The organism is Flavobacterium sp. CF136, assembly GCF_000282055.1.
In the GTDB taxonomy this organism is placed as follows: Bacteria; Bacteroidota; Bacteroidia; order Flavobacteriales; family Flavobacteriaceae; genus Flavobacterium.
The window spans coordinates 1-57,671 of the sequence record NZ_AKJZ01000058.1 but is presented as its reverse complement, the minus strand read 5'-3'; the positions used below and the strand labels follow the sequence as shown (position 1 = coordinate 57,671).

General features: G+C 33.0%; 55 protein-coding genes and 5 tRNA genes (1 of these 60 running past the window's edge). 38 read left to right on the top strand and 22 right to left on the bottom strand.

All coding sequences use genetic code 11. The features are described 5' to 3' along the window. The 9 genes from PMI10_RS16700 to PMI10_RS16670 all read left to right on the top strand — a co-directional run. On the top strand, positions 1 to 137 hold the 3' end of the coding sequence (locus tag PMI10_RS16700) for a hypothetical protein (protein WP_007810184.1). 1,048 nt of this gene lie to the left of the window's left edge; 137 of the gene's 1,185 nt are visible here — the last part of the coding sequence; its start codon lies off the left edge, out of view; the stop codon is at positions 135 to 137. Between the two features lies 1 nt (position 138). Continuing rightward, positions 139 to 1,038: a phosphatase domain-containing protein gene (locus PMI10_RS16695; protein ID WP_007810183.1), complete on the top strand. Its 900-nt coding sequence runs from the start codon at positions 139 to 141 to the stop codon at positions 1,036 to 1,038. A 468-nt stretch (positions 1,039 to 1,506) separates the two neighbouring features. Beyond that, positions 1,507 to 2,307: a TatD family hydrolase gene (locus tag PMI10_RS16690; protein WP_007810182.1), complete on the top strand. Its 801-nt coding sequence runs from the start codon at positions 1,507 to 1,509 to the stop codon at positions 2,305 to 2,307. Positions 2,308 to 2,411: 104 nt separating this feature from the next. Next, positions 2,412 to 3,224, top strand: coding sequence for a hypothetical protein (locus tag PMI10_RS16685; protein ID WP_007810181.1), 813 nt, complete (start codon positions 2,412 to 2,414; stop codon positions 3,222 to 3,224). Between the two features lie 237 nt (positions 3,225 to 3,461). Further along, complete coding sequence (locus tag PMI10_RS16680; RefSeq protein WP_007810180.1) at positions 3,462 to 4,211, top strand: nucleotidyltransferase domain-containing protein; 750 nt, start codon at positions 3,462 to 3,464, stop codon at positions 4,209 to 4,211. Between the two features lie 20 nt (positions 4,212 to 4,231). Beyond that, positions 4,232 to 5,668, top strand: coding sequence for a hypothetical protein (locus tag PMI10_RS16675; protein WP_007810179.1), 1,437 nt, complete (start codon positions 4,232 to 4,234; stop codon positions 5,666 to 5,668). Between the two features lie 153 nt (positions 5,669 to 5,821). Further along, positions 5,822 to 5,974, top strand: coding sequence for a hypothetical protein (locus PMI10_RS22235; protein ID WP_007810177.1), 153 nt, complete (start codon positions 5,822 to 5,824; stop codon positions 5,972 to 5,974). A gap of 102 nt (positions 5,975 to 6,076) precedes the next feature. Next, on the top strand, positions 6,077 to 6,238 hold the full coding sequence (locus PMI10_RS22125) for a hypothetical protein (RefSeq protein ID WP_007810175.1): 162 nt from the start codon (positions 6,077 to 6,079) through the stop codon (positions 6,236 to 6,238). Beyond that, positions 6,235 to 7,293, top strand: a complete 1,059-nt coding sequence (locus PMI10_RS16670) for a nucleotidyltransferase domain-containing protein (protein ID WP_007810173.1) — start codon at positions 6,235 to 6,237, stop codon at positions 7,291 to 7,293. The genes PMI10_RS22125 and PMI10_RS16670 overlap by 4 nt, the downstream gene beginning before the upstream one ends. Before the next feature lie 13 nt (positions 7,294 to 7,306). Here PMI10_RS16670 and PMI10_RS16665 read toward each other — a convergent pair whose 3' ends face one another. The 4 genes from PMI10_RS16665 to PMI10_RS16650 are packed head-to-tail and all read right to left on the bottom strand — an operon-like array spanning position 7,307 to position 10,061. Further along, positions 7,307 to 8,101, bottom strand: coding sequence for a sensor histidine kinase (locus tag PMI10_RS16665; RefSeq protein WP_007810172.1), 795 nt, complete (start codon positions 8,099 to 8,101; stop codon positions 7,307 to 7,309). Then, positions 8,098 to 8,745 carry a hypothetical protein gene (locus tag PMI10_RS16660; protein ID WP_007810170.1) on the bottom strand — a complete coding sequence of 216 codons (648 nt, stop codon included), beginning with the start codon at positions 8,743 to 8,745 and terminating at the stop codon, positions 8,098 to 8,100. Before PMI10_RS16660 ends, PMI10_RS16665 begins: the two co-directional genes overlap by 4 nt. Before the next feature lie 3 nt (positions 8,746 to 8,748). Beyond that, positions 8,749 to 9,426 carry a hypothetical protein gene (locus PMI10_RS16655; RefSeq protein ID WP_007810168.1) on the bottom strand — a complete coding sequence of 226 codons (678 nt, stop codon included), beginning with the start codon at positions 9,424 to 9,426 and terminating at the stop codon, positions 8,749 to 8,751. A 5-nt stretch (positions 9,427 to 9,431) separates the two neighbouring features. Beyond that, positions 9,432 to 10,061 (bottom strand): response regulator transcription factor, encoded by a 630-nt coding sequence (locus tag PMI10_RS16650; protein WP_007810166.1) that lies wholly within the window; start codon positions 10,059 to 10,061, stop codon positions 9,432 to 9,434. 225 nt (positions 10,062 to 10,286) lie between these two features. Here PMI10_RS16650 and PMI10_RS16645 point away from each other — a divergent pair, with 225 nt between their 5' ends. From PMI10_RS16645 to PMI10_RS16585, 14 genes are all read left to right on the top strand, one after another. Next, on the top strand, positions 10,287 to 11,555 hold the full coding sequence (locus PMI10_RS16645; protein WP_007810163.1) for a hypothetical protein: 1,269 nt from the start codon (positions 10,287 to 10,289) through the stop codon (positions 11,553 to 11,555). Positions 11,556 to 11,578: 23 nt separating this feature from the next. Beyond that, entirely contained in the window at positions 11,579 to 12,838 is a 1,260-nt protein-coding gene (locus tag PMI10_RS16640; RefSeq protein WP_007810162.1) for a hypothetical protein, read from the top strand. A 514-nt stretch (positions 12,839 to 13,352) separates the two neighbouring features. Continuing rightward, the gene (locus tag PMI10_RS16635; RefSeq protein WP_238539478.1) at positions 13,353 to 14,294 is read left to right on the top strand and encodes a multicopper oxidase domain-containing protein; all 942 of its coding nucleotides are present in this window, start codon (positions 13,353 to 13,355) and stop codon (positions 14,292 to 14,294) included. 17 nt (positions 14,295 to 14,311) lie between these two features. Then, the gene (locus PMI10_RS16630; protein WP_007810158.1) at positions 14,312 to 14,740 is read left to right on the top strand and encodes a hypothetical protein; all 429 of its coding nucleotides are present in this window, start codon (positions 14,312 to 14,314) and stop codon (positions 14,738 to 14,740) included. Positions 14,741 to 14,780: 40 nt separating this feature from the next. Beyond that, complete coding sequence (locus PMI10_RS16625; protein WP_007810156.1) at positions 14,781 to 16,250, top strand: tyrosinase family protein; 1,470 nt, start codon at positions 14,781 to 14,783, stop codon at positions 16,248 to 16,250. Positions 16,251 to 16,774: 524 nt separating this feature from the next. Then, the gene (locus tag PMI10_RS16620; protein ID WP_007810155.1) at positions 16,775 to 16,972 is read left to right on the top strand and encodes a hypothetical protein; all 198 of its coding nucleotides are present in this window, start codon (positions 16,775 to 16,777) and stop codon (positions 16,970 to 16,972) included. A gap of 68 nt (positions 16,973 to 17,040) precedes the next feature. Beyond that, a tRNA-Arg gene (locus PMI10_RS16615) sits at positions 17,041 to 17,114 on the top strand. A 22-nt stretch (positions 17,115 to 17,136) separates the two neighbouring features. Next, positions 17,137 to 17,209: transfer RNA gene (locus tag PMI10_RS22120), tRNA-Asp, on the top strand. Positions 17,210 to 17,215: 6 nt separating this feature from the next. Continuing rightward, positions 17,216 to 17,286 (top strand) — tRNA-His (locus PMI10_RS16610). A gap of 5 nt (positions 17,287 to 17,291) precedes the next feature. Continuing rightward, positions 17,292 to 17,363, top strand: a tRNA-Pro gene (locus PMI10_RS16605). Positions 17,364 to 17,541: 178 nt separating this feature from the next. Continuing rightward, a tRNA-Leu gene (locus PMI10_RS16600) sits at positions 17,542 to 17,615 on the top strand. Positions 17,616 to 17,680: 65 nt separating this feature from the next. Beyond that, positions 17,681 to 18,466, top strand: coding sequence for a hypothetical protein (locus tag PMI10_RS16595; protein ID WP_007810149.1), 786 nt, complete (start codon positions 17,681 to 17,683; stop codon positions 18,464 to 18,466). A gap of 827 nt (positions 18,467 to 19,293) precedes the next feature. Next, complete coding sequence (locus tag PMI10_RS16590) at positions 19,294 to 20,391, top strand: slipin family protein (protein WP_007810146.1); 1,098 nt, start codon at positions 19,294 to 19,296, stop codon at positions 20,389 to 20,391. Between the two features lie 47 nt (positions 20,392 to 20,438). Next, positions 20,439 to 20,984: a 3'-5' exonuclease gene (locus PMI10_RS16585; protein ID WP_007810144.1), complete on the top strand. Its 546-nt coding sequence runs from the start codon at positions 20,439 to 20,441 to the stop codon at positions 20,982 to 20,984. Between the two features lie 57 nt (positions 20,985 to 21,041). Here PMI10_RS16585 and PMI10_RS16580 read toward each other — a convergent pair whose 3' ends face one another. Beyond that, complete coding sequence (locus tag PMI10_RS16580) at positions 21,042 to 22,820, bottom strand: AMP-dependent synthetase/ligase (RefSeq protein ID WP_007810142.1); 1,779 nt, start codon at positions 22,818 to 22,820, stop codon at positions 21,042 to 21,044. A gap of 173 nt (positions 22,821 to 22,993) precedes the next feature. After that, the gene (locus PMI10_RS16575; protein ID WP_007810140.1) at positions 22,994 to 23,413 is read right to left on the bottom strand and encodes a hypothetical protein; all 420 of its coding nucleotides are present in this window, start codon (positions 23,411 to 23,413) and stop codon (positions 22,994 to 22,996) included. Positions 23,414 to 23,747: 334 nt separating this feature from the next. Between PMI10_RS16575 and PMI10_RS16570 the strand changes: the two genes are divergently transcribed. After that, on the top strand, positions 23,748 to 24,452 hold the full coding sequence (locus PMI10_RS16570; RefSeq protein ID WP_007810138.1) for a toxin-antitoxin system YwqK family antitoxin: 705 nt from the start codon (positions 23,748 to 23,750) through the stop codon (positions 24,450 to 24,452). 138 nt (positions 24,453 to 24,590) lie between these two features. After that, positions 24,591 to 25,148 (top strand): DUF4956 domain-containing protein, encoded by a 558-nt coding sequence (locus PMI10_RS16565; RefSeq protein WP_007810136.1) that lies wholly within the window; start codon positions 24,591 to 24,593, stop codon positions 25,146 to 25,148. 3 nt (positions 25,149 to 25,151) lie between these two features. On the opposite strand, the gene PMI10_RS16560 is transcribed toward PMI10_RS16565, so the two are convergent. Next, a complete protein-coding gene (locus PMI10_RS16560) occupies positions 25,152 to 27,029 on the bottom strand; it encodes a PEP/pyruvate-binding domain-containing protein (protein ID WP_007810134.1) in 1,878 nt (625 codons plus the stop codon). A gap of 143 nt (positions 27,030 to 27,172) precedes the next feature. On the opposite strand from PMI10_RS16560, the gene mnmA reads away from it, so the two are divergent. The 4 genes from mnmA to PMI10_RS16540 are packed head-to-tail and all read left to right on the top strand — an operon-like array spanning position 27,173 to position 31,392. Further along, positions 27,173 to 28,360, top strand: a complete 1,188-nt coding sequence (gene mnmA / locus PMI10_RS16555) for a tRNA 2-thiouridine(34) synthase MnmA (RefSeq protein ID WP_007810132.1) — start codon at positions 27,173 to 27,175, stop codon at positions 28,358 to 28,360. A 46-nt stretch (positions 28,361 to 28,406) separates the two neighbouring features. Continuing rightward, entirely contained in the window at positions 28,407 to 30,008 is a 1,602-nt protein-coding gene (locus PMI10_RS16550) for a S8 family serine peptidase (RefSeq protein WP_007810130.1), read from the top strand. A gap of 12 nt (positions 30,009 to 30,020) precedes the next feature. Then, positions 30,021 to 30,965 (top strand): NAD(P)H-dependent flavin oxidoreductase, encoded by a 945-nt coding sequence (locus PMI10_RS16545; RefSeq protein WP_007810128.1) that lies wholly within the window; start codon positions 30,021 to 30,023, stop codon positions 30,963 to 30,965. Between the two features lie 16 nt (positions 30,966 to 30,981). Continuing rightward, positions 30,982 to 31,392: a hypothetical protein gene (locus PMI10_RS16540; protein ID WP_007810126.1), complete on the top strand. Its 411-nt coding sequence runs from the start codon at positions 30,982 to 30,984 to the stop codon at positions 31,390 to 31,392. A 96-nt stretch (positions 31,393 to 31,488) separates the two neighbouring features. Here the strand turns inward: PMI10_RS16540 and PMI10_RS16535 are convergent, their stop codons facing one another. Further along, on the bottom strand, positions 31,489 to 31,929 hold the full coding sequence (locus PMI10_RS16535; protein ID WP_007810124.1) for a DUF4268 domain-containing protein: 441 nt from the start codon (positions 31,927 to 31,929) through the stop codon (positions 31,489 to 31,491). A gap of 93 nt (positions 31,930 to 32,022) precedes the next feature. On the opposite strand from PMI10_RS16535, the gene PMI10_RS16530 reads away from it, so the two are divergent. Both PMI10_RS16530 and PMI10_RS16525 read left to right on the top strand, forming a co-directional pair. Next, the gene (locus tag PMI10_RS16530; protein WP_007810122.1) at positions 32,023 to 32,673 is read left to right on the top strand and encodes an NUDIX hydrolase; all 651 of its coding nucleotides are present in this window, start codon (positions 32,023 to 32,025) and stop codon (positions 32,671 to 32,673) included. Positions 32,674 to 32,799: 126 nt separating this feature from the next. After that, positions 32,800 to 33,630, top strand: coding sequence for a lysophospholipid acyltransferase family protein (locus tag PMI10_RS16525; protein ID WP_007810120.1), 831 nt, complete (start codon positions 32,800 to 32,802; stop codon positions 33,628 to 33,630). Between the two features lie 153 nt (positions 33,631 to 33,783). Here PMI10_RS16525 and PMI10_RS16520 read toward each other — a convergent pair whose 3' ends face one another. The 3 genes from PMI10_RS16520 to PMI10_RS16510 all read right to left on the bottom strand — a co-directional run bounded on the left by PMI10_RS16520 (position 33,784) and on the right by PMI10_RS16510 (position 36,128). Then, entirely contained in the window at positions 33,784 to 34,416 is a 633-nt protein-coding gene (locus PMI10_RS16520) for a hypothetical protein (RefSeq protein WP_007810118.1), read from the bottom strand. A gap of 8 nt (positions 34,417 to 34,424) precedes the next feature. Further along, positions 34,425 to 34,919, bottom strand: coding sequence for an RNA polymerase sigma factor (locus PMI10_RS16515; RefSeq protein ID WP_007810116.1), 495 nt, complete (start codon positions 34,917 to 34,919; stop codon positions 34,425 to 34,427). Between the two features lie 144 nt (positions 34,920 to 35,063). Continuing rightward, positions 35,064 to 36,128, bottom strand: a complete 1,065-nt coding sequence (locus PMI10_RS16510; RefSeq protein ID WP_007810114.1) for a DUF3810 domain-containing protein — start codon at positions 36,126 to 36,128, stop codon at positions 35,064 to 35,066. Positions 36,129 to 36,231: 103 nt separating this feature from the next. Here PMI10_RS16510 and PMI10_RS16505 point away from each other — a divergent pair, with 103 nt between their 5' ends. From PMI10_RS16505 to PMI10_RS16495, 3 genes are all read left to right on the top strand, one after another. Next, entirely contained in the window at positions 36,232 to 36,741 is a 510-nt protein-coding gene (locus PMI10_RS16505; protein ID WP_007810112.1) for a sigma-70 family RNA polymerase sigma factor, read from the top strand. 76 nt (positions 36,742 to 36,817) lie between these two features. Continuing rightward, positions 36,818 to 37,696: a PhzF family phenazine biosynthesis protein gene (locus PMI10_RS16500; protein ID WP_007810110.1), complete on the top strand. Its 879-nt coding sequence runs from the start codon at positions 36,818 to 36,820 to the stop codon at positions 37,694 to 37,696. A gap of 136 nt (positions 37,697 to 37,832) precedes the next feature. After that, complete coding sequence (locus PMI10_RS16495; protein ID WP_007810107.1) at positions 37,833 to 39,293, top strand: aminoacyl-histidine dipeptidase; 1,461 nt, start codon at positions 37,833 to 37,835, stop codon at positions 39,291 to 39,293. A gap of 257 nt (positions 39,294 to 39,550) precedes the next feature. On the opposite strand, the gene PMI10_RS16490 is transcribed toward PMI10_RS16495, so the two are convergent. The 5 genes from PMI10_RS16490 to PMI10_RS16470 all read right to left on the bottom strand — a co-directional run bounded on the left by PMI10_RS16490 (position 39,551) and on the right by PMI10_RS16470 (position 43,867). Then, complete coding sequence (locus PMI10_RS16490; protein WP_007810102.1) at positions 39,551 to 39,889, bottom strand: DHCW motif cupin fold protein; 339 nt, start codon at positions 39,887 to 39,889, stop codon at positions 39,551 to 39,553. An 84-nt stretch (positions 39,890 to 39,973) separates the two neighbouring features. Beyond that, positions 39,974 to 40,747, bottom strand: a complete 774-nt coding sequence (locus PMI10_RS16485; RefSeq protein WP_007810100.1) for a carboxypeptidase-like regulatory domain-containing protein — start codon at positions 40,745 to 40,747, stop codon at positions 39,974 to 39,976. 88 nt (positions 40,748 to 40,835) lie between these two features. Beyond that, on the bottom strand, positions 40,836 to 42,758 hold the full coding sequence (locus PMI10_RS16480) for a DEAD/DEAH box helicase (RefSeq protein ID WP_007810098.1): 1,923 nt from the start codon (positions 42,756 to 42,758) through the stop codon (positions 40,836 to 40,838). 196 nt (positions 42,759 to 42,954) lie between these two features. Continuing rightward, positions 42,955 to 43,530 carry a non-canonical purine NTP diphosphatase gene (locus PMI10_RS16475; RefSeq protein ID WP_007810096.1) on the bottom strand — a complete coding sequence of 192 codons (576 nt, stop codon included), beginning with the start codon at positions 43,528 to 43,530 and terminating at the stop codon, positions 42,955 to 42,957. Continuing rightward, the gene (locus PMI10_RS16470; protein ID WP_238539477.1) at positions 43,496 to 43,867 is read right to left on the bottom strand and encodes a ribosomal maturation YjgA family protein; all 372 of its coding nucleotides are present in this window, start codon (positions 43,865 to 43,867) and stop codon (positions 43,496 to 43,498) included. The genes PMI10_RS16475 and PMI10_RS16470 overlap by 35 nt, the downstream gene beginning before the upstream one ends. A gap of 194 nt (positions 43,868 to 44,061) precedes the next feature. Between PMI10_RS16470 and PMI10_RS16465 the strand changes: the two genes are divergently transcribed. Together PMI10_RS16465 and PMI10_RS16460 are read left to right on the top strand one after the other, a co-directional pair. After that, positions 44,062 to 44,511 carry a YhcH/YjgK/YiaL family protein gene (locus PMI10_RS16465; RefSeq protein ID WP_007810093.1) on the top strand — a complete coding sequence of 150 codons (450 nt, stop codon included), beginning with the start codon at positions 44,062 to 44,064 and terminating at the stop codon, positions 44,509 to 44,511. A 51-nt stretch (positions 44,512 to 44,562) separates the two neighbouring features. Next, entirely contained in the window at positions 44,563 to 44,967 is a 405-nt protein-coding gene (locus PMI10_RS16460) for a hypothetical protein (protein ID WP_007810091.1), read from the top strand. Between the two features lie 43 nt (positions 44,968 to 45,010). Here PMI10_RS16460 and PMI10_RS16455 read toward each other — a convergent pair whose 3' ends face one another. Together PMI10_RS16455 and PMI10_RS16450 are read right to left on the bottom strand one after the other, a co-directional pair. Continuing rightward, on the bottom strand, positions 45,011 to 46,522 hold the full coding sequence (locus PMI10_RS16455) for an FMN-binding glutamate synthase family protein (protein WP_007810089.1): 1,512 nt from the start codon (positions 46,520 to 46,522) through the stop codon (positions 45,011 to 45,013). A 27-nt stretch (positions 46,523 to 46,549) separates the two neighbouring features. Further along, positions 46,550 to 47,338: an NYN domain-containing protein gene (locus PMI10_RS16450; protein WP_007810088.1), complete on the bottom strand. Its 789-nt coding sequence runs from the start codon at positions 47,336 to 47,338 to the stop codon at positions 46,550 to 46,552. A gap of 282 nt (positions 47,339 to 47,620) precedes the next feature. Here PMI10_RS16450 and PMI10_RS16445 point away from each other — a divergent pair, with 282 nt between their 5' ends. Together PMI10_RS16445 and PMI10_RS16440 are read left to right on the top strand one after the other, a co-directional pair. Next, positions 47,621 to 48,883 carry an aminotransferase class I/II-fold pyridoxal phosphate-dependent enzyme gene (locus PMI10_RS16445; protein WP_007810086.1) on the top strand — a complete coding sequence of 421 codons (1,263 nt, stop codon included), beginning with the start codon at positions 47,621 to 47,623 and terminating at the stop codon, positions 48,881 to 48,883. Between the two features lie 120 nt (positions 48,884 to 49,003). Beyond that, a complete protein-coding gene (locus PMI10_RS16440) occupies positions 49,004 to 49,483 on the top strand; it encodes a hypothetical protein (RefSeq protein ID WP_007810083.1) in 480 nt (159 codons plus the stop codon). A 187-nt stretch (positions 49,484 to 49,670) separates the two neighbouring features. On the opposite strand, the gene PMI10_RS16435 is transcribed toward PMI10_RS16440, so the two are convergent. From PMI10_RS16435 to PMI10_RS21750, 4 genes are all read right to left on the bottom strand, one after another. After that, positions 49,671 to 50,102 carry a hypothetical protein gene (locus PMI10_RS16435; protein ID WP_007810081.1) on the bottom strand — a complete coding sequence of 144 codons (432 nt, stop codon included), beginning with the start codon at positions 50,100 to 50,102 and terminating at the stop codon, positions 49,671 to 49,673. A 213-nt stretch (positions 50,103 to 50,315) separates the two neighbouring features. After that, positions 50,316 to 53,987 (bottom strand): phosphoribosylformylglycinamidine synthase, encoded by a 3,672-nt coding sequence (gene purL, locus PMI10_RS16430; RefSeq protein WP_007810079.1) that lies wholly within the window; start codon positions 53,985 to 53,987, stop codon positions 50,316 to 50,318. Between the two features lie 394 nt (positions 53,988 to 54,381). Beyond that, the gene (locus tag PMI10_RS16425; protein WP_007810077.1) at positions 54,382 to 56,223 is read right to left on the bottom strand and encodes an endonuclease; all 1,842 of its coding nucleotides are present in this window, start codon (positions 56,221 to 56,223) and stop codon (positions 54,382 to 54,384) included. Between the two features lie 69 nt (positions 56,224 to 56,292). Continuing rightward, positions 56,293 to 57,671: fibronectin type III domain-containing protein (locus PMI10_RS21750; RefSeq protein ID WP_007810075.1), on the bottom strand; the 1,379-nt coding region annotated here is incomplete at its 5' end.

The following is a 57,671-nucleotide window of genomic DNA, read 5'->3' as shown; positions in this document are numbered from 1 at the left end:
ATGGTTGGGAAATCAATCAGAAAATGCTTCAGATTCCGTATAAAGATTTGGAAGAAGAGAATTATTTGATGCGTTTATTGCTTTTGAAGCGAATCAACAATGAAGAAATAGAAAAAACATTAGATCCAAGATTATAAAATGAAAAAGATACCAACACTAACGATATTAATTGGTTGTCCAGCGTCAGGAAAAAGCACTTATGCCGAATGGAAAGTAAGAACAGAATCTAAGACGATGAGAATTAGCCGGGACGAAATCAGGTTTTCGCAATTTCAGGAAACAATGGATCCCGCATCAGAAACTATGATTTCGAAAATGATTTTGACTCAGGTTAAAACCTTACTCTCAAATGGATGGAATGTAATTTTAGACAACTGTAATGTCAAGTTGGATTACATCAAACAGCCAGTAAGTGATTTTTCGGAAATGGCAAATATTGACTTCAAATTGTTTGATTTGCCATTGGAAGAACTTTTGGTTCGAAATGAAAAAAGAGAACGAAAAGTTCCCAAAAAAGTGATTGAGAACATGTATCATCAATTGCAAAAGACAAAAGAAAAATTTGATTTTAAACCGATAAAAAAAGTGAATAAAAACCTGGAATATTGTAATCAAAATCCTGATTTGCCCAAAGCAATTATTTGTGATCTTGACGGAACACTGGCTTTAATGAACGGACGAAATCCTTTTGATGCCAGCAAATGTGACGAAGACGAAATCAATAATCCGGTAGCGAATGTATTGCGAAATTACAAGAAATTAGGTTATGAAATATTATTGGTTTCGGGAAGAGAAGACCGATACAAAGATCCTACGTTACGTTTTCTTGAAAAACACGAAATCGAATACGACGACCTGATTATGCGTAAAACAAAAGAGAGCCGGAAAGATTCGATTATTAAAACTGAAATCTATAACGAGTTTATCAAAGACAAATACTTTGTAGAATTCGTTTTAGATGATAGAAACCAGGTAGTGGATACCTGGAGAAATGATTTGAAATTGCCTTGCTTCCAGGTATATTATGGGGATTTCTAAAAAAGGTTCAAAGGCTCAGATTCACAAAGGCTTGGAGGTTTAGGTCTGCATAAAAACCTTTGTGACTCAGCGCCTTTGGGAGATTAATAATTAAAACATTCTAAAAGACGAAGGTTCAAATCCTCCCTGCGCAACCCATAAGCCGCGGTAGTTTAGTTTGGGCAAACGTTTGGATTTAATTTTTAAACACATAGACATAGTTTTTTTGAATAAAAGATATAGAGAGAGAAAACGAAAGTTTTGTCACATAGCGGTTTCGCGACCGCATATAAACGTAGAGGCGCACAGCAGTGCGTCTACACAATATATGTAAACCAAAGTATTTTCACATACCAACGATGTGCCTTAATGCAAAGTGAAACGCCTTTTACAGACTCTCAAAATTCTATGATTCTATGTGTTAAAAACAAACACACAGAATAAAAAATAACAATAAAAAATAAGTTCCATCAGGAACAAATAATTACAATGAATGCATATATAGATATCGGAATTAATTTAACCAATAAACAATTCCACAACGACATAGACGATGTCGTACAAAATGCCTTAGATGCCGATGTATCGCAAATGATACTCACCGGAACAAGCGTAAAAAACAGTGAAGCAGCTGCGCAAATGGCAAAAGATTATCCGGGAGTGTTGTACGCAACAGCCGGAATTCATCCGCATGATGCGAAAAGTTTTGATGCGCAGAGCATTGCAAAACTGCGGAATTTATTAAAACAGAAACACGTAGTTTCGGTAGGCGAGTGCGGACTCGATTTTGATCGTGACTTTTCGCCCAGAAATATTCAGGAAACGTGTTACAAAGCCCAATTAGAATTAGCGATTGAAGTTCAGAAACCTTTGTTTTTGCATGAAAGAGCGGCTTTTACTAAGTTTATGGACATTACAAAAGACTATCTGCCACAATTGCCAAAAGCCGTCGTACATTGTTTTACCGGAAGTCTGCCCGAAGCCAAAACCTATCTCGATAACGGATTCTATCTTGGTTTTACCGGAGCAATATCCGACAGTAAACGTTTTGAACATTTAAAAGAAGTGATTCAGTACGTTCCGCTTGACCGAATGATGATCGAAACTGATGCACCTTTCATGCTCCCAAAAAATGTCACGAACAGTCTTTTGAAAAAATACCACGAACGCCGCTGCGAACCTGCTTTTCTGCCTTTTGTTGCAGCAACTGTTGCGCAGTTTAAAGGAGTTTCGGGAATTACAGTTGCAGAGGAAACAACAAGAAATGCTAAGAACTTTTTTGGAATTTAATGTTTTCTAACAGCTTAGTTCATAAATAAAAGTGTCTGCATTTTTTTATATCAGAATAGGAGAGGAGACGTTTATATTTGTTTAATTTGCCTAAAAAAGACCGAATGAAATTTATAATAAACAGAACCATAATCCTAAAGTCGTTTGTTGCTGCAATAGCCATATTAGGAATTAAGAATTTTGTATTCAAAAACCTTTCTCTTTACGGACAGAATTTTTACGATTTGATAGAACTGTCCGATATTACGATTATTTTTACAGGAGCCTTTTTTGTATTCGGATTATTATTGGCCGCAACCATGACCGATTTTAAGGAAAGTGAAAAAATCCCGGGCGAAGTGGCTTCTAATCTCGAAGCGATTAAAGATTGGATTTATCTGGCTTTGAGAGCACCAAGAACCGGAACTTCCGATTTGTGCAGGGAAGAACTAAACAGTGCTTTTTTGCGTCAGGAAATGATTGCGATTACCGATGGCATTATTGCATGGATCTATTCCAACGAAAAAGATTCTAACGTTATCTTTCCCTTAATTCGGAAATCAAATGAGATTGCTTATTATTTTGCCGAAAGAGGTGTCGACAAAGAAGCCATAAAAGGCATACAGGAAAATACGAATGCAATGCGAAAACAGCTCACCCGTGCCTATTCGATTTCGAGAAACAACTTTATCCAGCCGGCCTATACCCTGCTTCAAAGCATTTTGTTTATCGTGATGTCGCTTTTACTGATCAGCAAATTCAAAAGCCCCTCAGCCGATTATCTGGTAACTTCTGCTATTACGTTTTTATTTTGCTATTTGTATTTATTAATTAGCGGTTTAGACGATCCTTTTGATATTTTGAATGGTGATACCAATGTCGATTTGAAACCCATTGACCGATTCAAACAACGATTGGTTTCGGATTTTTTGGTTTAAAGGGATTTTGCCAGAGAAAGCTGCTGAAGAAACAACGAGGAATGTTAAGAGCTTTTTTACCATTTAGGTTTAAAGAAGCAAAGGTGCAGAGACACAAAAGATAAAACTTAAAACGTAAAGCATAAAATAAAACTTTGCGGCTTCGCGCCTTTGCGAGATTAAAAATATACCAGCTTTAAAATCACGTGTTACTACTTGGTTTAAAGCTTTTTTGTTTATTTATATTTGAAGACAATCATGAAAGAAAAAATACTTAAGAAATTAAAAGAAATAGAGAAAAGCAAGAACATAGAAATACTCTTTGCTGTAGAATCAGGAAGCCGTGCCTGGGGATTTGCTTCTCCGGACAGCGACTATGATATCCGTTTTATATACAAACACAAACCCGAATATTATTTATCACTTTGGGAAAAACCAGACGTAATCGAATTCATGACTGAAGACGATCTGGACGGTTCCGGTTGGGATTTACGGAAAGCCATAAAATTGTTAGCAAAATCTAATGCACCTTTGATCGAGTGGTTGTTTTCGCCTGTGGTGTATTACCAAAATGATGATTTTGCAATGCAAATGCAGGAGGTAGCCGTACAATGTTTTTCGCCAATAGCTGTTTTGCACCATTATTTAGGAACGACAAAGAATTTCATGGAAGTCTGCGAAATGGAAGAAGTAAAACTAAAAAGTTATTTCTACGCGTTACGAACTGCTTTAGCCGGAAAATGGATTATAGAAACGAATACTTTTCCGCCCGTTGCTTTTGCCGATTTATTGCCAATTGCACCACAAAACATAAAAGAAAAAATAATAGAATTACAAAATATAAAAGCCAACCAGGACGAAAAGTATTTACATCCAAAAGAAGTTTTAATAACTGATTTTTTATTGGAAACGGTTAAGTTTAATCAGGAGAATGCAAGTAAGTTGGGAGGCGGGAAGAAGTTGAATGAGGAGTTGGATTTGTTTTTTAGGGGTCAAATTATATCATAGTTAATTAAATAAAATTGAACATGAAAGAAAATAAAATTTCCCTTTTTTATAATAAAGGGCCTTTGTCATTTATAAAGGATTTTGAGGAAACAAAAAAAGGAACGTTTATAAAATTAAAATCATCTTTAAATGGTATTAATGATGTAGACTTATCATGTGATAAAAAAGAGTTTAGAGTTAAGTTTGATTTTAATAAATTTTATAAAGGCGAGAGAAATCTCGGGATTGGTCAGAAAATTGAAAGAATAAAATTTGATTACGGAGAGAAAATAATTGTTTTTAAAAGTCTCTATATTGATACATTTTCAAATGAAAGTTTAGAAGCTTCAATTAATCAATTATATAGCGAAGGATTTTCAAAATCCAAGAAACAATATTTCAAATTGGTAATTCCATACTCTAGCTCCTTGAAGATGCATTTTCAAATTGAAAATATACTATTTTTAAATGATAGCGGAACAAATTCCAGTCTGGCTACAAAAATTAATTTAAACGATGAGGAAATTTTTATTTTAGAAGATAAAGATGAGTTTAAAAATAGATGTATAATCATTGAATCCAAGAAAAAACAAACGTATGAGGAATTTAGTAATAAAACTTTTGCGATTAGAGTTGCTCTAGGTTATGTGACAGGTTACTTCCCAGGAAATAAGGGATATTTTTTTTCTTATTCAAATTCAAAAATGGATATATGGAAAAGTTTTTATTTTTCAACTTTAAGAGATGATTTAAAAACTTTAATGAATCCTATTAATACAAATCCACATGCTTGGGTACATGGATACTCAAAACAAGCTGAAAAACTCTCTAAACTAAAAGTATACAAAAAGCTTGAAATAAAAAGCTTTTCTTTATTATGTAATCAACTGCTTGTTGATGATAACTTTTTAGCAACAATTTTATTAATTATTGAATCTACGAAAGCTAGTTTAATTTTTAGACCAGGAGGATATTCAATTGCTTTAGAAACCTTATCAGATATTATAATTGGCAATGAAAAGGAAAAAATTGCACCAATTAATTCAAAAAAAGATTTTAAAGAACTAAAGGCTGAACTTTTTGAGATTTTGTATAAACATTCAATAAAAGAATCCTTTATAGATATCAATACTTTAAAAGTAAGATTAGATAATCTTAATCAAATAACAAATTTAGAAAGCTTAAAAAGACCTTTTTCTATTTTAAATATTGAATTATTAGATGAAGATATAAAAGTAATTAGATCCAGAAATGACTTTTTGCACGGTAGAGTACCTGATTTTAATAATGCAGGAGTAAATCGATCAATTGACTCAAAAGATTATGATTTATTTTATGCTAGTGTAAGATTATATACTCTATTAAATCTTTTAATCTTTAAAATGATTGGTTTTGATAGTTATCTTCTAAATTTTCCGAAGATTTATGAGAGAAATACTAAATTTAAAGTCAAAGAAGATTTTTACAGAAAAGTTTAATAAGATAAAAACAAGGGATGAATTATTCCATCTAGATAAGAACAATGACTATCCAACTCCTAAAATCCCAAAACCTAATCCTTTTCGAAGTTATTTCAGGAAGTAAATCTTTTGGGTTAAATTGATGTTTTAGTAAAAAAACTAATATAAAACATGAACTGTAAATTAACATTTAAAGAAAGAGCCGAGATAGGTATGAAAATGCTAGCCAAGCAGAGACCTGTTACTTTAGAACAAGCAAGAGCACAGGCAAAATGGCTTAGCGAAATGAGTACATCAAAAGAAAAAAGAAAAGAATTTAAATGACCATCCAACTCCTAAAATCCCAAAAACTTAATCTTTTTTCAAAGTTGTTCTTGGGGTTTTTGTTTTATTTTAGCACTTGTTAGAACGTTAATAAAATAAAAAATGAAAGTAGAAGACCTAAAATATGAAACAAAACTGGAAGTTTTACTTTTGATAGAGCAAAATAATATTCCAGAAGCAGTTTCGATAGTTCATTCAGAATTAAAATGTGGTTTGAGAGTTGCTAAAGAAATTGTAGATAGTTTAAGAAATCAATTTAAATGACCATCCAAACCCTAAAATCCCAAAACCTAATCCTTTTCGAAGTTATCTCAGGAAGTAAATCTTTCGGGTTAAATACACCAACATCAGATACCGATATCAAAGGCGTTTATTATTTGCCAAAAGAAAAGTTCTTTGGGTTAGATTATATTCCGCAGATCAGTAATGAAACGAACGATGAGGTGTATTATGAGATTGGCCGTTTTGTAGAATTACTGCTTAAAAACAATCCCAATATTCTCGAAATTTTGGCTTCACCGGAAGATTGTATTTTGTACAAACATCCATTAATGGAGCATTTGCAACTAGAAGATTTTCTATCTAAACTCTGCAAAGATTCTTTTGCCGGTTATGCCGTTACGCAAATCAAAAAGGCGAGAGGTTTAAACAAGAAAATCGTAAATCCAATGCCAAAGGAAAAGAAAAGCCTTTTGGATTTTTGTTATGTTTTAAGAGGTTACGAAACGGTTGCATTATCTGCATTTCTACAGGAAAATAATTGGAATCAGGAACAAGTAGGTTTGGTAAATCTTCCCAATTCAAAAGGGATGTTTGCGATGTTTTATGACGAGAATAAAACTTTAGGATACAAAGGCATTATTCAGAAAGAAAACTCTAATGAAGTTTCGCTTTCGTCAATTCCTAAAAACGAAAAGTTACTTGGTTATTTATCCTGCAATCAAGACGGCTATTCTAAATATTGTAAAGAATACACCGAATATTGGAACTGGATCGAAAAACGAAATGAAGATCGCTACAATACGAATCAGCAGCACGGTAAAAATTACGATAGCAAAAACATGATGCATACTATCAGGCTTTTGCAAACTGCCGAGCAGATTCTGTCAACAGGAAAATTAAATATTCGGGTTTCAAATCGCGAGGAATTACTCGATATAAAAGCCGGAAACAAAGAATACGATGATTTACTTGAAATGGCTGATACTTTAATTGCTTCGATCGAAAAGTATTATGAAACTTCAAATCTACCTGAAAAACCGGATGAAGAAAAGGCCATTCAGATTTTGATTGAAATTAGGGAAGAGTTGTATAAATAGAAAAAGCGCCTTTTTAATACTGTAATGGATACACAAATAACAAATGTGACCCTTTTTGACCAGGAACAATCTCAAAAGTTCCATTTATAGCTTCCATTCGCAAAGACATATTGGTTAAACCATTTCCTTTTTGAATAGTATCCGATAATCCAATGCCGTCGTCCATTACAGCAATTTTAAAAGAAGCATCGGTTTGCTCAAATTGAATATGGATGTTCTTTGCCTGACTGTGTTTGTACACATTATGAACAGCTTCTTTAACGACTAAAAAAAGGTTTCGTCTTGCTTTTACGGATAAAGTAGTTTCTTTTTCAATAATTTTCGAATCCAATTGTGAAGCAATGGAGGTTTTATCCAAAAAACGTTTGACATACAAACTTGTATATTCTATGAAATTGCCAATCGTATCATTTTCTGAATTCAAGCTCCAAAGAATTTCACGCATGGCTAAATTCATATCTTCAGAAGTATTTATAATCGCTTCTAAATCTTCGGTATAAGTTTCTTTGGGCATTTTATACTTTAAAAACTCAGCCTGAAGTTTTATGGCAGAAATTCCGGCACCTAAATCATCATGCATATCTTGTGAAATACGTTCTCTTTCTAACTGAATCGCTTTTTGACGCTCTAATTCTTTTTGCAGCAATTGGTTTTTAAATTCGCTTTCCCGTATTTGATCTTCCTGCTGCTGAATCAGTTGTTTTTTATTGTAAATAAATACAACCAGAATAATGAAACACACAAAAACCAGCATTACGATGATGGCAATGATGTAAGTGAGTTTTATTTCTTGTGGGAGCTGGCTCATTTATTTAGATTTTTTGCAATTGTTTCATATTTCAAAAGCGCGTAAAAAAATAAAGCATACATAATTAAATTTACTGCGGAACCAATTTCTCTTAAAATGCTTAAGAAAAGCTGATCTTCTTTTTCGAATAAATACATTGGTGTAAATCTAAAAATGATATAAGTACTCCAAAAAAGTAAAGCCGTTGCAATCCAGAAATTAGGATCATTTGTTATTTTTCCCTGGACAGGAAGTTTTAATTTTTGGAAAAACCATAAAATAGAACTAAAAATATAGAACAGGGCGACTAAAATTCCTAGTTGAGGTAAAAATTGCTGACTTAGAAAATCAACAAAAAACAAAAGATATAATAGAAGAAATAAAGAGACAAAAATTCCAATTCGCTTAAAAATTCCAATATAAATTCTGGAGAAGTAGATTCCAAAAAAGAGAACACAAAATATAGCATAAACATTGAAGTAAACAGCAAAGTCAAATTGCTTCAAATGTGTTTTAAGTATTCCGAAAATTTCTAAACAAAGAGTAACAATTAAATAAAACACTAAATAGTTTTGAGCTCTAAGTGAATACTTAGAACCCAAAACTATAGCTTTGGTTGTTGTGATAACTAAACAGCTTATATACAAGAGTAGAAGTATCTCCATATTTTAAGGATAAACTGTTCCAAAGTCGTAACCAATACTAATTAACTCATTTTTATTTGAATCCTGTACTAAAGTATTATGAACACTTATACCAATACGATCATTCATTTTAGTATCAGCACCATAATCTTTAAAAACGAAATAATTAAATACAAATCTTTTGCTGTCAAAAGTATTAGATAATAAATTTCTTATTATATACCTAATTACATCATCAATATCATATTTTATAAATTCAGTACATGGTTTATTCGTATGTTTCTTTATTTCTTTTGAAGTTGTTGCATTGAAATTATCTTTATAGGATTTAAATTCATGTCTGTTGCTTTTTACAAGTATGCCCTTATCATTTAGAGTCCAAAACAAATCTAAATCACGATCAATTGTACCATCTTCAGTAATTTTTGAATTTGAAAATGAAAAGCCAATATTTATATCTAAATCTTTAGCTTTTTTTATTAAATGAATTTTTAAATCTTTAGCCCCATTCTCAAGTGAATGATAGATTGCTCTTACAAAACTTTCATTTTCTATAAAAACTTTCTTTTTTTTAATTTTTACTTTTTTTTGAAGTTCTTCAAACGCTAAATCATATTTTTTTTGATTTTCTTCACTAATTCGTTTTACAAAATCGTGTATTTCTAAAAATTCAAATAAATTTTTTAATTGTTCATTATCCATAATTTCTAATTTTTGTTGTTAAACTTGTTAATTGCTTCAATTTTGTTGCTTACCTGTAATTTTCTGTAAATATTGCCAATATGTTTTTTGATAGTATCAATTGTGACATTTTTCTTGTCAGCAATTTCTTTGTAGAGAAGTCCTTGCGCCAGCAATTCAAGAACTTCTTTTTCGGTTACCGTAAGTAACATTAAACTTTGTACTTGTACTTTCGATTCCTGAAAATGTTGTAAAACACGCTTGGCAATAGCAAAACTCATCGGAGCGCCTCCTTTATGTGCCTCCAGAATGGCCTGGATAATTTTGTCCAAAGGATCTCCTTTTACAAGGTAACCACTCGCACCCGCACGCAAGGCTGAAAAGATTTTTTCGTCATTTTCAAAACTGGTGCACATTACGAAAGTAGTACCCGGCATTAATTCTGTTAGTTTAAAAACAATATCAATACCTGATAAATCCTGCAGTTGAATGTCCATTAAAACCACGTCTGGTTCCAGGGCTTCCAATTTTTGCAAAGCATTTTTACCATTAAAAAATTGAGCCACACATTCCATATCTTCCTGAAAGTCGATGATATTCTTCAACGCCTGATTATAATTTTTATCATCCTCTACTATAGCAACTCTTATTTTCATGGTGTTACATTTTCTTTTACAAAGTTGGGATATAAGTCCATTGAGCGCAATTACCCGTTTGGGTGATATTTGAAATTAAGCTGAACTTAATATAAAATTTAACATTTAATAAACTTACAAAAAAAAAGATAATAATGTAAGAAATAAAAATATCACCCAAACGGGTAATTGATTGATATGGTGTTCTGTAAATACATTTGGTACATAACTAAAAACATAGAAATCATGAAAAAATTATTTTTATTACTCCTAATTATGTTGCTTTCATATAATAACATAAAAGCACAAACTTCAGGTGCTGCTGCTTTAATTGCTCTGGATGAAATTGATGCCATAGTATCTAAACAAATTAATTCAATAGATAATTTAGTCACAAATGCTATTGGAAATTCGGGAAATATGATTCTTTCCTTAACGGCCAGATTAAAGAAAGATATAAATGAAACAATTGGTAATACAGATAAAGTATTACGTGAAAATCAACAAAATTTATTTAATCAAATATTGAACTTATCTGAAGAATTCAATTTAATAATTAAAGAAAGAATTGGTGAAATTGATTTAATATCAAGTAAAATTTCACAAGCGGCAAATGATTTTCTAGTAAAAAAGAAAGAGCCAAATATTTTTAAATTTGAAACGCCACCATTTATACTAGATTATACAAAAGAATATCTTATAAAAATTAAAGGATCGAGTTTCGACAGATCAGAATCAATTGCAATTATTATAAATGGAAAACGTTACGAGCCAGTTCAATCTAGTCATGTAGAACTAATTTTTAAAATTGATTCATCCCAAATTAAACCAAAATTAGAAGAAAATTATTTTAAAGCTAAAGTAAGTTTTGATTATCGTTCAGGATTATTCAAAAAAGAAAAAAACAAATCTGAACCATTTATTATCCCTATCATTCCTTTAAATGTAGGAAAGGCTACTGTATTTTATGAGCAAGAATTACCAGAAAGAAGATATACTGATTTTATCTCCTATAGTTGCGATTGCTCCACAGGAGCCAGTAATTGGAAAGGGGATAAAAGGCATGAAACTACATCTTTTAATTTTAATCCTTCTGGAGGTCGTCTATTTGATCCAAATTCTATAAATATTACTGAATGGTCTAGACGTTATGATGGTAGCTATAGTTTTGATCATAAAACAGAGCAACAGATTAAAGGGGAAATATCCTGTTATTCTAAAGGTAAACCATTTGGTGGCGGTGGTTTTTCAAAACTAACTTTTGGTTATAAAGAATATGATATCATTTATAAAATTTATAAAAACCAAACTGCTTATAAGGAAATTTCATCTATTAATCCTGTAATATTTGAATTACCTGATCCAGTTGATAGTAAAAGACCAAATTTAAGTTATGTGAAAATTTTAACTTATGATAATCGAGAAATAATACTTATACCTTCTGTATCAAATATCTTTTTTAAGGTAAACATAAATCCAGTTACGGATGATGTTGTTGTAAGATGGGCAAATTAAAAACTATTAAAAAAAACAACATTATGAAAACAAAAATTCTATTTATTCTAATTGGTTTATTTACGGTTAGAATGCAAGCGCAAATCCCGACTTTGGCTGAAAGAAATTTTACTATAAAAAAAGAGAATACTAGTAATGAAAGTTATAACAATCTAGCCAAGATAATCACTAATGAAATTGAAAATTTAAATAATAAAAATAGTGAATTAAAAGACTCTATTAAGGAAAGAAAGAAACGTTTAAATGGGATGGTGTTAATAGAAAGTACTATTAAAAAAACTAAATTAATTGATAAATCAAAAACAGATAGTATTACAATTATAGAAAATGCGAAGAAAATTGCTGATTTTAATCAATTGCAGAAGTTGGTTAACTCAAACATTTCGAAAACTAAAAATGACTACCAATCTATTTACGATTCTCTTTACAAGAATAAAATTAAAGATATAGAAAATTTGATTAATGAAAAGAAAATAGAGATAGGTACAATGAATAATATTGAAGAAGTGAGTAAAGAGATTATGGTAATTGAAGGCCTTAAAAAACAAATCAAAAGTTTAGAATATGAATTAAAAACAAAAAATGTAATGTATAATTGGTTTCCATCCACAAAAAACAAATATGGAAATGTTTTTTATAAACAATTTTATGATATCGAAGATAATAAAACTAGTTTTTTAAATTCTTTTGCTCTTAACTATAATGATTCAGGAGGCGTAATTCAATCGGATGTGATAGCAGACACTTTCGGCTCTTTACGAATTAGTTTTGGGACTTTTTTACAATCCAATGCAGAAGCACCCATAGATTCAACAGAAAAAGAAGAACAAACCGAAAGCAAACAATTGGAAGCATTACTAAACGGAGGTGGAAACTTTTATATTCAAAATGTTTTGCCTGTATATTTCAAGACTAATGAATATGCAACATTTTACGCCTATGTCAACAATAGAACCGCTTTTGGAGTAAAAGGACTTAATGATGCAATAGATACGAGCACTTTTAATTCTTCATTGGGAGCTAATCTCTATATAGGATTAAATTCTGATGACAAGAAGTTCAATGCATTTCTTCAAACAGATTTCAATATCATTGTGGCCTCACAATCGGTATATGATAATTTACAATTAGTAAAAAAGCAACCTTTCTTTCAAGGTAAATTAATTTTAGGACTAACTTTTTTAAGTCAATTTAGAGTGGCAGCTACCTTAAATTCTTTTGGTAGTGATGTAGCACTTAGATCAGGAAAGGTTACGATAGGAATTCAAATAATATCTAAATAATCGATTCTTAAAATGAAAAAAGGCTTACTCAATTAAAAATTAATCCGAATAAAGATTTTGTAGGTTTTGAATTTATCCAAAGTAAAGACAATAAGTTCGGATAAAAGAATCGAAGAAAATTAAGTAAAACAAAACATAAAAGCAGGAAATAAAGAATACAATGATTTGACCCGAAATGACAGATAATTTAATTATTTCAATTGAAAATCAATATCAAACTTCGATTTTACCTAAAAACCAGATGAAGAAAATGCAAATTCAAATTCGGAAAGAATTATAGCAATAGAAAGACAACAAAATCGCCCAATAAGGCGATTTTGTTTTATAAGAAGAAAATTAATTTCAATAAACCGTCATTTTCATTCTCATAAATTCATAGTAGGTTAATTTGAGATTAATTTGGGGTTTTTACTACAAAACGGGTATTTGTACGCATCTTTTAAATTCTAAATAGCTCTAAATTTGAATTTTACTATCAAACAATTGATAATGAATATTAATTTGAATTTAGAAAATGAAAAAAAGGGATAAAATGATACTGGTGTTTTCTTTTTTATTCGTTAGTACATTTTTGTTTTCTCAAAACGAAAGATTAATTATTGGCAGAACAACAGGGAAGTTAGCAGTCAAAAAAAATATAGAGATAAGAACTTTTGGCTTTACAGACTCGCTTTCCGGACAAGTTACTTTACCGGGATCGGATATAGATGTGAAGGAAGGGGATAGTGTGAGTATCGATTTTTGGAATATTTCTCAGGGAAATCCTGTCTCTTTGTTTTGTAAGGAAATTGAATTCGGGCAACGAAACAAAGAAAACGAAGTAATGAAGAAAAAAGAGCCGGTTCATCATATGGAACATGGGTTTTATTCTTTTCTGGCTAAAAAAGCAGGAACCTATCTTTATTATAGTCCGGAAAATTATCCTTTCAATCTTCAGGCAGGTATGTTTGGAGTAATTATTATACGCCCAAAAGAAAATAATTCTTTAGCTGTTAAATCTTTGAATGAAATACTATGGTGTAGTTATGAAATAGACACCAAATGGCATAAGGACGACATTATGGGAACAGAATATGATGTTTCAAACAGACCGGTAATCCTTCCTGAATATAAACCTGGTTATTTCCTGATTAATGGTGAAATAGCTATAAAAAATAAGGGTTTACAATTGTTGGAGCACAAAAAAGAAACTGTGCTTCTTCGTTTGGTTAATTCGGGATTATACCTTCATGAAATACTGTTTCCATCTAATATAAAACTTGAGTTAATCTCTGGAAACGATACTAATATAATAGTATTGTCTAAAGGATATAAAGTACAGCTTCATCCGGGCGAATGTCTTGAATTACTCGTTTTTTTAGAAAATGTAGGGGAGAAAGAACAGGTTAGTTATCATTTTATAGATTCAATTTCAAAAAAGATATGTTACAAGGCTAATATTCCGGTTTTTTATTAAAATTTAAACAAACAATCATGAAAAAAATATTCTTTTATCTCATCATTCTTTTTTCTTTTTCCTGCTCATTTGCACAAAATAAACCTACTTTTTCTGTAGTTGGTAATCCAATAAATAAAGAAAAGTTATTAAAAAATAAACGGCTGGATATTTCTAAAATTAAAGTCGAAAATATCTCTAATAAACCCATATATCTTGTTTGGGAAACAGTATCGAATACATTTCCTAAAGAATGGGATTGTTCTATGTGTCAGCATGGAGCCTGCCAGATAGGAATTCCAAAAGGTTCAGCTTTTAATAAACTAAATGCAGACCAACAGGGATTTATTGCCATTCATGTAATCCCTGTTAACAAATCTGGTAACGGAATTGTGAAATTTAAAATCTATGACAAAGCAAATCCGGATTATGCTAAAATTTTAACCTTTGAAGTCGAAGTGCTTTAATGGAAATAAATAATTCAATATTCACTCAAAAACAAACAAAATGAAAAAAATTACTATTTTATTCTTTATTATTTTGATTTCAGGATTATTCTATGGTCAGGATAAAACTGTGACGAAGTATATTCGTCGGAATGCTAATACGCCCGAAGCGCAGGCTGATCTTGAGGCAATGAATACAGCCTTCAAAAAAATGCGGGAAATGGGCTGTGAGAAAGGTCTTGCGTGGTATTATCAGGGAGCAATACATAATATTCCAAAAGTAATTAATGGGAAAAATGTACTTTGTCCACAATATCAAACAATTAATGATAAGTTATGGGCCTGGAGTGATTGTACACACAATGGTACACAAAATGCTTCTTTGAATTTTCTGCTATGGCATAGATTGTATACATGGTATTTAGAAAAAATTGTTAGGGAATTATCAGGAAAGAAAGATTTTGCTTTACCCTATTGGAATTATGGAAGTGTAGAGGTTACTGATAATATTATGGCAGAGCAAACAAGAAATAAAACAGGTTCTTTGTATGAAGCAGCCAGATATAGTATTCTTAATGATGGAAAACCAATTCTTGCAGATCAGGTTCAGGCAATTCAATTAGCCCTTAATGAATTAAAAACAAATCCTTCATTTGCAGGAGACTATGGATTTAGTAAAAAACTGGAAGGCTCACCTCATGGTTATATGCACAATCTTATAGGTGGAGGTTACGCAAGTCCAAAAGAAACCTATTATAACCAAATATATCAGACAAATATGTCCGGATTAATGGCAAATGTTCCTTCTGCAGGATTTGACCCTATTTTTTGGCTACATCACAGTATGGTTGATCGTATTTGGGAATCCTGGGATGTTTCAGCTTATGGCCAACGTCCTACATTAGAGCAGTTGAAAGCTAATCCCTGGCCATATGAGTTTATAGCTCCAAATGGAGACCATGTTACTTATACGATGGAGGAAGTGTATAATATAGTTTTCAATTTAGATTATAAATATGATAATTTGCTTTATGAACCTAAATCTCCGGTTTTAGTGGCCTCTAATGAATCGAAACTAAAAAGTGGAATCCCATTTCAGGAAAAAGAGAAAATTATTTGGGAACAAAAGGTGGGAAAAACGCTTGGAGAAACAGCTTTTACTCATAAAGTAACCAGTAAATTAGCAAAGAGCACAAATAAAGTTTTTAAAGCCGAAGCAAATTCTAAAATAATACTAAATTTAGATGTAGTAGTTTATAAAGAGCCACAAGACTATTATACGGTTTATCTTCATTATCCCGGAAAAGAAGATCAATATGTTGGAGTGATGACTTTCTTTGGAGTTGCTCATGATCACGGAATGGAAGAAAATCATGCAGTAGGAGAAGATGGAATAAAACTTAATTTCTCTTATTATATTTCGGATGATTTATCGAATTCAGCTAATGATTTCGAAATTATTATAAAAAAGACCGGAGTTGGAGATGCTAAAGTGACGTTGGAAAAAATTAGTGTAGCAAAAGTAAATTAATACAGAAATTAAAAAATATTATTTGCAAAGGAAATACAAGATCCTACAATTTTAAGCCAAATTGATAAAATATTTGCATAAAACAATTACATTTGTTCCCGAAATGAAAACAAAAAACATACATATCAACCTATCAGTAAGACAAAATAGTGATCGTTTAGCAGGATATCTTCCGGCTAATGATTATGGATGTGATATGTGTTTTATAGAATTGAAGTGTAAATTGTAGTTTCAAATTCAACATAAATATAGAAAAGCGTCCCGATATCAGGACGCTTTTTTTGTTTTAAGGCACTTCGACTTCGCTCAGTGTGACATAAAATGATAGAAAAATAACCTTTAACTAAAAATAATTGATCAAATGTTTAATGACTAAACCTAATATTGAAATATAACCTTGAAAAGTAATCTGATGAGAGACAGTCATTTGATACAAAAATAGATCTGCACCAGTATGCGGACAGGGTTTTCTTTGTTTTAATTTTAAGTATAACTATTTGATAATCAATAAAATAATTTTAAAAATGATTTGGATAATTGATTTTTTCGACTTTATCTTTGCCGAAGAAAATCTGAAAACAGAAATTCAAACAACAATAATTTCAAAATATAATATAATAGATAAAATGGCTTTACATAACCACATATACAACACACAACTGCTAAACCCGGGTTTTGATCTTGGACGTTTAACAATACAGGTGCATCAATACAGGCAATAGGATAGTGATATCGTATTGAATTTAGAAAGCACCTTTTAATCGGGTGCTTTTTTTATGCCCAAAAATAAAATTCTATAGCTCAATTGGATAGAGCGTCAGTTTTCTAAACTGAAGGTTGAAGGTTCGAATCCTTCTGGGATTGCAAGTGTTCTCTAGAAGGAACTGGCTCATTGGGGTTACTGGCTAACCTTCCCGACTGTCTCTCGGGAGAAACGGGTTCGACTCCCGTATGAGCCGCAAATGGTGTTTTTAGTTTATTTGGTAAAACCTCGGGCTGTGAATCCGAAGAACAGGGTTCGATTCCCGAAAACACCCAAAACTGGGAAGATAACGGTGGTTGTTTACCCGCCTTGGACGCGGGAGGTCGCAGGTTCGAACCCTGCTTCCCAGACAAAATGGAAATACGCTAAAGCTTGGAGAGTTAGGGCGGTCTGAAATGGAATTTTTTCATTCAGCGAAACCAAAAAAACAATAAAATGAAGAGCTAAAAACCGTTGTCTTTTGACTGAGTAGGTTCGAATCCTACTATTTCCACAAATTTCAGGTTTAATCCTGAGGATGAATTAAATGCAGGAATGGCGGAATTGGCAGACGCGGCTGACTTAGGATCAGTATTTTGAGAGTTCGAGTCTCTCTTCCTGTACAAACAAGGAGTTAGTTCCGATTGAATCGATTCCATAAATGAAGTCTAATTTAAAAACAATGATTATGAAACAAGATTACAATAGAATAGCACTAGTTGGTATTGAACAGGAAGAATATGACATTATAAAAGCAAATTATTCTGGACATATTATCTGGCATCAATCTATTCCAAAAATTGTTGTTAAAGATGAAGTTCTTTATATGGAAAAAGCTAATGGAATTGGAATGCTACCAGTAGATAAAGTAGTTTACTACGGGATATATGACAATGATTTTGATTTTATTTCAGGTTTAGCAATCTGGCGAGGTGCTTGTTATCCTAACGCTGCAGCTATGCTCGATTGCAGATTTAAAATTCCGTGTTTGGTAAAAGCTTTGTCTCTTTCAAGATTCAGTGCTCCTCGTGGATTTATAAGTGGAGGTTCTTCTGTTAACGTTAACGAAGATAGTGTTGCAAAATGGGGGAATTGGCATTGCGGTGAAAACAAACATCGTTTTATCGGAGAATGGGAAAGTGAATTTACAGCGACAATTGAACCTTATTTTGAAGGTGAAGCAGTTCGTATCATGATGATTGGTGATGTCTATTGGCAAATTAAATTAGAAGGTGATTCATGGTTAAAATCTATTCATCCTGATGATGCTGGTTTTATGGATGTCGATTCTGAATTACTTGCTGATACTTTGCATATTAAAAATGCTTTAAATATGGATATGATTGGAAATGACTACATCGTTGCAAAAGATGGAACGAAATATTTATTAGAAGTAAATCATATTCCTAATATAACACGATTTGATGAGATTAGACAAGCTTATTTGTCGACTGTAATTGAATGGGTAAATTAAATCATTGCGCTGCGCGGAATCATTGCGTAGTGTAATTTGAATATTTGTTCAGGAAATAAAAAAGAGTTCTTTAAAAATAAAATACATCAAAGGAAACTTTGAATTTAAAATATCAAACAAGTCCGGTTGCGTGTTTCTGTATAGCACCATTGTAGGGAACTTTCCGCGAAAGCGAATTATGTTTTTCTATGCAGCTTGATTTGGAGGTTTTGAAAGTTTTCCAAAAAACTATCGCACCACTCTATGGGTCATGGGTTCGATTCCCATTCGCAGCAATGTGATAGCTCAGTCTGGTTAGAGCAATAGAAAATTTGCAGGTTCGAATCCTGCACCAATCCTAAAGGGTTGGTTGGACGAACGGTAAGTCAACAGACTGAAAATCTGTATTTCAGAGCGCATCACTCTTTAAAGATGCTCATGAAAAAACTGATTTGTCTTTGTCAGTGAAACCAGGATTTGGGGATCCAAAATTTCACACTCATGATAAAACCAGTGCAAATAGAAATGTATTTTGAAATACTCTTTTTTCTTTTCGGTTTGATTGTTTTGGTGATTTTTTTAGAATTTAGAATCACTTTTTCAAAATAAAACTAGAAAACAAATTGTGTAAGCAAACCACATACTATTCGTCCGTTTTTCTCAGAGGAGAAAGACAAGGAGGTTTTTTATAAAGAAAGTTATAAGTCAAATCTTAGAAGTGTAACGTTTGGACTTTAGAAATAGAAAACAAGAAAATAGATTTAAGAGAATAGAATAAAGAATATAGGTTTTTATCGGTTTCATAACTTGAAACCTCAACAAAGAAGAAAACCTGAAACAAAAAAATTATGATTAAGAGAATTAAAATTGAGGCTTACCAAGTAGGTTTGGTATTCGAAAACAAGAAGTTAGTTACCGTATTGGAAGAAGGATTGCAGTGGATTTTTGGAAACAAAAATGTAATGATTTATGATATGAATGCATCATTTCAGGCACCATTTGAATTAAATATTTTGTTGCAGAATGAAGTGCTGGCTTCTATGTTGGATATTGTTGCCGTTGGCGATAATGAAATTGTTTTGCAATTCGAAAACGGAAACTTTAAACGTGTTTTAGCTGCAGGCAGATATACATTTTGGAAAGGAATTGTAAATAATGAATTCATAAAAGCAGATATTTCTAAAATTGAAATCACAGAAAAAATTTCAGTGAATTTATTAGAGAATCCACAATTGAGATTATTTACAAGAAAATACATTGTTTCCAGCAACGACAAAGCATTGTTGTTTGTAAACGGAACTTTTGTGAAAGAGTTAAAAGCCGGAACACATTACTTTTGGAATAACGCCATTACGATCGAAGTCAAAACGGTTGATGCAAGACAACAGCAAGTAGAAATTTCAGGTCAGGAATTGTTAACGAAAGATAAAGCAGGATTGAGAATCAATTTCTTTGTGAGATACCAGGTTGTTGATATTATGAAAGCTTTAGTAGATAACAAAGACTTTGAGAAACAATTGTATGTTGCGATGCAATTGGCTTTAAGAGCTTTTGTGGGTGGATTGACTTTGGATGAACTATTGTCTAAAAAAGACACGATTGCCGAAGCGATTTTAGCTGAAGTAAAAACCAAAATCAACGAGTTGGGATTGATTGTTTCTGATGCCGGAATTAGAGACGTTATCTTGCCGGGTGATATGAAAGAAATCATGAATCAGGTTTTGGTTGCCGAGAAAAAAGCACAGGCCAACAGCATCATGAGAAGAGAAGAAACCGCTGCAACCAGAAGTTTATTGAACACAGCCAAGCTGATGGAAGAAAACGAAATGTTGTGGAAATTGAAAGAGATGGAATACGTAGAAAAAATTGCCGATAAAATTGGTGAAATTACAATTTCAGGAGGCGGAAACGTCATTGGTCAATTGAAGGAAATCTTCGTGAAGTAAAAAACTCTTTGAGAAAGAGAATTATAAAATATTTAAAAAATAAAAAAATGAAAACTACAGATAAAATTATTATTATCGATTTAGAAGCCACATGTTGGCAAGGTATGGTTCCCAAGGGACAGGAAAATGAGATTATTGAAATTGGTTTAGCTGTTTTGGACGTCGAAACAGGCGAAATTACGAAGAACCAAGGGATATTAATAAAACCGCAGCGTTCGAGTATTAGTCCGTTTTGTACAGAATTAACGACTATTACACAAGATTTATTAGACGAAAATGGCGTAAGTTTTGAAGAAGCTATTGAACAACTGGTTGATGAATATCAGCCTGATTTATACACTTGGGCAAGTTACGGTCAGTACGATCTTAATATGCTTAAAAAACAAAGTAAGTCGTTTGGAATTCCGTATCCAATGGGAGATGAGCATATTAATGTAAAAGTAACTTTTGCCGAGAAATTTGGTCTATTAAAATCAACCGGAATGAATGGTGCTTTGCATTTATTGGATATTCCGCTGGAAGGAACACATCACCGCGGAATTGATGATGCAAAAAATATTGCCAAAATTTTAAATTGGTGTTTGCATAATTAAGAAAACGGCTGTCACATAAGACAGCCGTTTTCCGTTGGTATATATTATTCTGATTTATTAATTTTGACCGTAGATTTTAGCATAAAGATCTTTGTAGATTTCTTTAATGATTTTACGTTTTAATTTTAAAGTAGGAGTAAGCTGTCCGCCATTGATTGACCAAACATCCGGGGTAAGTTCAAAACGTTTGATTTTTTCCCAATGACCAAACTTTTCATTTATACCTTCAATTTCTTCGTCAATACGTTTAATGACTTCCTTATTAGCAATTATTTCTTCATTTGTACTGCCCAGTGTTATTTTATGAATTTTTGCCCACTCTTTTACAAATTCAAAATTAGGCTGAATAAAAGCTGACGGCATTTTTTCACCTTCACCAATAACCATGATCTGCTCAATAAAACGAGATTGTTTCATGGCATTTTCAATAAGCTGAGGTGCAATGTATTTTCCACCGGAAGTCTTGAACATTTCTTTTTTACGATCGGTAATTTTTAGGAAACCTTCGCTGTCAATTTCCCCGATATCTCCTGTGTGGAAATAACCATCCTGCAAAGCTTCGGCTGTTTTTTCGGGATCTTTAAAGTAACCTAACATTACGTTTGGTCCTTTGCAAAGGATTTCTCCATCCTGAGCAATTTTAACTTCAACGTTGCGAATCACTTTTCCAACAGTTCCAATCTTGAAACCTTTATTTCTCTGATCATTTACAGCAATTACCGGCGAAGTTTCAGATAAACCGTAACCTTCCATAACCGGGATTTCAGCAGCAGCAAAAACCCTGGCTAACCTTGGCTGTAAAGCGGCGCTTCCGGAAACCATCAAATCCAGATTGCCTCCTAAACCTTCTTTCCATTTGCTGAAAATCAATTTTCTGGCAATTTTTAACTGAAATTCATACCAGGCACCATTGGCACCGTAAGGCTCATATCTTAAACCTAAATCGATAGCCCAGAAAAATAATTTTTTCTTGATTCCTGTCAGTTCAGCCCCTTTTGCATAAATCTTATCGTATACTTTTTCCAGAAGTCTTGGAACTGCTGTAATAACTGTTGGACGAACTTCTTTTAAGTTATCACTAATTTTATCAATAGATTCTCCAAAATAAACAGAAACGCCATAATACTGATAGATGTACAAAATCATTCTTTCGAAAATATGGCAAATAGGAAGAAAACTTAAGGCCGTACTTTTTCCGGCATCAAAAGGGATTCTTGGTGCACTGTCCAAAACATTCGAAACAATGTTTTTGTGCGAAAGCATAACACCTTTTGGTCTTCCGGTAGTTCCCGAAGTATAAATAATAGTAGCTAAATCTTCTTCTTCAATACTGTCTTTTATGGCTTCAACTTCAGACTGATTACTTTCATCCGCACCCAAAGTCAATAACTCTGACCAATGTTTGCAGCCTGCAATTTCATTAAAAGAATAAACTTCTTTTAAAGTCGGTACATTTGCTTTGATTGCATTTACTTTTTGAAGCACTTCTTCATCAGAGACAAAACAGTAAATACTACCGCTGTGATTTAAAATATATTCGTAATCTTCTTCAGCAATCGTTGGGTAAATTGGAACGTTTTGTACTCCCATTTGTAAAATACCAATATCCATGATATTCCACTCTGTACGGTTATTAGAAGTGATTAAGGCAATTTTGTCATTTTTTTGAACGCCCATACGCAGCAATGCTCTTGAAACTGCATTGGCTTTAGCAATATATTCATTACTGGATGTTTTTTCCCAAACCCCATTTTTTTTGGTCGCTAAGGCAACCGGAAGATTGTAAGTTTCTTGTTGATAATAAGGAAAATCAAAAAGGCGTGTGATTGAAACCATTTATGTGATATATTGAATTTTACTGCAAATTAAATAAAAAATAGGTAAAATTTTTATTTTTGTAAAATAAAATGGTGAAATTTTGAGTTAGTATTTAAATTCAACGAAAACGTTTTCATTTTAGCAGTAAATTTTTCTCAAATGATAATGAGTTTTAATTTGCCAACGGTGTTTTAATCGTCATATTCTTTGACTCTTTCTCCCATAAGATACATTTTTTTCTTATTGAAATGGATAGAGAATTGGGTATGAACCCAACCTTCATTATCATTTGTTTTATACCAGAATGTATACGAAGCACTATTGAAACCTGCTTTAAAAATTGGAATTCCTTCCTCTGAACATTCAATTCCCCATGCTATGTTTTTTTTAGTTAAATCGTCATGCTGAAAAATTCCTGTTCCGTCCGGGTTTAATACAATAGTAGGTTCCTTTTTTTCTGCCGAAAAATAAATTCCGATAACAGGATAGCCAATAGTAGTCGTAATAAAATGGTTGTTAGTCTTATAGGTAATTTCTTCAACTTTAACTTGTGCATGTAATTGTGTAACACCAAGAAAAAGTGTAAGCAGGAATAGGTTTAAAAATTTCATTAATGTGCAGATTTTATCGTTGGGGTTTAATAATAATTTTTGCAGTTTTTTTTCCTGCGAATATAGTTTAAATTGTAAAATGTATTATAACTTATTAAAACCTTTTTTGTTTTTATTTTATTAAAAAAATGATTGAAATCACTCGAAAGTTTACCCCGATAATTTAGATTTTTTTAAATTTGATTTCTTAAAATTGGATAGTTTTACAAGTAATTTTTAGTCGTTCATGTTTGATGAATACTTTACAGATAAAATAAATTATGTTTCTCTTTAAATGGTCATACATTTGCAATACTAAAAAGCAATATTTGTTGTTATATAGAAAAAAGAAAATATGAAGAATTTTTGGATTTTGTTTTTAATAAGTGCAATGGGTTTTGCGCAGGATTCTAATAAAGTAGATACCAAAGGAAAAAAAGATGGTCTTTGGAAAGGTACTTATGAAGTTTCTAAACGACCTCGTTATGAAGGTACATTTAATCATGGAAAAGAAACCGGGATTTTCAAATTTTTTGATGATACTAAAAAAGGAGATGTTATAGCGACACGTGACTTTAGTGCTAATGATGGAAGTGCCTATACGATTTTTTATGACCAAAAGAAAAACAAGGTAAGCGAAGGCAAAGTCATTGGAAAGAATTATGAAGGGGAATGGAAGTATTACCACAAAGCTTCTACTGCTGTAATGACAATCGAAAATTATAAAAACGGAAAATTAGAGGGACTTAGGACTGTATATTATCCAAATACTAAAATTGCAGAAGAGATGACGTATAAAAATGGTATTAAGGATGGAATCTATAAAAAAACAGCAGTAGACGGAACGCTGTTAGAGCAGTCAACATACAAAAATAATGAGTATAACGGGGATGCGGTTTTTTATGATTCAGACGGAACTATTGCTTCTAAAGGAAAATTCTTAAATGGAAAGAAAGTGGGAATGTGGCAATTTTTCACAAAAGGGGTGTTGAAAAAAGAAGTGAATATGAGTGATCCAAAAAGCAATTACCAAGCCGATTCTAAACCTAAAATGGAATAATTTTTCTTTAATTATCATCAATTTAAAGGTGTAACTAACTTAAAAATTGAGATGTAATTTATATAATAATCTGCTCAAAATAAATAAAAAGGCAACGGATAAAATGATTAAATTTGATTTCTTAAATAATTAAGATAAATGGATTTAAACGAGCTTTCAGGGAGATTTTTATTATTGTTTTTTTCAATTCTGATTCTTTACTTTTTTTCGAACAGAAAGGATAATGAAACTATAAATCCCTTGATGGTTATTGTCGGTCTTTGTACTTTTTCGCTCTGTTATTTGTTTACAAAAATTGAAATTGGAGTAGGAATTGGCTTCGGATTATTTGCCATTTTTTCTATTCTGAGATTTAGAACACAATCGTTTACCGTAAACGCAATTATCTTTCTCTTTGCTACGATTACGCTTTCTATTTTGGATATTATGTATCCGTATGAAAAAATAGAAGTTCTCTTGTTCTTTCAGATCATTATAATTGGTTTCTATATCATTGCTTCGTTAATAGTAAACAAAAAAGCAACAAAATACCTGAATACTGTCGGCTTGAAAATTGTTTTAGAAAATGATTTTACTTTAGACAATCAAAATATCAGAAGATCTGTTCAGGAAAAAATTAATATTGAGAATTTTGATTTTAAAATCCTTAATATTAATACTGTTTCAAGTGAAATTGATCTTTTGGTTTTATACTAAAAATTATTCATTAAAAGGGCGTACTTGTTTGATATATAAATCTCTGTTTGCCCCAACAATCTTGAACTCAATATCTACGGGATGGAACAGGTTTTTTCTCCAATAGCGATACATTTTGCTTTCAATTTTTTTACTAACCAGGAAAAGATTACCAATCTCTTTTCTGGTCAGTAATGGCTCGTTATTATTCAGGTTCGAGTTAGAAGTATAATCTACATCAAAATCATCAGTATCAGTTCCCGTATTAAAATGATATATAACAAATTGTTCGCAGACTTCTCCTTTTGCAGGTTTAACAACAGAGTTTTCTCCTTTCTGGATATTTACTGTAATTCCTGAAAAATTTTCCCTGAAAATATTTTTTGTGATTATTACGCCATTAGCCAATTCATCAGGAAAAGACCGATGTACTAAAACTCCCATGGCAATACTCTGCTGATCAATTCCAAACAGTTCTCTTTCCATATATGAACTTTCATTCCATGCACTTGCCCAAACCTGTTTAATAACTTTTTCAAAAGTTTTTATACTATCACCCATAATTCCTGTTTTAGAATCATATAATCCGGCACCATTAAAATCATCCATATCTTCGGCATTGGTAGAAGATCGAAATCTGAAATTTTTGAAAGGCGCATTTTTAAAAGCCTGATTTAGTTTTGCAATTAACTCAGTATTGATTGGCTCTTTTTTAATTGCATCACGTATTTTTTTTAATTGTTTATTAATCCACTGTGCAGAATCTTTATGCGGATAAGTTAAAAGTTCCTGTATTAAAGGCGAAATAGATTTTTTTTGAATGTGATTGGTGTAAAAATGAAATGGAATCGCATGAGCATTTTCGGGTGTTTTAAACGGAATTTCTTTTGAAATTGCGATCAAATACGACATATTTTGTGCCTTTGATCCAATAGAATTGGCTCCTTTTTTTGGAATTTTAGATAAATCTACCAATTGGGTTACGGTGTTATCAACGATTAATTTTTTCTTTTTCTTAATTATTTTTTGGGTTATTTTTTTATTGGATTCTTTGATGTAGAATGTGTCCACAGAAATTTTTAATTCTACTTTTTTAGAAATTAACTTTTTGATATTTGAATCCTTAAAAACAGTTGTGTAAGCCATAATCGGAATCTTTCTGTTTTTTCCTAATAGCACTAAATGACTCAGCGGAGTCTGCAGTTCATTTACAATAATTCCTCTTACGTTTGGTAAAATATCAGGAGTTCCATCCAAAATAATAATTTCATCAGGATCAGGAGTTGTGTTTTCTAAATCCTTGACCTTATATTGTTTTAAAATTCCAACATTGCGCCCGGAAACGACTTCCTGATAGGTAATTTCACTAAAAATATAATTAGATTTTACACATGGAATTTTAAATTTATTCTCTTGAAACCATTCAATTTTTTCAGAATTGTTCAGGTAAAATTTTAAATCTTTGCCAATAAAAGTAGATTGTACGATTAAGTTGTAAAAGCGTTCTATTAATAAAATTGGCATATGATCTGAAGCAGCGAGTTCGAAAATCCATTTCTCAGTTCCTTTGATGTGATTCAGATTTCCTAATAAAAAATCTCTCCCTTTTTCTGTATTGCTGTAATTGTCATTATTAAAAACTTCCAAACCTTTACTGTATCCTAAATTATCAGTGACAAAATCATAATGCAAACGGATCAGACTGCTATTGAAATAATACATTTTTTGTCTTCTCAGATCATAAATAACTTTTACCGATTCGATATTAGAAAATTTGTCGGATAAAGGTTTTCCCTTAAAGGCTTTATAATCCTCATAGTTAGGTAAGTTCGGCTTGTAACTTTGTGCATTTAAAGCGGTAAAAAGGATAAGGAAAATAAAACTGTAAATCTGTTTTGACATGATGTTTTTATTGGAGATTAAAAGTAAATAAAAAAAGCAATAAGTTTTATCTACCGCAGGATTATATAAACTAATCAAAAGCATTATAAATATCTGGAATTTGGTTTACCTTTGCACCCTTGTAAAAATATAAACGAGTTAAAATGAAACGTGTAGTTGTTGGACTTTCCGGAGGTGTAGATTCGAGTGTTGCCGCTTACTTGCTGCAGCAGCAAGGATACGAAGTTATTGGCCTTTTTATGAAAAACTGGCATGATGATTCGGTTACTATTTCTAATGAATGTCCTTGGTTAGAAGACAGTAATGATGCTTTATTAGTAGCTGAAAAACTCGGAATACCGTTTCAAACTGTTGATTTGAGTGAAGAATACAAAGAAAAAATCGTTGATTATATGTTCAATGAATACGAAAAAGGGAGAACTCCAAACCCTGATGTACTTTGTAACCGTGAAATCAAATTTGATGTTTTTATGAAGATTGCCTTAAGTCTTGGTGCCGATTATGTCGCAACAGGTCATTATTGTCAGAAAAGTGAAATCGAAGTTGATGGTAAAACTGTTTACCAATTAATTGCCGGAGCAGATACTAATAAAGATCAATCGTACTTTTTATGCCAGTTATCGCAAGAGCAATTAGCAAAATCATTGTTTCCGATTGGTGCTTTAACCAAACCCGAAGTTCGTGAAATTGCTGCCGAAATGGATTTGGTAACTGCCGAAAAGAAAGATTCTCAAGGATTATGTTTTATTGGAAAAGTACGTTTGCCGGAATTTTTGCAACAAAAATTGCAGCCTAAAGAAGGCAAAATTGTTCAGATTGATAAAAACGATCCAATTTATACTATTGAAAAACCTCAAGGTCTTTCTCTGGAAGAAGAATTGAAATTAGAAGCTCAAAAACTTGATTATCTTCCAACAATGGGAAAAGTTGTAGGGAAACATCAGGGAGCTCATTATTTTACAATCGGACAGCGAAAAGGACTGAATGTAGGCGGAACAACAGATCCGTTATTTATCATTGCCACAAATGTTGAAACCAATACGATTTATACAGGATTAACAAGCCAGCATCCGGGATTGTTTAAAAAAGCATTATTTATAGAAAAATCCGAGGTACACTGGATTCGAACTGATTTGACTTTGAAAGTTGGAGAAAGTATGGAGGTAATGGCGAGAATTCGTTACCGCCAGCCATTACAAAAAGCAATTTTATACCAATTCAAAAACGGAATGTACGTTCGTTTTGATGAACCACAATCAGCTATAACCGAAGGTCAGTTTACTGCCTGGTATTTAGAAAATGAATTAGTTGGTTCGGGAGTAATTTCATAGCTTTATACTTTTTTACAAAGGCTTTTGCTTTTAAAAATAAGCTGCTATGAAGATAAATTACCTATTTTTTTTCTTATTAATTTCTACTGCGATGTTTTCGCAGGAAGATGCCTGGGTGTATTTTAATGCCAAACCAAATGCACAAACCTATTTGGATTCACCTTCTTTAATGCTTTCCCAGCGGGCTCTCGACAGAAGAACAAATCAAAATATTGCTTTAAGTTTTTCCGATGCTCCTTTGGAAACAATCTATATTGACCAGATAAAATCGAGCACCGGAATTACTGTTATGGCTCAATCTAAATGGTTGAATGCACTTCATATTCGAGGAACTCAGGTAAATATTTTAGCATTAAAATCAATTTCATTTGTTGATAAGGTAATTTTTGCAAATAAAGCATTAAACACAACTTCAAAAAAGGTTCGTGAGAATCAAATTGTAAAAACGAATGATAAACTCGAAACTACAATTGACTATGCTTACGGAACTTCTGCAAATCAGATTCAGATGCTTAACGGGCAAGTTCTCCATCAACAAAATTATACAGGTTCGGGTAAAATAATTGCAGTTTTAGATGCCGGTTTTCCGAATGTTAATACCGCACAGCCTTTTCAAAATCTAATAAATAATAACCGAATTTTAGGAGGTTATGATTTTGTTTCCAGAAACACAAACTTTTATGCAGGCGATGATCATGGTACGATGGTACTTTCAACAATGGGGGGCTATAAAGAAAATGCTTTGATAGGAACAGCTCCGGATGCGTCCTATTATTTGTTTATTACCGAAAATGATGCGTCAGAAAATCCGGTTGAAGAATCACTTTGGGTAGAAGCAGCTGAAAAAGCAGATAGTTTAGGTGTTGATATTATTACCACTTCACTGGGTTATTTTGGTTATGATAATGCCAATTATAGCCACACATATAGCGATATGAATGGAATAACTAATTTTATTTCGCGTGGTGCCGAAATTGCTTTTAGTAAAGGAATAATCGTCGTTGCTTCTGCAGGAAATGAAGGTAATCAAACTGAAAAACATATTGGCGGACCTGCGGATGCCGTTTCGGTAATTACTGTTGGAGCAGTTACAGCAGCTAAAGTAAGATCCAGTTTTAGTTCAATAGGTCCAAGTTATGATGGAAGAATAAAACCTGATGTTATGGCACAAGGTACGGCGGCTGTAGTTTCGAATACTTCGGGCAATATTGTTACTATTAACGGAACTTCATTTTCATGTCCGATTATGGCTGGAATGATTGCTTGTTTATGGCAGGCTTTTCCAACAAAAACAAATCAGGAAATCAGGGATATGGTCATTCAATCCTCAGATAAATATTTAACTCCTGATAACAATTATGGTTATGGAATTCCTAATTTTGGTACTACTTTAGGAATTACAACTTTTGAGAATAAAGATTTTATAGTGTATCCGAATCCTGCCAAAACCTCAATATCATTTTTATTTTCAAATGAAATAAATGATGCTTTAGTTTCAATTTATTCAATTTTAGGACAGAAAGTAATTGACAAAAAAATTACAAGTCAAAATCCAAATCTTTCAGTAGAATCATTAAAAAGCGGACTCTATTTTTATATTTTTGACACCGATGGTTTACACAAAACCGGAAAGATAATCAAACAATAACAGCATTTTTGAATGAATAAAATCACACAGCTTTTCAATATAAAATATCCAATCATTCAGGGCGGAATGATTTGGAACAGCGGTTATAAACTGGCATCAGCCGTAAGTAATGCAGGAGGTTTAGGTCTTATTGGTGCAGGTTCCATGTACCCGGAAGTTTTGAGAGAACATATTCAAAAATGTAAAATAGCAACTAATAAACCGTTTGGGGTTAATATTCCGATGTTGTATCCAGACATCGAAGAAATAATGAATATTGTAGTTAATGAGGGTGTAAAGATCGTTTTTACTTCGGCAGGAAATCCTAAAACCTGGACTTCATTTTTAAAAGAAAAAGGGATTACGGTTGTACATGTTGTCAGCAGCAGTGTTTTTGCTTTAAAAGCGCAGGAAGCCGGTGTTGATGCAATTGTGGCTGAAGGTTTTGAAGCGGGAGGTCATAACGGACGTGATGAAACAACTACGCTAACATTGATTCCGATGGTGAAAGAAAAAATTCGGATTCCAATAATTGCAGCAGGAGGAATTGCTACAGGAAGAGGAATGCTGGCCGCCATGATTTTAGGTGCTGATGGCGTTCAGGTCGGAAGTCGTTTTGCTGCTTCGGTTGAATCATCGTCCCATGATAATTTTAAACAAAAAATTATTAGTCTAAATGAAGGTGATACTCAATTAACCTTAAAAGAATTAGCACCAGTCAGATTGATTAAAAATAAATTCTATCAGGATGTTCAGGATCTATATGAAAAATGCCCTTCAAAAGAAGATTTGGCACAACTTTTAGGCAGAGCAAGGGCAAAAAAGGGAATGTTTGAGGGTGACATGGAAGAAGGAGAACTTGAAATTGGACAAATTGCAGGATTAATCCACGAAATTTTGCCGGTTGAACAAATTATTAAAGAAATGATATCCGATTTTGAAATTGCCAGCCAGGAAAAAACTAAATTTGAGTTTTAAAGCTTAATTATACTTTATGAATACTATTCGTGTCTATATATTGTTTCTTTTTTTAGGATTTGGTTTGCATCAATCCTATAGTCAATCCTATCGTTTTAAAACTTCAGGGTTTAGTGTTTTAGAAAAAAATGATAAAGGAAAATGGGGCGAATGGTCAAACCTTGATTTGGTTAATCTTTCTGTGGTTCTGGATACCGATAAACACAGAATTGTAGTATACTCGCAGGAAATACAACTGTTTAATATTATAGATTATATTGCAAGAGAAGAAAATGATACTGATATTGTTTATTCTTTTATCTGCAAAGATAATAATGGTGTTGATTGTAAAATATCAATTATTACCCGAAAAAAACAAGACTATCGCAAGCAGCTTTATATTAATTATGATGAACATATTATTTTGTATAACATTGTTACAGTGTGATTTATGTGAACTCATAAAATATGAGACAATCATCCATTATTATAAAATTCAAACTTTTTGATGCGTGATGAATACCTGCTTATAAGTAAGTATTTATTAATTGTTTTCAATATCTTTTATAAACTCGTCATATTCCAAATAAAACATTTCTAAAGCATTCATTTTTTCAAAAAAGAAGTCAAAAATACTTTCCCAATTATTACGATTACTGAATCCGACCCCTTGTTTCTCGATCCAAATTCGGCTAATTGTTTTACCACTCTCTAAAGTGTAATTTTTTTCGAAAACTAAATCTTTGATAAACTCTTCTTCCAGAATGTTTTTTAAAGCTTCTATTTTTTCGAAATAAGCAGTTCGTTTCTCATCACTTCGGTGTTCGATATCAATTAAAACCTGGGCTTTTTTATTATCTACATAAAACTTAAAAGAGAAATCTTTAATCTTGGTATCATAAAGGACCCATTTTCGTGGATGTTTTTCGGCGAAAGCCACCCAAAATTCTCTCTTTAATTTTTGTGATTCTTCTCTGCTGTACATTTATTATGGCTTTAGATCCGGGAAAACTTGTAAAAACGCGTTTTCTGGACTATATTTATACTTTGTTTGAAAGTACAAAAATAAACTTTGATTATGGATTTTCAAGATTTTTTGCAACATGTTCCTAATTTAATTCCGGTTGAATTGCCTGCTGAAAAAGCACATGTAAAAATGGCTCCCTTAGAAAGGGTTACGCTGATGAAAAATCTTGATCTGTCTGAAAAAAAACCAAGAATAGCTGCTGTTATGATGTTGTTTTACCCTAAAAACGGAAAAACACATCTGGTATTAATCGTTCGGAATGCTTATGATGGGGTTCATTCTTCTCAAATTGCATTTCCGGGAGGCAAATATGAAATTTCAGATGCCAATTTTCAGGAAACAGCTTTACGGGAAACACACGAAGAAGTTGGGATTTCATCTGAAAAAATAGAAATTATAAAGCAGTTTACACCAATGTATATACCGCCAAGTAATTTTTTAGTTCATCCTTTTTTAGGGATTTCATCACAAGAGCTTTCATTTTATCCGGATATTAGAGAGGTAGCCGATATTATAGAATTGCCGCTTTCAGTTTTTTTAAATGATGAAATTATAATCGAGGCCACATTATCAACTTCTTATGCTGCTAATGTTTTGGTTCCGGCATTTAATATCCAAAATCATGTAGTTTGGGGGGCAACGGCGATGATATTAAGTGAATTAAGAGATGTTTTAAAAATTACTTTTGAAGAAAATATATGAAAACATAAAAATAACAATTTGATATTCATTAGGATAACGATTTGTTTTTGAAATTGCTTAAAAGTATTACCAAATAAATAATTTTTGTATGTTTGCGACTTAACTAAAAAATACAATAACAAAGCTATGGGGTTGTTTAAACGAAATCCTTTCGGACATATATTATTCATCAAGAAATGGTTAATCCGTATTTTAGGAGCCATGACTCACCGAAGATATAGGGGCTTTAATGAATTGCAGATTGAAGGATCTGAAATCATTAAAACTTTGCCGGATACAAATGTTTTGTTTATATCAAACCACCAGACCTATTTTGCCGATGTTGTAGCGATGTTTCATGTTTTTAATGCAAGTTTATCAGGACGCCAGGACACGATTAAGAATATTGGTTATTTATGGCAGCCTAAAATGAATATTTATTATGTTGCGGCCAAAGAAACGATGCAGGCAGGTTTACTGCCAAGAATTTTAGCATATGTGGGTGCTATTACAGTCGAAAGAACATGGCGTGCCAAGGGTGTTGATGTTACTGAAAAACGAGATGTTAACCCAAATGATACTGAAAATATTAGAATAGCGCTTGAAGATGGCTGGGTAATTACATTTCCGCAGGGAACTACAAAATCGTTTAAGCCTGTTCGAAAAGGTACCGCACATATCATTAAACAACATAAACCTATTGTAATTCCGATTGTGATTGACGGTTTCCGCCGTTCGTTTGATAAAAAAGGATTACGAATGAAAAAGAAAAATATTCTGCAGTCTTTCATCATTAAAGAACCTCTTGACATTGATTATGAAAATGATACGATTGACGAAATTGTTGAAAAAGTAGAATACGCGATTGAGCAGCATCCATCATTTTTAAAAGTTATTCCAGCCGAAGTAATAAAAGTTGAGGAAGAACTTAACGAAAAGAGAAGATGGAGCTATAAGGCATCAGAAAATGAAAATTAGATTTATAAATGTTTTTATTTTACGCTTGCATCTCCAATCCGACTTTCGGTGTAGTTGGTTTCAAATTATAGAAAAAAACTTAGTATCTAAGAGATGTAATAACTTTCAAAGAAAACCTTTTAATCTTTGCTTTTGCCTTTCACAACTTTCGTTTTAGAAATCAATTTTCTTCAATTCCTTATAATTGGTATATAAGCGACGTAACAGTGTTCCGTACAGCAACCTGTAAAAACACCAAAACATACCTAAAAATACTAGTGTTACCAAGAGTAAAATTCCGCCAGTAATAAATATTGTTTTACCATTCGCAGCTAATTTGTCTTTTAAAAATGCCATGTCAGGATTGTATACAAAAGCAATAAAGAAGCTAATAATGGAGCTTATAACGGCCATCCCTAAATTGTACCAAACATAATATTGAACGGTTTTTCGGGTTTTTAAAATACTGCTCATTAGTAATTTTGTAGATTCTGTGGCAGATATAGTTTTGTAGTTTTTATAGAAAAAATAGACAAAAACCAAAACCACGACATAATTGAAGTATGTTAAAACTTCAAGATAAAAAATCATTTCAGGATGATTTATCTTAATAAGCATTTCGTCAGTGCTGAAAAATAAGTTTGAAACTGTCCAGAATAAAATTTCTAAAATGCTGATAATCAAAATCCACTTTACAATGGAAGATGATTTTTTATGAATCATTTTATAGATTTCATTTTCTGAAATTTGTTCAAAAGAATCGGCGTTCTTTTTCCAGTCTTTTTTTAATAAATCCAGTTCTTTCATAATAATTTTTAAGGATTTAGTATTTTTTTAAGTTTCCCTTTAATTCTGTTCATTTTCACACGTGCATTCACTTCGCTGATCCCTAAGGTTTCTGCTATTTCTTGATAATCTTTGTCTTCTAAATACATAAAAACTAATGCTTTTTCGATGTCATTGAGCTGATAAACGGCTTTATACATCAATTTAATCTGTTCTTCCTCTTCATAGTTGTAATCAACATCCTTCACAAAATGCTGATGACTTTCATAATCTACGGTAGATATGGTTCTTTTGGTTTTTCGATATAAGGTAATGGCTGTATTTAAAGCAACGCGATACGTCCAGGTCGAAAATTTACTGTCGCCTCTAAATTTAGGATACGCTTTCCAAAGCTGAATGGTGATTTCCTGAAACAAGTCTTTATGAGCATCTTCGCCAGCAGTATATAATCTACAAATTTTGTGGATTATATTCTGATTTGCCTGCAATTGCGCCACAAATGACTGTTCTAGATTTTCGCTCATATAGGTATTAGTAGTATTGAAATCTATTTTGTTACAATGAATTGTTTTTTTGCCACGAATTTCACAAATTTATCGAATTATGATTTAGTTTTTTAATTAATGATTAAGAGCATTCGTGACAATTCGTGCAATCCGTGGCGGCCTTTATAATTTTCGTGTTTTATAATAATTCACCATCAAATCTACAAACTTGCTATAACCTTCCATGCCATCTTTTTGATGGTTTATTTTTAAAAAATTGTCGTAAAAAACATGGAAACCTTCATCAATAAAAGTATCATATTGTTTCCAGAAATCGTGACTCTCCTTATAGTTTTTTAAAATGCCAACGTGGACTGTTTTCTTTAACTGATTAAAAATATTCTCGTTTTTAACCTGCCAAATTCCTAAGCAGTAGCGCAAAGCAAAACTATAACCGGAATATTGATAATATAAATTTTTATTTTTAACAGATGCTAAAACACCAATAAAATTACATTCACTTTCGCTGGCAAAACCCATTTGATGCGCCATTTCGTGACAGGTTGTAGCGGGAAAATTGTACATTGGCAACAAATCATTTACCTGAGCTTCATTAGTAAACGGATTCAGATAACCGCCAAATCCCATATAAGTCAGAGGCAGGCTGAAAAGTGATTTTTTAACGCTCAAAATTTCATATTTAAAGAAAGGATGTTCTTTCGCAAGGTTTTTATAACCATTTAAATTCATCTGAAAAGCTTGTTCCTGTGAATACGGAAAAACTATTTTAGAACTGTCTTTTTTTGTTATTTGAAGCTGAATTTCATTCGTTTTTACAATTAGTTTTTTAGTAAAAACAAGCAATTCGGTATCGGTATATTCTCTTTTTATTTTCATTTTTTCAAAAAGAGGTTCCCTGTAATAATTCAATGCCCAAAGGACATGAAAGAAAAAGTAAAATATAGAAAGACAGCTTAAAACCTTTAAAATATTGTCTTTCCATTGCAACTTCCAGGTTTTTCGTGATGTCCAAAGCCATCGAATCAATAATATAATCAAAACAGAGTAAATACAATCGCCAACAGAAAAAGGAATCCTGCCTAAAACAATTCTCGAAAAATGTGAGATTTTTAAATATAACCCATTGCTGTAAAAGTGTTCTGTAAACTCAGGAAAGAATGGTAAAATCTTTAAAATAATAATCTGTACAAGAAGTAATAGAGGTAAAATGTATTTTCTTTTTAGCATTTTGATTTAATAAATTATTGTAAATATAAGAAACTATTTTTGCTGATGATTTTGTTATTATCTTTATAAATAAAATTTCTTACTTCTTAAAAAATGGATTTATATGGAAAACGAAATTCAAAATATATGGAAAGACCTTCATCAGGAGCTTCAAAAGTTTATTTTTTTTAAAGTAAAAAACAAACAAATAAGTGAAGATATTTTACAAGATGTATTTTTGAAAATACAATTGAAAGTACATAACTTAAAAGATTCTTCAAAACTTACTTCGTGGGTATATCAAATTACAAGAAATACCATTTTGGATCATTTTCGAAAGGATAATAATCTTTTCTCTCTCGAAAGTATTGATATTGCTAATGCTGATAATGATGAGAATTTTTCAAAACTTAGTGATTGTATCAATAGTAAAATAAACAATTTACCAAATAAATATAAAGAAGCTCTATTGTTGACGATTCTAAAAAATTTTTCTCAAATTGAATTGGCAGAATATCTTGGGATTTCTTATTCAGGTGCCAAATCAAGAGTACAGCGAGGTAAAGAAAAAGTAAAGACGCTTGTTTTAAATTGTGAAAACAAAGACGAACTGAATCTTGATAACTTTAGCTAGAAATAATTTTGCGTCTTTTTTTTGATGTTACCGTCTATAGTTTAGAAATGAATTATAAATTCTAAAAAATAGAGAAATGAAAAAACTGAAAAAAGTTGAGGTTCAAATTGTAAATGCCTTTGTTGATAATGATAAAGGAGGTAATCCTGCGGGAGTAGTTCTTAATGCAGATGATTTTACAAATGAAGAAAAATTAAAAATTGCTGCTGTAGTTGGATTATCAGAAACTGCGTTTGTCTCAAAATCAAATGTTGCAGATTTTAAATTGGATTTCTTTACTCCAAAAAGGCAAATCGCCCATTGTGGACATGCAACAATTGGTGCTTTTTCGTATTTAAGTCAGTTAGATATGATTGCAAATCCAAATTCTTCAAAAGAAACTATTGACGGAAAAAGAGATATAATGATAAATGGCGAACTGGCTTTTATGGAGCAGAAAGCACCGGTTTATAAAGATGTTTCGGATAAAAAGAAAATAATTTTAGAATCTTTATCATTAAATGAGAATGATCTTCCGGAGAATGCACCAGTCTTACTGGTTAGTACAGGAAATTCGTTTATAATTATTCCTGTTTTAAATACCAGTGTTTTAGAAAAAATTAAACCTCAATTTGATTTAATTGAAAAGATTAGCGAAGATTTAGATTTAATAGGATATTATGTTTTTACGCAGAGTGAACATTCAGGACGAGACGTAACCACAAGAATGTTCGCGCCAAGATACGGAATAAAAGAAGAAGCAGGAACTGGTATGGCTGCTGGACCATTGGCATGTTATTTATATGATAAATTGAATTTTAACCAATCAAAATTTTTAATAGAACAGGGTAATTTTATGCAGACTCCTTCACCAAGTTTAATTTATGTTGATTTAGTTTTGGAAGATTCAAAAATAATTAAACTTATGGCGGGAGGCAAAGGAATAAGTGTTTCTAAAAAGGTTTTCGAAATATAATAAATAGGGAAAAAAAGTATAGTGGTTATATATATTTTCGGATACATAATTTTTAAATACAATATTTTAGTATCGAAAAAGAATTTAAACTTTGTAACTTTGGAGCTCTTAATTGTTAAACTTCAAACAAAATATAATGAGTCAGGAAATAAGAAATCTGGAACCTAAAGCGCTATGGAATAAATTCGCCGATTTGAACGCTGTTCCGCGTCCATCAAAAAAAGAAGAACGTGTAATTGAGTTCATGAAGAACTTTGGAAATAGTTTAGGTTTAGAAACTTTTGAAGACGAAATTCGAAATGTAATTATCAGAAAACCTGCAACTCCGGGAATGGAAAATCGTAAAGCAATTGTTTTGCAAGGACATCTTGATATGGTACATCAAAAAAACGCAGATACCGTTTTTGATTTCGATACTAGAGGTATTGATATGTATGTTGATGGTGACTGGGTTCGTGCCCGTGGTACTACGCTCGGAGCGGATAATGGGTTAGGAGTGGCAACTATTATGGCTATTCTGGAAAGTAAAGATATTCCTCATCCTGCAATTGAAGCTTTGTTTACAATCGATGAAGAAACCGGAATGACAGGTGCATTAAACTTAAAAGGCGGAATTCTTCAAGGTCAGATTTTATTGAATTTAGATACTGAAGAAGATGATGAAATAGATATTGGATGTGCCGGTGGAATTGATGTAACGGCTACAAGAACGTATCATGAAGAAGAAGTTCCGGAAGGTTCAGTTGGCCATATTATCACCGTAAAAGGATTAAATGGCGGTCATTCAGGAATGGATATTCATAAAGGTTTAGGAAATGCCAATAAAATCATGAACCGTTTGTTATTTGATGCTTTTGAAAACTTCGGTTTACAAGTGGCTGAGATTAATGGGGGAAGTTTGCGAAATGCAATTCCGAGAGAAAGTGTAGCGAAAGTAATTATTTCAGAGATGTTTGATGAAGCCTACATTTTTGATATGCAGGAAATTATCAATGATATTAAAGCTGAATATAAAACTACTGAACCAAATCTTTCTATTGAGATCGTGAAATGTGATTTGCCTGAAAAAGTAATGGATTTAGGAGTTCAGGAAGGAATTATTCGTGCCATTTATGCAGCTCATAACGGGGTTTACAGAATGAGTGCTGATATGGCTGATTTGGTTGAGACTTCAAATAATATTGCCCGCGTTATTGTAAAAGATGGAGAAATATTGGTTGGATGTTTAACACGTTCTTCTGTGGAAACTTCGAAATTTGATTTGGCTAATTCGTTGCGTTCTGCTTTTGAATTGGTTGGATGTGAAGTTGAACTTTCAGGTTCTTACCCAGGCTGGACACCAAATGTGAATTCAGAAATATTAGAAGTTTTAAAGGATATTTACGAAAAACAGAATAATGAAAAGCCTAAAGTTGTAGCTTGTCATGCAGGTTTGGAATGTGGGATTTTAGGAACGAATTATCCGGATATGGATATGATTTCTTTTGGGCCAACAATTCACGGAGCGCATTCTCCTGATGAAAGAGCAAGTATTTCTTCGGCTCAAAAATACTGGAAATTTGTATTAGAAATTCTTTCGAATATTCCGGTTAAATAAGTTTTTAGTCTCAGTTTGCAGTCACGGTTTTCAGTTGTAAATACTAAAAACTGCGACTGCGGCTGAATACTAAATTTAATCTCTTTTCGGAGCGTTTTTCTTCTCTCTCTTTTCTTCTTTCTTTTCTTTTGCGGTTTTAAGAGGTTCTTTCTTTACCGTCTTTTTTGCATCCTGACTCTTTGCCATATCTTTTAATTTTAGTTAATTCAATTGTATATGAGTAAATGTACACACAATATTTTAATTTGTTTGTAATATTATTTTAGAAAATCACCATCTATTATTAACAACTCAACTCCTTTGGTGGTTATTGAGCGATGAGAACTTACATCATCAGAAACTATATAAGTCATTCCTTTTGAAAGGCTGAATTTTTCTCCGTTCTCTAATTCGCTAATGAAATCTCCTTCAAGACAATGTACAATATGTCCTTTCCGGCACCAGTGATCGGCAATGTAATTTTCAGAATAAGTGACTTTTCGAATACGCAAATTTCCTAATTGTATAGTTTGCCAATATGCTTTTCCTGTTTCTCCAAGGTGTTCCGTTTTTGAAATTTGATTCCAGTCAATTGTTTGAAAAGGTATGGCAGACATATTTTTAGATTTAAATAATTAAGGGGGTTGGTTTAAAATAAAAAATCCCCAATTCATAATTGAGGATTCATTTATAAGAAATAATTAATTTCGTTTTAAGACTTTGTATTGTTCATAACAGCCGCTTATGGCATCCATAATTTGCAGATCGTTTGCTTCCTGAATAAAAGCATCAGAATAACTGCAGCGATGCAAAATTTCAGGGATTTCATCTTTGCTTATCCCTAAGAGTACCGAAATAGTTTCACGGTCATATTTAGATTCTAAAAGATTCCTCACAGTATCATCTTTTTTCATCTCTTTTAGCTTCTTGAGTTCTTTTGCGTTTTTTCCAAAGAAATTATAAAGCATATCAGCCGGATTGAATATTGAACCCAATACTTTTCCGAATGCATTAGGCGAATATTCACCTGCTTCATAACCTTGTGTAAGGCCTGAAATACTATAACGATAGTTTTCTTTGGTTGGGATTAATTTTGAATCGACTTCAAGATAACCGGTTAGATTAAAAGGAGCAATAATAACTTCTTCAAGTGCAATTGCTTTTTCAGTAAGCTGAATTCGTGTTACTTTATTTTTTATCCAGTCATTAGTAACCCTGATTCTTAGAGATTGAAATCCTAAAATCGAAAAATGTAATGTGTCATTTACCTGTACATCAATTTCAAAATACCCTTTGGAATCAGACATTGCACCACGTACTTTGTTTGTATTGATGACATTTACATTAGGAAGAGGTTGTTTACTATTATCGTTAATAATGTAACCGGACACTCTTTGAGGGACTGTAGGTTGAGTCTCTTGAGCAAAACCTATGCCTGATAGTAGTATAAAAAAGAAAACTGCGAAATATTTCATATCCTGATTTAAAGCACTAAAAGTAGTAAATCAGGATTAAATATTTCGCAGTCTCCGAATATAATTATCAGAAAATTAACAAAGAGAATTAATCTCTTCTTGGTCTTCTTGGTCTTGGCGAATCACCAAAGCTTTCAGAACGTCTTGGAGCTCTGTCTGAACCTCCTTCGGTTCTTGGTGTTGAGCTTCTAAAACCACCTTCTCTTTTTGGAGCAGATGAATTTCTGTCGCTTCTGAAACCACCACCTTCTCTTGGAGCTGAGCTTCTGTCGCTTCTAAATCCACCACCGCCAGAACCTTCACGTCTTGGAGCAAAGCTTCCTTCACGTCTTGGTCCGCCAGAGCTTCTTCCGCCACCGCTGCGTCCATTATGGTCACGTCTTCCGCCACCATCATTTTTAGAAATTTCAACATTAATACGACGTCCTTCTAATTGTACGTTGTTTAATACTTCCATAACTTTATCAGTATGCTCAGGATCAGTGTTAAAGAAAGAGAAACCTTCTTTTACATCTACCTTGAAAACATCATCACGACCTAAGTCTAATGTTTCTTTCAGGTAATCCTTAAGTGTCATCCAGTCGAAATTGTCTCTTGAACCGATGTTTACAAAATAACGAACTGCTCCGTTATTATTGAATTCTCTTGGCTCAGAATCACTTCTTTCACGTCTTTCAGAACCTGAAGACTGATTTGAAATATCTCTGTTCTTTTTGTAGTAAGCAATAAAACGGTTAAATTCTACAGATACCATTTTCTTGATCAATTCTTCTTTGGATAAACCTTCAAGAACATTATTGATTGCCGGAAGATAGTTGTCAATTTCGTGATCAACTTCAGTATCTTTAATTTTGTTTGCTAAGTGCAATAATTGAATTTCGCAGATTTCGATTCCGGAAGGAATTGTTTTTTCTTCGAATTTTTGTTTGATAATTCTTTCGATAGAAGAAATTTTACGTAATTCGCTTTTAGTAACAATTACGATAGAAGTTCCTAATTTTCCAGCTCTACCAGTACGTCCGGAACGGTGATTGTATGTTTCAATCTCGTCAGGTAATTGGTAATTTACTACGTGAGTAATATTATCAACGTCAATACCACGTGCAGCAACGTCAGTAGCAACAAGCATCTGAATTTGTCTTCCACGGAAAGATTTCATTACACCATCACGTTGCGCCTGAGATAAATCCCCGTGCAATGCAGCAGCGCTGTATCCATCTTCAATTAACTTTTCAGCTACAGCTTGTGTGTCTCTTTTAGTACGACAGAAAACCACAGAGAAAATATCCGGGTTTGCATCGGCTAAACGTTTTAAAGCTTCGTAACGATCACGTGCATTTACTAAGTAAAATTCGTGAGAAACCGTTGCAGAACCTGAATTTTTAGTTCCAACTGTAATTTCTACAGGATCGCTCATAAATTGTTTTGCAATTCTGGCAACCTCTTGTGGCATAGTTGCAGAGAACAACCATGTACTTTTTTGATCCGGAGTATCTGATAAAATAGATACGATATCCTCATAAAACCCCATGTTCAACATTTCGTCAGCTTCATCTAGAATACAGTAATCTATATTTTTAATGTTTACTAATCCTCTGTTGATCATGTCTTGCATTCTCCCCGGAGTAGCCACAATAATCTGTGCTCCTCTTTTAATTTCTCTGGCTTGCTCTGTAATACTAGCCCCGCCGTAAACTGCTACCACATTAATACCTTTTTCGTATTTTGAGTAGTTTTTAAGTTCGTTGGTAATCTGTAAACAAAGTTCTCGTGTTGGCGATAAAACTAATGCTTGTGTATTTCTGTTGTCAGCATCAATTTTTTGAATTAGCGGAAAACCGAAAGCTGCCGTTTTCCCTGTCCCTGTCTGAGCCAACGCAACCATATCTGTGTCTTTTTCCAATAATAGGGGAATCGCTTTCTCCTGTACTTCTGACGGATTCTCAAATCCTAGATCTAAAATCGCCTTCAGTAACGATTCATTCAATCCTAATTGTTCAAATTTATTCATATGTATTTTTAAAATAGGGTGCAAAATTACTGTTAATTATTCAGATAAACTAATGCAATTTTAATAATTATGCATTTGTTATGATTTGATTATCAAAAAGTTATGTTTATCGTAAAAACAATTTGATAAGAAATCTAAAAATTTACGTCTGAAAATATAAATTTTACCTATTTAAATGTTGTATTTCAAACAATTATTAGATGGAGTTCAGGAAATCAATTAGTTGCCGTGTCGCTTTTCCGCGATGACTGATTTTATTTTTAACTTCAGAAGATAATTCGGCAAATGTTTCACTATAGTTTTCTGGCTGAAATATCGGATCATATCCAAAACCCTGATTCCCTGTTTTATTCAAAATAATAGTTCCTTTGGCAATTCCGGTAAAAAGAGATTGCTTTCCTTTTAAGTTCAATGCAATAACAGTTTTAAACTGCGCACTGCGATCTGATTTTCCTGATAAAGCTTCTAAAAGTTTTTTCATATTATCATTTGCATCACGCTGCTCACCCGCATAACGAGCGGAATATACGCCAGGGTCATCATTTAAAGCCGTAACCTCTAAACCTGTATCATCAGCAAAACAGTCATAACCATATTTTTCAGTTACATAATTGGCTTTCAAGATGGCATTTCCTTCGATTGTGTCAGCAGTTTCGGGGATTTCCTCGTAACAGCCAATTTCTTCCAGACTTAAAATTTTGATGGTTTCAGGAAGAATGCTTTGTATTTCTTTGATTTTATTTTTGTTGTTTGAAGCGAAAACGAGATTCATGAGCGTAATATTTTAAAATGATTTTTTCGATAATAAAAGCAATGGCAACTCCAAAAGTATAGGCTAAAAGATCACTCCATAAAAATCCCTGTCCGAGGGCATATCTTCCAAAAAGTGTTTTTCTAAGAGTAATGATCCATTCAGCCTGATAAAGTTGTAAAAACTCGATACAATAACAAATCAATAAAGAAATAATCATTATTTGAATTGCTTTCTTATTAATAAACAATATTCGAATCAGCACATACATCATAACCGCATAAAGCAAATCACCAATACATAATGGAATCACAGCTATTTTTCTGGAAATAATTCCAAGAAGAATAATCGATATCAATATAAAGAAATAATATATTCTGGGGGTTTTCAAGTTGAATGCTGTGTGCTTTTATAATAGTTTTGAAATACAAACTTACAAATAACAGAAGTATTTACAAGTGATACGGAACTTCAGGATTTGAAATAAAAATTTATATACTATTTTTACAACTCAGAATTAACCAAACCTACAATTAATACAGAATAGAAATTATGATTATAGATTCTTTAGAAAATGCAGTTAAATACGAAGCTTTGCACCCATCTTTCAAAAAAGCTTTTGATTATTTACGCCAAAATGATGTTCAAAATCTTCCGGACGATTTTAAGTATGAAACTGAAGGAGTAAAATTTTTCGGATTTAAAGGTAAAGGAAAAACTAAAGAAGAAAGTTTAGCAACTTTTGAATGTCATGATAAGAATATTGATATTCAGTTTTGTATCAGCGAAACCGAGACTTTTGCATGGAAACCAAGAGAAAATTGCAAAACTCCAAACGGAGGATATAATGAAGAGAAGGATGTGCGTTTTTTTAGCGATGCTCCGGATATGTTTTTTCAGCTAAAAGAAAATCAATTTGTAATTCTTTTTCCGGAAGACGTGCATGCTCCAATGATTACAGACGGAATGCTAAATAAAATTGTAATTAAAGTAGAAATATAATTCGATTTTATTTGAAGTAATACAATAACAACGAATCTAAACCTACAAAATATGATTAAGAAAATAACCCGAATTTTATTTGCTGTATTTTTTGCCCTGCTAATGATAAGTTGTAAAAATACAAAGCAAAAACTTCAGGAATATGTTGCTAAATACAATATTGAGGCAGCAAGTTTTAAAAGCGAAAATGTAACGCTTACTACCGCGAGGGGCTATCTGAATGACAACAAAATTGAATTAAGATTTGAAACAAATTTAGAAAACAACGAAACAAATAAAAAAAAGGCCGAAGAGAAATTTCCTGTTTTACTAAAGGGGATGATAAAGAAAGGTCAGATTTCTAAGGAATTAATTGAGGAAGGTGTCGCATTTCATGTTTATTTTTTAGCGAATGATAATACTGTTTTTGTTAAACAGATAATTAATAAAGAAGAAATGGACGCGCTGTTGAAATAAAAAAAAAAGCCTTTTTGTGTAATTCAAAAAGGCCTTTTAGTTTTTAATGCTTGGTAATATTTGTAAAATTATCCGGGAAATAAGAATCTGATAAATGAGTAAATTCATCACCACGCATGAAAATATTGATATCAACATCGGCAAAGCTATTTTTTCCGGCTGCTGCCAAAAGTTCATTCGCCGCGTGCAGTGTATTTTTATGAAAATGATAAACGCGATCTGATTTATCGGTGACAACCAAACCTTTCATGAGCATTTTATTCTGAGTAGCTACACCTGTTGGACATTCATTATTATGACAGCGTAGTGCCTGAATACAGCCTAAGGAAAACATAAAGCCTCTTGCGCTATTACACATGTCTGCGCCTAAGGCAATTGCATGAAGAATGGAATAGCCCGAAATGATTTTTCCACTGCCTATAATTCGTATTTTATCACGGATATTAAGGCTTACCAAAGTTTTATTAACAAAAATTAAAGCGGGTTCAAAAGGCATTCCAACGCCATCGGCAAACTCTAACGGTGCAGCTCCGGTGCCACCTTCTGCACCATCAACAGTAATGAAATCAGGATAAGTATCTTCGGCAATCATTTCGTGGCAAATGGCTTCAAATTCAGTAGTGTTTCCAATGCATAATTTAAAACCTATAGGTTTTCCATTAGATAATTCCCGTAGTTTCGCTATAAAATGTATTAAACCTTTAGCATCGGAAAATGCACTGTGGCTTGGAGGCGACAGAATCAAAGTATGTGGTTCAACTCCTCTTATTTTTGCAATCTGTACTGTGTTTTTTGCTGCAGGAAGAACTCCTCCATGACCTGGTTTTGCTCCTTGAGATAATTTTATCTCAATCATTTTTACATTGGTAAGATTGGCTTTTTCTTTGAATTTTTCAGGACTAAAATTACCATTTTTATCACGACAGCCAAAATAACCTGTTCCAATTTGCCAGGTAATGTGACCTCCGCCTTCCAGGTGATAATCGGTTAATCCGCCTTCGCCCGTGTTTTGATAAAAATTTCCTTTTTGAGCACCAATATTCAACGAACGAACGGCATTTTCGCTTAGCGAGCCAAAACTCATTGCCGAAATATTTAATAAGGAAGCTAAATAGGGTTGTTTACAGTCCTTTCCGCCCACTAGTACACGAGGTAATTCTTCATTGACTTTTGCCGGAAAAATAGAGTGTTTAATGCCTTCATAACTATTATGGTTAAGGTCTAATTGTGTTCCGAAAGGAGAGTTGGCATCGATATTTTTAGCCCTTTGGTATACTAAAGAACGCTGATTTCTTGAAAAAGGCTTTCCGTCAGTTGATCTTTCTATGAAATATTGCTGAATTTCGGGTGCAATCATTTCAAATAAATATCTGAAATAACCTAAAACCGGAAAGTTTCTTAAAATAGCATGCTTCTTTTGAATGGTATTATAAAATCCAACAACCAATAAAACAGGTAATATAAAGAGTAGCAAATAACCACGATTGGTATAGTAATAAATTGTAGCAACAATTAGAAACAATAAAAATCCATAAATGAAGAATTTTTTTCTCATGTTTTTAAACTTTAATAATGTAATAAATTAATTGAATCGTAGACGGACATACACATGTTTAATTCCTTTTTTGTCCGACTCTCTTTCATCAATTTCAAGAATATCGGTTAATGATTTTAACATGGGTGTAAGTTTGGAAAAACCATAATTTCTAGGGTCAAATTCGGGTTTTTTCTTCACGATTAAGTTCCCGACATCTCCTAAAAATGCCCAGCCATCATCGTCCTCAATATCTTCGATTGTGGCTTCGATAAGTTCAATTGTGGCAGCATCAATTTTTGCTAAAGCTTTTGCAGCAGGTTTTTCAATAGTTTTTTTAGTATCGGTTGTAGTAGTTGTAGTTAGTTTTGGTTTTTTCTTCTGAATGGCACCATCCAGAACTTCAATATAAATAAATCGGTCACAGGCAACGATAAAGGAATTTGGTGTTTTCTTTTCTCCAATACCAATCACTTTCATACCGGATTCCCGTAAGCGAATGGCAAGACGTGTAAAATCACTGTCGCTGGAAACTATACAAAAACCATCTAATTTACCGGAATAAAGTAGATCCATGGCATCAATAATTAATGCGGAATCAGAAGAGTTTTTACCTACGGTATAGCTATATTGCTGAATGGGAGTTATGGCATGTTCGAGTAAAACAGCTTTCCATCCATTAGAATTTGGTTTAGTCCAGTCAGCGTATATTCTTTTTGTAGTGGGTGTTCCAAATTTTGTTATTTCTTCCATCATACCTTTTACATTGCTGTAGGGTACATTGTCGGCATCAATAAGAACGGCTAGTTTTAGGTCTTTGGTATTGCTTAAAGCCATTATGTCAGGTATTAGTTTTTTTGTATAAAAAGCTTTTAAAATTAATAAAAAATAAACAATTATAAGGGTTTGTGCTGAATTTATAACAACTTTAAATTGTTAATCTTTGTTAAATGAAATTTAGATTTTACGAAGAATTTTACTTCAAGTCAGAATATTTTGCTTTAAAAGTTTATTAAACAGTGATTTTGAATCCGAATCATTTTTAAATTATTATGATAACACCGAATAAATATTTATTTTTGCTCGCTGATTAAGTTAAAATTATTACTTCAATATATTATGGTAAAAGATTTATTCGAAAGAATTCAGAACAATAAAGGGCCATTAGGAAAATGGGCTTCACAAGCAGAAGGTTATTTTGTATTTCCTAAATTAGAGGGAGACTTAGGACCAAGAATGAAATTTCAGGGGAAAGAGGTTTTGAACTGGAGTCTGAATGACTATTTGGGACTTGCAAACCATCCGGAAGTACGTAAGGCTGATGCAGATGCGGCGTTAGAATTTGGTGCAGCAGCTCCAATGGGAGCACGTATGATGAGTGGTCATACTAAATATCACGAACAATTAGAAAATGAATTGGCTGCTTTTGTAATGAAAGAATCGGCTTATTTGTTGAATTTTGGTTATCAGGGAATGGTGTCTATTATTGATGCTTTGGTAACTAGAAATGATGTGATTGTATATGATGTTGATGGACACGCCTGTATTATTGACGGGGTTCGTTTGCATAGTGGAAAACGTTTTACGTATAAGCATAACGACATTGCAAGTATGGAGAAAAACCTGCAGCGTGCTACGAAATTAGCTGAAGAAACAGGTGGAGGAATTCTTTTTATTACCGAAGGTGTTTTTGGAATGCGTGGCCAGCAAGGTAAGTTGAAAGAGATTGTAGAAATGAAAAAGAAATACAATTTCCGTCTTTTGGTTGATGATGCACATGGTTTTGGTACGCTTGGTAAAACTGGTGCCGGAGCAGGTGAGGAGCAGGGAGTTCAGGACGGAATCGATGTTTATTTTTCTACGTTTGCAAAATCGATGGCTAATATTGGTGCTTTTGTAGCTGCTGATAAAGACATCATTGATTATTTAAAATACAATTTACGTTCTCAAATGTTTGCCAAAGCATTGCCGATGATTCAGACAATTGGTTCTTTGAAACGTTTGCAATTATTACGTGATAACCCGGGATTGAAAGACAAATTATGGGAAAATGTAAATGCTTTGCAAAATGGTTTGAGAAGTAAAGGGTTTAATATTGGTGACACCAATACTTGTGTTACGCCGGTTTATCTTGAAGGAAGTGTACCGGAAGCGATGGTAATGGTAAATGATTTAAGAGAAAACTACGGGATTTTTTTGTCGATAGTAATTTATCCGGTAATTCCGAAAGGAATGATTTTATTGCGCGTTATTCCAACAGCTCCGCATACGTTGGATGATATTGATGAAACACTTACTGCTTTTGAAGCTATCCGTGAAAAATTAGAAAACGGAACATATAAAGAAATTGCAAGCAGGACTAAAGTAGATTTAGATGCTTAGCATTAAAAAATGATTACCTCTTTTATGGGAATTATGTAAAAGAATCCATTCGTTATACGAGTGGATTTTTTTTTATTTAAAGTAAATTTATATTCTAAATCACTTTAAAAAAGAAGAATTATGAAAAAAATATCAGCAATAATATTTATTATGTTTAGTGTTTTTATTTCCTGTAAAAAAGAAACGACGCTTCCACCTCCTCAAATAACTCCAAATCCTCCAAAGGAAGCAGAAATTGTTGAGCCGGCAGGAGATCAATGTTACGTTTCATCAGAAAATAACAATACCATAAAATTGAGTTTTAATATAAACTCACATCAGGAAGTAAACGGGAAATTAAGCTATAATTTATACGGTAAAGATAAAAATGAAGGGACTTTGATTGGTAATATGAAAGGTGATACCTTAATTGCTGATTATACTTTTTTATCAGAAGGTATATCATCAATTAGGGAAGTTGCTTTCCTGCAAAAAGACGGAACTTTTATTGAGGGTTATGGACCAACAACAGAGGCTAATGGAAAGGTAAGTTTTACCGATAAAAAAACATTAAAATTTGATGCAAAAAATACACTGCTTAAAGTTGATTGTACAGAATAGAAAGTATCTTTAAAATAAGGTAATAACTAAAAACGTCCGAAAATTTTTCGGACGTTTTTAGTTATAAGTTTTTATGAGTTTTTTTCAATCCATTTACTGGAGTTGTCTGTAACTACTTAAATTCGGGATTACTAGCAATTGAAAAAGCAAAATATCCTAGTAGTTAATGTTTTAGTCGTATAAACCTTTATTGTACGTTGTAATCCTCGTAAAATTTTATTCTATCGCCCATCAAAAATATTTTTTTCTTAGCAAAATGAATAGAAAACTGGCTATACATCCATTCGTCGCTGTCTTCCGTTCTGTACCAAAATGTATACGAAGCACTGTTGTATCCTTCCTTCAGTATAGCAGTACCTTCCCAATTACATTCTATGCCCCAATTTATTTTTTTTCTGGTCATATCATCATATTGTATCACTCCGGTTCCATCTTCATTTAAAACCGTGCTTGGCTCTTTTTTCTCTGGAGGCAAGAATGTACCGGTAATATGATAAGGAAGGGTATTGGTAATATAATGTTCTTTTGATTTATATACGATTTTATCAACCTGAACTTGTGAATGTGATTTTATAGTAACAAAAAATAAGATAAAAAGGAATGCTTTTAGGATTTTCATTTTACGTAGGTTTTAGGTTTTGTAACTTTTTCTAAAAATGGGGAATTTCTTTGGCTAATATACTTTAATTTTTGCAAGAAAATAACCATTCATTTTTGAATTTAACTTAAAAGTTAAATTCAAAAAAATAATTATTTTGAAAAGAGATAATCATAAAAAAAAGTCTCAGCAATATGCATATTGCTGAGACTGTCTATATAATGAAAACTAAATTTAGTTTTTCTCAATCCATTTTCTTGCATTGACAAACGCTTCATGCCAAGGCGAAACCTCGTCATTTCTGTCTTTTGGATAATGTGCCCAGTTCCATTGGAAAGTCGAACGCTCAATATGTGGCATCATCACCAAATGTCTTCCGGTTTTGTCACACATCATTGCAGTGTTATAATCAGAACCATTTGGGTTTGCAGGATAACCTTCGTAAGCATATTTAGAAACAATGTTGTAATTTTCTTCCGGTTCCGGTAAATTGAATTTTCCTTCTCCGTGAGAAACCCAAACTCCTAAAGTACTTCCGGCCAAAGTAGATAACATTACCGAATTATTCTCCTGAACTTTTACAGAAGTAAAGATACTTTCATGTTTGTTACTTTCGTTATGAAGCATTTTTCCGTGCACTTCATGTTCCGGGTTAATTACCTCCAATTCCATAAACAACTGGCATCCGTTACAGATTCCGACAGATAAAGTATCTTCTCTTTTAAAGAAATTATCCAAAGCAGTTTTTGCTTTTTCGTTGTATAAGAAAGCTCCGGCCCAGCCTTTTGCAGATCCTAAAACATCTGAATTAGAGAATCCTCCAACTGCACCAATAAACTGAATATCTTCCAGAGTTTCACGACCGGAAATTAAATCCGTCATGTGAACATCTTTTACATCAAATCCTGCCAAATACATAGCATTTGCCATTTCACGCTCAGAATTACTTCCTTTTTCACGGATAATAGCTGCTTTTGGTCTCTCGACTCCGCTCGAGATGACAGGCTTTTTACCAGTGAAATGCGCTGGGAAAGTATAATTTAAAACCTGATTTTTATAATTTTCAAAACGTGCCTGAGCTCTTCCGTTTTTAGATTGTTTTTGATCTAATAAATAAGAAGTTTCAAACCAGATATCTCTGTAATTTTTTATGTCTAAAGTCCAAAGTCCAAGGTCTAAAGTCTCGGTAGTTGTCGCTTTTCCTAATTTGAAAAATTCGATATTGTTAGCTTTCAATTTCGCTTCAACAGCTGCATCAGATTTTGCCTGGAAAACAATTCCGATGTTTTCCGCGAAAAGGATTTTCAATAAGTCTTTTTCCGCGAAAGCACTAAAATCAATTTTAGCTCCCAGATTTACATCAGCAAAACACAATTCTAATAAAGTAGTAATCAAACCACCGCTTCCTATATCATGTCCGGCTAAAATTTGGCTTTCACCGATTAATTCCTGAATGGTATTAAATGCATTTTTAAAGAAAGAAGCGTCTTTAATGGTAGACGTTTCATTTCCGATTGTGTTTCTGATTTGTGCAAAAGATGAACCTCCTAATTTGAAATCATCCTGAGACAAATTGATATAATAAATAGAATCTCCGTTTTTCTGTAAAACCGGTTCTACTACTTTTCTAATGTCTGTACAATTTCCTCCAGCCGAAATAATAACCGTTCCCGGTGCAATTACTTCATCATTTGGATATTTTTGTTTCATCGAAAGTGAATCTTTTCCTGTCGGAATATTGATTCCCAATTCAATTGCAAATTCTGAACAGCCTTCAACGGCAGCGTACAAACGAGCATCTTCTCCTTCATTTTTACAAGCCCACATCCAGTTTGCAGAAAGTGAAATTCCTTTTAATCCGTCTTTAATTGGCGCCCAGATAATGTTTGATAACGATTCACCAATTGCATTTCTAGAACCCGCAACCGGATCAATCAAAGCGGCGATAGGAGCGTGGCCAATAGAAGTTGCGATTCCTTCTTTCCCTAAATAATCCAGAGCCATAACTCCAACGTTATTCAAAGGCAATTGTAACGGACCTGCATTTTGTTGTTTGGCTACTTTTCCGCCCACACAACGGTCAACTTTATTGGTTAGCCAGTCTTTTGAAGCAACCGCTTCTAAACGTAAAACGTCTTTTAAATATTTTTCAAAATCAGCTGTGTCATAAGAAACTGCAGCATATTTTCTATCGATAGTTTTATCTGTCATAACCGTTTTAGGAGAACTTCCAAAGAAATCTTCTAAAGCATAATCCATCGGTTTTGAACCATTTGATTGTGATTGAAAAGTAAAACGGTGATCTCCCGTTACATCTCCAACCTGATACATTGGCGAACGCTCTCTGTCGGCGATTCTTTGTAAAATATCAATATCTTTTTGACCAATAACCAATCCCATTCTTTCCTGAGATTCGTTACCGATAATTTCTTTTGCAGAAAGTGTTGGATCTCCAACCGGTAATTTATCCAAATCGATTAAACCTCCGGTTTCTTCCACCAATTCCGAAAGACAGTTTAAGTGTCCTCCAGCCCCGTGATCGTGAATAGAAACAATTGGATTATGATCGCTTTCTACCAAACCACGAATGGCATTGGCAGCACGTTTTTGCATTTCCGGATTTGAACGCTGAATCGCATTTAACTCAATTCCTGAACCGAAAGCTCCTGTATCTGCAGAAGAAACTGCAGCACCACCCATTCCGATTCTATAATTTTCTCCACCAAGAATAACGATTTTATCGCCTTCTTGTGGTTTCTTTTTTATTGCCTGATCTAATTTTCCGTAACCAATTCCGCCTGCCTGCATGATTACTTTATCGTAACCAATTTTACGGTCGTTTTCTGAATGTTCGAAAGTTAAAACGGATCCTGTAATTAACGGTTGCCCAAATTTATTTCCAAAATCAGAAGCTCCATTTGAAGCTTTGATTAAAATATCCATTGGAGTTTGGTACAGCCATTTTCTTTCTTCCATTGCGTTTTCCCAAGACCTGTCACCCTGAGCGGAGTCGAAGGATTTCAAACGGGAGTATGAAGTCATGTAAACTGCAGTTCCTGCCAATGGCAATGATCCTTGTCCACCTGCTAAACGGTCACGAATTTCTCCTCCTGAACCTGTTGCAGCTCCATTAAAAGGTTCTACAGTTGTTGGGAAATTGTGTGTTTCAGCTTTTAAAGACAAAACCGAATCAAATTCTTTTATTTCATAAAAATCAGGTTTGTCAGCTGTTTTTGGTGCAAACTGCTGCACTTTTGGTCCTTTTACAAAAGCTACATTGTCTTTGTAAGCAGATACTATATCGTTAGGATTTTCCTGTGATGTTTTTTTGATTAATTTGAAAAGAGAAGTTTCTTTTTCTTCTCCGTCAATTACAAAAGTTCCGTTGAAGATTTTGTGACGACAGTGTTCTGAATTAGCCTGAGAGAAAGCGAAAATTTCAGAATCGGTTAACTTTCTTCCTAGTTTAACCGCTAAATTATCTAAATAATCTACTTCTTCCTGGCTTAAAGCTAAACCTTCGACTTTATTATAAGTTGCAATATCATCGATTTCCAAAATTGGCTCCGGTTGGACGTTGATAGTGAAAATTTCCTGATCTAATTGATTGAATTTTTGTGAAAGCATCGGATCGAAATCAGTAAAATCTTCCGTTGCCGGATGAAATTCTTCAATTCTGATAATGCCGGGAATACCCATATTCTGAGTAATCTCTACAGCATTTGTACTCCATGGTGTGATCATAGTGGCACGGGGACCAACAAAAAAATCCGTCAGTGCGGATTTTTCGATCTTATTAGAGTTGGCAAAAAGCCAGTTTAGTTTTGAAATGTCTTGAGCCGAAATTTCGTTTTGCGTTTGTACTGCAAAAACAGTTTTGCTTTGGTTTTCAAAGAAATGGATCATTGTGATGGGTAGTTTGTTGTATTGATGTGCAAATTTAGTGTAAATAAATAGTAAGCGCAAATTTGAAAACAAACTCTTTTGAAAAAAAGTCAGAACGTTTTTTTTTCACCATATGCGTAGAGACACACAGCAGTGCGTCTACTTAATATTTTAGATTTCTCGCAAAAAGACAAGTTTTTAATCTCGCAAAGTCGCAGAGTTGCAAAGTTTTAGTTTCACGCAGATTTGGCAGATCGAGCAGATTTTAACGCATTAGAAAGATTTATAAATCTGCCAAATCTGCTTTAATCTTTTTAAATCTGCGTGAAATAAAAGAAGCTTCCGCAGTAGTAACTTAAGTAAAACAAAAAAAGCGGCAATTTGCCGCTTTTAATTATCTGGTAACTGGTTTTAATTAGTTGATTATTATCTTTTTAATCAAAGTTTTGGAATCTTTTACAATTTTAACCACATAAATTCCTTTTGCAAGATTACTTACTGCTATTGCAGGATCTATAGCATTTTGTTTTTCGAATACTTTTTGACCTGAAAATGAAACAATTTCAATAGAATACGGAGTTTCAAAAGTACCTAAACCAACATTGAAATTTCCATCAGAAGGATTTGGATAGATGATTATTTCATCTGATTCTGAAACAATTTCTTCTTCAACCGGTCTTGCCATTTTACTCGCTAAATTGTTACAAGTATCAGTCGTGTAAGAATCCCATTGTGAACTTAAATTAAAGGTAGTTGTAGGTGAAGTTACAGTTGATTTTCTTCTTAAGGTTACATCAGCTGCAAAGTTTGCAGTTCCACCGCTAAATGTTCCGATGATGTCAATAAGAACTCCATTTTTAAATAAACCTACAGCATCATTTCCGTTAAAAGTAAGTTCGGTTGCTGTTGTCGAAATATTAGCGGCACTGGTTAAAAAACAAGTTGAAGAAATCGAACTGTTAACAATTACATATTTGCTTCCACTGCTCAATGTTCCGCTCAAAGTTAAACCTGTACTCCATGAACCGGCACCATTTGTTTGTTTTTTTATGGTGTAAATTGACATGCTAACGGAACTTCCTGTATTATTGGCAATTTCCAAAGCTTTATTGTTACTTGAACCTTCAATATATTCAGAGAAAAGTAAATCGGTTGCAGTTCCACCGCTACTATTGGTAGTAACCGCGATTGTACTGCTTGACGCAGAAGCATTTCCGGCAGCATCTTTGGCTTTTACATAAATTGAATAACTTGTTGAAGCCGTTAAACCAGTAATAGTGGCTGTTAATCCTGTCACAGTCGTTTTTAAAACACTATTTGCATAAACATCATAACCCGTAACGCCAACATTGTCTGTAGAAGCTGTCCAACTCAAAGAAATCGAAGTAGCAGTTTTTGAGGTTGATGCTAAACTCGTTGGAGCTGTTGGAGCCGTAGTATCTGTAGAAGATGTACCTCCCCAAATCTGATTCACATATTCAGGATGATCAATAAACGGATTTCTATTGTTTTGACGTGCATAAATCGCATTATTTCTGGCAATTTCTCTTGCACTAACAGGATCTTGAGCATTCCAGGCTAACAGAAGGTTTAAGAAAGCCGTTGTAAATACTTTATTACTGGAACCGTCAAACATGGCGTATGAATATCCGGCAACGGTATTTTCGTATCTTGTTGCGAAGTAAAAATACATTCTGGCAATATCTCCTTTAAACGCATTGATAGGTTCAAAAACAGTTCCTGAATATCCAGATACAGAACTTGATCCCAATTTTCCTCCATTTTGCGAAGTATAAGTTGCGGAACTTACAGTTCCATGGGGATAATTTGAACGCATTCCATTTACTTTTCCGTCTGTTGGTGTAATAAAATGTGCATCGGCAACCATTGGTGATTGTTCGTTGAATACAGATTGCGGAATGATATGTTCTCTGTTATAACAATCTCCTTCTACAGAATAACTTCCACATCTTTGTGTGCTTCCAGTACTATAATTATAAGGATCTGTTCCTGATGGGTTTTCAGAATACATATCCAGAACAGTTCCGTCATTTTCATAAAAATTGTCAACATCAGAAGTTTGATAAGTAGTGTATAAACCGGCATATCCGTTATCGGTATGACCTTTAATAATGTTGTATAATTGTGTTTTTAGAGTGTAACCGGTTCCTGTTGCCGTGTTGTAATATCCGGATGGAATTTGTGCAAATGAAAAAACTGAAAAAAGTAATGCGAGAATAAGTAGTTTTTGTTTCATAATTTTTTTTGATTTTAGGGGTTGTTGTATCAAATATTAAAAAATGTTCTATTTTCGGGATACTTAAAATTAATTAACAATTATTTTCTTGGTAATTGATTTGGAATCTTTGGTCACTTTGACCAGATAAGTGCCTTTTTGCAGGTTAGTTATAGATACAGAAGAACTTTGCGTGTTATTAGTTTCGAAAAATTTCTGCCCTAATAAAGAGAATATTTCAACGGAATGAACAGTATTGGAATCTTCAAAAATAATATTGAAATTCCCTTTTGATGGATTTGGATAAATTTTGAACTCGTTTTGGCTCAAGGTTTCAAGCCCCAACCCAGAAAAACAGGTCCAGGAAATGTCATCAAATGCCACACGATTTGTAGTGGTACTGTTATTGGTAATACTAATTATCACATCACCTTGAGTATTGATTCCAGAAATGGTTGTTGTTGTAGCTGTAGTGCTATACGGAATAGTTCCAACAACACTTCCATTGACGCGAAGATTAAAGGTTCCGCTGGTTCCACCAAATTTTAATAGAGTTGTAACCGTTAAGTTTCCAATACCGTTTGAAGCAGTGGAGGCAGTAAGCGAACCATTTCTCACTGTAATTGCTCTCGTGTTTAAAGTTTGATCCGTACGAGCGTCTGTTGCTGTCCAATCCAGTCCGGAATCTCCTGTCCAGGTTCTGGTAGTATACGATGATGCATTTGCAGGAATGTTTTCGAAACTTTCGCTGGCGCAAGAAGATGAAATAACAGTAGTTGTTCCGTTTATTGAGTTACTTTGAAGGGAAGAATTTTCCGCAGCATCTTTAGCGATTACATAAAAGGAATAAGTTGTTGTAGGAGCAAGTCCATTTACTATTGCAGTTGTTCCGGAAACTGTAGTTTTTAAAACAGCGTCGACATAAACATCGTAACCGGTAACTCCAATATTATCCGTGCTGGCAATCCAACTCAACGAAACTGTGCTTGAAGAACTGCCTGTGACAGCCAGGTTCGATGGTGCGGTTGGATTTTGGGTATCTGGAATAACAATAGTCGTTGTGCCATTTACCGAATTACTTGTAGGAGAAGAATTTACGGCGGCATCTTTTGCAATAACATAAAAAGAATAAGTAGTAGATGCTGAAAGTCCGGTTATTGTAGCTGTCAGCCCTGAAACTGATGTTTTTAAAACGCCATCCATATAAATATCATAACTGGTTACAGCCACATTATCCGTCCCGGCTGACCAACTTAAAGAAACAGTACTGGACGTTGTGCCGGTTACTGCTAAACCGGAGGCAGCTGTTGGATTTTCTGTATCTGGAACAGGATTCCAAACAGCTTGGACATATTCAGGATGATCAATATATGGATTTCTGTTGTTTTGACGTGCATAAATCGCATTGTTTCTGGCAATTTCTCTTGCGCTTACAGGATCCTGTGAATTCCAGGCTAACAGAACGTTTA

What these genes read in the sequence shown, in the direction of transcription:
- PMI10_RS16550 (WP_007810130.1), top strand. Translation starts at nt 28,407, where the DNA reads ATGAAGATAAATTACCTATTTTTTTTCTTATTAATTTCTACTGCGATG.
- PMI10_RS16570 (WP_007810138.1), top strand. Translation starts at nt 23,748, where the DNA reads ATGAAGAATTTTTGGATTTTGTTTTTAATAAGTGCAATGGGTTTTGCG.
- PMI10_RS16625 (WP_007810156.1), top strand. Translation starts at nt 14,781, where the DNA reads ATGAAAAAAATTACTATTTTATTCTTTATTATTTTGATTTCAGGATTA.
- PMI10_RS16505 (WP_007810112.1), top strand. Translation starts at nt 36,232, where the DNA reads ATGGAAAACGAAATTCAAAATATATGGAAAGACCTTCATCAGGAGCTT.
- PMI10_RS16435 (WP_007810081.1), bottom strand. Translation starts at nt 50,102, where the DNA reads ATGAAAATCCTAAAAGCATTCCTTTTTATCTTATTTTTTGTTACTATA.
- PMI10_RS16690 (WP_007810182.1), top strand. Translation starts at nt 1,507, where the DNA reads ATGAATGCATATATAGATATCGGAATTAATTTAACCAATAAACAATTC.
- PMI10_RS16525 (WP_007810120.1), top strand. Translation starts at nt 32,800, where the DNA reads ATGGGGTTGTTTAAACGAAATCCTTTCGGACATATATTATTCATCAAG.
- PMI10_RS16485 (WP_007810100.1), bottom strand. Translation starts at nt 40,747, where the DNA reads ATGAAATATTTCGCAGTTTTCTTTTTTATACTACTATCAGGCATAGGT.
- PMI10_RS16585 (WP_007810144.1), top strand. Translation starts at nt 20,439, where the DNA reads ATGAAAACTACAGATAAAATTATTATTATCGATTTAGAAGCCACATGT.
- PMI10_RS16680 (WP_007810180.1), top strand. Translation starts at nt 3,462, where the DNA reads ATGAAAGAAAAAATACTTAAGAAATTAAAAGAAATAGAGAAAAGCAAG.
- PMI10_RS16515 (WP_007810116.1), bottom strand. Translation starts at nt 34,919, where the DNA reads ATGAGCGAAAATCTAGAACAGTCATTTGTGGCGCAATTGCAGGCAAAT.
- PMI10_RS16450 (WP_007810088.1), bottom strand. Translation starts at nt 47,338, where the DNA reads ATGGCTTTAAGCAATACCAAAGACCTAAAACTAGCCGTTCTTATTGAT.
- PMI10_RS16480 (WP_007810098.1), bottom strand. Translation starts at nt 42,758, where the DNA reads ATGAATAAATTTGAACAATTAGGATTGAATGAATCGTTACTGAAGGCG.
- PMI10_RS16640 (WP_007810162.1), top strand. Translation starts at nt 11,579, where the DNA reads ATGAAAACAAAAATTCTATTTATTCTAATTGGTTTATTTACGGTTAGA.
- PMI10_RS16445 (WP_007810086.1), top strand. Translation starts at nt 47,621, where the DNA reads ATGGTAAAAGATTTATTCGAAAGAATTCAGAACAATAAAGGGCCATTA.
- PMI10_RS16620 (WP_007810155.1), top strand. Translation starts at nt 16,775, where the DNA reads ATGATTTGGATAATTGATTTTTTCGACTTTATCTTTGCCGAAGAAAAT.
- PMI10_RS16580 (WP_007810142.1), bottom strand. Translation starts at nt 22,820, where the DNA reads ATGGTTTCAATCACACGCCTTTTTGATTTTCCTTATTATCAACAAGAA.
- PMI10_RS16660 (WP_007810170.1), bottom strand. Translation starts at nt 8,745, where the DNA reads ATGGAGATACTTCTACTCTTGTATATAAGCTGTTTAGTTATCACAACA.
- PMI10_RS16645 (WP_007810163.1), top strand. Translation starts at nt 10,287, where the DNA reads ATGAAAAAATTATTTTTATTACTCCTAATTATGTTGCTTTCATATAAT.
- PMI10_RS16500 (WP_007810110.1), top strand. Translation starts at nt 36,818, where the DNA reads ATGAAAAAACTGAAAAAAGTTGAGGTTCAAATTGTAAATGCCTTTGTT.
- PMI10_RS16560 (WP_007810134.1), bottom strand. Translation starts at nt 27,029, where the DNA reads ATGTCAAAACAGATTTACAGTTTTATTTTCCTTATCCTTTTTACCGCT.
- PMI10_RS16595 (WP_007810149.1), top strand. Translation starts at nt 17,681, where the DNA reads ATGAAACAAGATTACAATAGAATAGCACTAGTTGGTATTGAACAGGAA.
- PMI10_RS16685 (WP_007810181.1), top strand. Translation starts at nt 2,412, where the DNA reads ATGAAATTTATAATAAACAGAACCATAATCCTAAAGTCGTTTGTTGCT.
- PMI10_RS22235 (WP_007810177.1), top strand. Translation starts at nt 5,822, where the DNA reads ATGAACTGTAAATTAACATTTAAAGAAAGAGCCGAGATAGGTATGAAA.
- PMI10_RS16590 (WP_007810146.1), top strand. Translation starts at nt 19,294, where the DNA reads ATGATTAAGAGAATTAAAATTGAGGCTTACCAAGTAGGTTTGGTATTC.
- PMI10_RS22125 (WP_007810175.1), top strand. Translation starts at nt 6,077, where the DNA reads ATGAAAGTAGAAGACCTAAAATATGAAACAAAACTGGAAGTTTTACTT.
- PMI10_RS16655 (WP_007810168.1), bottom strand. Translation starts at nt 9,426, where the DNA reads ATGGATAATGAACAATTAAAAAATTTATTTGAATTTTTAGAAATACAC.
- purL (WP_007810079.1), bottom strand. Translation starts at nt 53,987, where the DNA reads ATGATCCATTTCTTTGAAAACCAAAGCAAAACTGTTTTTGCAGTACAA.
- PMI10_RS16425 (WP_007810077.1), bottom strand. Translation starts at nt 56,223, where the DNA reads ATGAAACAAAAACTACTTATTCTCGCATTACTTTTTTCAGTTTTTTCA.
- mnmA (WP_007810132.1), top strand. Translation starts at nt 27,173, where the DNA reads ATGAAACGTGTAGTTGTTGGACTTTCCGGAGGTGTAGATTCGAGTGTT.
- PMI10_RS16630 (WP_007810158.1), top strand. Translation starts at nt 14,312, where the DNA reads ATGAAAAAAATATTCTTTTATCTCATCATTCTTTTTTCTTTTTCCTGC.
- PMI10_RS16695 (WP_007810183.1), top strand. Translation starts at nt 139, where the DNA reads ATGAAAAAGATACCAACACTAACGATATTAATTGGTTGTCCAGCGTCA.
- PMI10_RS16440 (WP_007810083.1), top strand. Translation starts at nt 49,004, where the DNA reads ATGAAAAAAATATCAGCAATAATATTTATTATGTTTAGTGTTTTTATT.
- PMI10_RS16510 (WP_007810114.1), bottom strand. Translation starts at nt 36,128, where the DNA reads ATGCTAAAAAGAAAATACATTTTACCTCTATTACTTCTTGTACAGATT.
- PMI10_RS16475 (WP_007810096.1), bottom strand. Translation starts at nt 43,530, where the DNA reads ATGAATCTCGTTTTCGCTTCAAACAACAAAAATAAAATCAAAGAAATA.
- PMI10_RS16520 (WP_007810118.1), bottom strand. Translation starts at nt 34,416, where the DNA reads ATGAAAGAACTGGATTTATTAAAAAAAGACTGGAAAAAGAACGCCGAT.
- PMI10_RS16650 (WP_007810166.1), bottom strand. Translation starts at nt 10,061, where the DNA reads ATGAAAATAAGAGTTGCTATAGTAGAGGATGATAAAAATTATAATCAG.
- PMI10_RS16495 (WP_007810107.1), top strand. Translation starts at nt 37,833, where the DNA reads ATGAGTCAGGAAATAAGAAATCTGGAACCTAAAGCGCTATGGAATAAA.
- PMI10_RS16545 (WP_007810128.1), top strand. Translation starts at nt 30,021, where the DNA reads ATGAATAAAATCACACAGCTTTTCAATATAAAATATCCAATCATTCAG.
- PMI10_RS16490 (WP_007810102.1), bottom strand. Translation starts at nt 39,889, where the DNA reads ATGTCTGCCATACCTTTTCAAACAATTGACTGGAATCAAATTTCAAAA.
- PMI10_RS16530 (WP_007810122.1), top strand. Translation starts at nt 32,023, where the DNA reads ATGGATTTTCAAGATTTTTTGCAACATGTTCCTAATTTAATTCCGGTT.
- PMI10_RS16665 (WP_007810172.1), bottom strand. Translation starts at nt 8,101, where the DNA reads ATGAGCCAGCTCCCACAAGAAATAAAACTCACTTACATCATTGCCATC.
- PMI10_RS16635 (WP_238539478.1), top strand. Translation starts at nt 13,353, where the DNA reads ATGAAAAAAAGGGATAAAATGATACTGGTGTTTTCTTTTTTATTCGTT.
- PMI10_RS16455 (WP_007810089.1), bottom strand. Translation starts at nt 46,522, where the DNA reads ATGAGAAAAAAATTCTTCATTTATGGATTTTTATTGTTTCTAATTGTT.
- PMI10_RS16575 (WP_007810140.1), bottom strand. Translation starts at nt 23,413, where the DNA reads ATGAAATTTTTAAACCTATTCCTGCTTACACTTTTTCTTGGTGTTACA.
- PMI10_RS16540 (WP_007810126.1), top strand. Translation starts at nt 30,982, where the DNA reads ATGAATACTATTCGTGTCTATATATTGTTTCTTTTTTTAGGATTTGGT.
- PMI10_RS16670 (WP_007810173.1), top strand. Translation starts at nt 6,235, where the DNA reads ATGACCATCCAAACCCTAAAATCCCAAAACCTAATCCTTTTCGAAGTT.
- PMI10_RS16535 (WP_007810124.1), bottom strand. Translation starts at nt 31,929, where the DNA reads ATGTACAGCAGAGAAGAATCACAAAAATTAAAGAGAGAATTTTGGGTG.
- PMI10_RS16675 (WP_007810179.1), top strand. Translation starts at nt 4,232, where the DNA reads ATGAAAGAAAATAAAATTTCCCTTTTTTATAATAAAGGGCCTTTGTCA.
- PMI10_RS16460 (WP_007810091.1), top strand. Translation starts at nt 44,563, where the DNA reads ATGATTAAGAAAATAACCCGAATTTTATTTGCTGTATTTTTTGCCCTG.
- PMI10_RS16565 (WP_007810136.1), top strand. Translation starts at nt 24,591, where the DNA reads ATGGATTTAAACGAGCTTTCAGGGAGATTTTTATTATTGTTTTTTTCA.
- PMI10_RS16465 (WP_007810093.1), top strand. Translation starts at nt 44,062, where the DNA reads ATGATTATAGATTCTTTAGAAAATGCAGTTAAATACGAAGCTTTGCAC.